The organism is Lysobacter enzymogenes (assembly GCF_017355525.1).
Taxonomy (GTDB): Bacteria; Pseudomonadota; Gammaproteobacteria; order Xanthomonadales; family Xanthomonadaceae; genus Lysobacter; species Lysobacter enzymogenes_C.
In genome coordinates, this window is the sequence record NZ_CP067395.1 from 4,646,823 (window position 1) to 4,704,493 (window position 57,671).

38 protein-coding genes (1 of these 38 only partly in view) are annotated in these 57,671 nt (G+C 69.7%); 24 read left to right on the forward strand and 14 right to left on the reverse strand.

Annotated features, from left to right (window positions below):
- Positions 1-82 precede the first annotated feature (82 nt).
- Positions 83-1,501 carry a sensor histidine kinase N-terminal domain-containing protein gene (locus tag JHW38_RS19640; RefSeq protein WP_207523001.1) on the reverse strand — a complete coding sequence of 473 codons (1,419 nt, stop codon included), beginning with the start codon at positions 1,499-1,501 and terminating at the stop codon, positions 83-85.
- Positions 1,494-2,201 carry a response regulator gene (locus tag JHW38_RS19645; protein WP_207523002.1) on the reverse strand — a complete coding sequence of 236 codons (708 nt, stop codon included), beginning with the start codon at positions 2,199-2,201 and terminating at the stop codon, positions 1,494-1,496. The genes JHW38_RS19640 and JHW38_RS19645 overlap by 8 nt, the downstream gene beginning before the upstream one ends.
- 194 nt (positions 2,202-2,395) lie before the next feature.
- Here JHW38_RS19645 and JHW38_RS19650 point away from each other — a divergent pair, with 194 nt between their 5' ends.
- Genes JHW38_RS19650 through JHW38_RS19665 form a run of 4 tightly spaced genes read left to right on the forward strand, consistent with a single transcriptional unit; the run spans position 2,396 to position 8,238 of the window.
- The gene (locus JHW38_RS19650) at positions 2,396-3,541 is read left to right on the forward strand and encodes an efflux RND transporter periplasmic adaptor subunit (RefSeq protein ID WP_207523003.1); all 1,146 of its coding nucleotides are present in this window, start codon (positions 2,396-2,398) and stop codon (positions 3,539-3,541) included.
- 7 nt (positions 3,542-3,548) lie between these two features.
- A complete protein-coding gene (locus JHW38_RS19655) occupies positions 3,549-6,638 on the forward strand; it encodes an efflux RND transporter permease subunit (protein WP_207523004.1) in 3,090 nt (1,029 codons plus the stop codon).
- A complete protein-coding gene (locus JHW38_RS19660; RefSeq protein ID WP_207523005.1) occupies positions 6,635-7,873 on the forward strand; it encodes a TolC family protein in 1,239 nt (412 codons plus the stop codon). Before JHW38_RS19655 ends, JHW38_RS19660 begins: the two co-directional genes overlap by 4 nt.
- Positions 7,870-8,238 (forward strand): hypothetical protein, encoded by a 369-nt coding sequence (locus JHW38_RS19665; protein ID WP_207523006.1) that lies wholly within the window; start codon positions 7,870-7,872, stop codon positions 8,236-8,238. Before JHW38_RS19660 ends, JHW38_RS19665 begins: the two co-directional genes overlap by 4 nt.
- Positions 8,239-8,246: 8 nt before the next feature.
- On the opposite strand, the gene JHW38_RS19670 is transcribed toward JHW38_RS19665, so the two are convergent.
- Positions 8,247-9,494 (reverse strand): MFS transporter, encoded by a 1,248-nt coding sequence (locus JHW38_RS19670; RefSeq protein ID WP_207523007.1) that lies wholly within the window; start codon positions 9,492-9,494, stop codon positions 8,247-8,249.
- Between the two features lie 238 nt (positions 9,495-9,732).
- Between JHW38_RS19670 and JHW38_RS19675 the strand changes: the two genes are divergently transcribed.
- The 13 genes from JHW38_RS19675 (at position 9,733) to JHW38_RS19735 (ending at position 25,011) form a co-directional block, all read left to right on the forward strand.
- On the forward strand, positions 9,733-11,268 hold the full coding sequence (locus tag JHW38_RS19675) for a TerC family protein (protein ID WP_207523008.1): 1,536 nt from the start codon (positions 9,733-9,735) through the stop codon (positions 11,266-11,268).
- Between the two features lie 337 nt (positions 11,269-11,605).
- Positions 11,606-12,406 carry a TetR/AcrR family transcriptional regulator gene (locus JHW38_RS19680; protein ID WP_207523009.1) on the forward strand — a complete coding sequence of 267 codons (801 nt, stop codon included), beginning with the start codon at positions 11,606-11,608 and terminating at the stop codon, positions 12,404-12,406.
- Between the two features lie 241 nt (positions 12,407-12,647).
- Positions 12,648-13,220 (forward strand): RNA polymerase sigma factor, encoded by a 573-nt coding sequence (locus JHW38_RS19685; RefSeq protein ID WP_207523010.1) that lies wholly within the window; start codon positions 12,648-12,650, stop codon positions 13,218-13,220.
- A 141-nt stretch (positions 13,221-13,361) separates the two neighbouring features.
- Entirely contained in the window at positions 13,362-14,465 is a 1,104-nt protein-coding gene (locus JHW38_RS19690) for a FecR family protein (protein WP_207523011.1), read from the forward strand.
- A gap of 297 nt (positions 14,466-14,762) precedes the next feature.
- Positions 14,763-18,167, forward strand: a complete 3,405-nt coding sequence (locus JHW38_RS19695; protein WP_207523012.1) for a TonB-dependent receptor domain-containing protein — start codon at positions 14,763-14,765, stop codon at positions 18,165-18,167.
- 169 nt (positions 18,168-18,336) lie between these two features.
- Positions 18,337-18,918, forward strand: a complete 582-nt coding sequence (locus tag JHW38_RS19700; RefSeq protein ID WP_207523013.1) for a hypothetical protein — start codon at positions 18,337-18,339, stop codon at positions 18,916-18,918.
- Positions 18,919-19,122: 204 nt separating this feature from the next.
- Positions 19,123-20,037 (forward strand): hypothetical protein, encoded by a 915-nt coding sequence (locus JHW38_RS19705; RefSeq protein WP_207523014.1) that lies wholly within the window; start codon positions 19,123-19,125, stop codon positions 20,035-20,037.
- Between the two features lie 98 nt (positions 20,038-20,135).
- Complete coding sequence (locus JHW38_RS19710) at positions 20,136-21,080, forward strand: hypothetical protein (RefSeq protein ID WP_207523015.1); 945 nt, start codon at positions 20,136-20,138, stop codon at positions 21,078-21,080.
- Between the two features lie 22 nt (positions 21,081-21,102).
- The gene (locus tag JHW38_RS19715; protein WP_207523016.1) at positions 21,103-22,065 is read left to right on the forward strand and encodes a hypothetical protein; all 963 of its coding nucleotides are present in this window, start codon (positions 21,103-21,105) and stop codon (positions 22,063-22,065) included.
- A 361-nt stretch (positions 22,066-22,426) separates the two neighbouring features.
- The gene (locus tag JHW38_RS19720; RefSeq protein WP_207523017.1) at positions 22,427-22,882 is read left to right on the forward strand and encodes a roadblock/LC7 domain-containing protein; all 456 of its coding nucleotides are present in this window, start codon (positions 22,427-22,429) and stop codon (positions 22,880-22,882) included.
- A 105-nt stretch (positions 22,883-22,987) separates the two neighbouring features.
- On the forward strand, positions 22,988-23,347 hold the full coding sequence (locus JHW38_RS19725) for a roadblock/LC7 domain-containing protein (RefSeq protein WP_207523018.1): 360 nt from the start codon (positions 22,988-22,990) through the stop codon (positions 23,345-23,347).
- 117 nt (positions 23,348-23,464) lie between these two features.
- Positions 23,465-24,463, forward strand: a complete 999-nt coding sequence (locus JHW38_RS19730; RefSeq protein ID WP_207523019.1) for a hypothetical protein — start codon at positions 23,465-23,467, stop codon at positions 24,461-24,463.
- On the forward strand, positions 24,460-25,011 hold the full coding sequence (locus JHW38_RS19735) for a GTP-binding protein (protein ID WP_207523020.1): 552 nt from the start codon (positions 24,460-24,462) through the stop codon (positions 25,009-25,011). The genes JHW38_RS19730 and JHW38_RS19735 overlap by 4 nt, the downstream gene beginning before the upstream one ends.
- A gap of 94 nt (positions 25,012-25,105) precedes the next feature.
- Here the strand turns inward: JHW38_RS19735 and JHW38_RS19740 are convergent, their stop codons facing one another.
- The 11 genes from JHW38_RS19740 to JHW38_RS19790 form a co-directional block, all read right to left on the reverse strand.
- Positions 25,106-26,104, reverse strand: a complete 999-nt coding sequence (locus tag JHW38_RS19740; protein ID WP_207523021.1) for a hypothetical protein — start codon at positions 26,102-26,104, stop codon at positions 25,106-25,108.
- 86 nt (positions 26,105-26,190) lie between these two features.
- Entirely contained in the window at positions 26,191-27,012 is an 822-nt protein-coding gene (locus JHW38_RS19745) for an energy transducer TonB family protein (RefSeq protein ID WP_207523022.1), read from the reverse strand.
- Positions 27,009-28,490, reverse strand: coding sequence for a surface lipoprotein assembly modifier (locus tag JHW38_RS19750; RefSeq protein WP_207523023.1), 1,482 nt, complete (start codon positions 28,488-28,490; stop codon positions 27,009-27,011). The genes JHW38_RS19745 and JHW38_RS19750 overlap by 4 nt, the downstream gene beginning before the upstream one ends.
- Before the next feature lie 92 nt (positions 28,491-28,582).
- The gene (locus JHW38_RS19755; RefSeq protein WP_207523024.1) at positions 28,583-29,323 is read right to left on the reverse strand and encodes a Slam-dependent surface lipoprotein; all 741 of its coding nucleotides are present in this window, start codon (positions 29,321-29,323) and stop codon (positions 28,583-28,585) included.
- 124 nt (positions 29,324-29,447) lie between these two features.
- Positions 29,448-32,498: a TonB-dependent receptor gene (locus JHW38_RS19760; protein ID WP_207523025.1), complete on the reverse strand. Its 3,051-nt coding sequence runs from the start codon at positions 32,496-32,498 to the stop codon at positions 29,448-29,450.
- Positions 32,499-32,684: 186 nt separating this feature from the next.
- The gene (locus tag JHW38_RS19765; RefSeq protein ID WP_207523026.1) at positions 32,685-33,710 is read right to left on the reverse strand and encodes a FecR family protein; all 1,026 of its coding nucleotides are present in this window, start codon (positions 33,708-33,710) and stop codon (positions 32,685-32,687) included.
- A gap of 81 nt (positions 33,711-33,791) precedes the next feature.
- Positions 33,792-34,292: a sigma-70 family RNA polymerase sigma factor gene (locus JHW38_RS19770; protein WP_207523027.1), complete on the reverse strand. Its 501-nt coding sequence runs from the start codon at positions 34,290-34,292 to the stop codon at positions 33,792-33,794.
- 173 nt (positions 34,293-34,465) lie between these two features.
- Positions 34,466-34,693 carry a hypothetical protein gene (locus JHW38_RS19775; protein WP_207523028.1) on the reverse strand — a complete coding sequence of 76 codons (228 nt, stop codon included), beginning with the start codon at positions 34,691-34,693 and terminating at the stop codon, positions 34,466-34,468.
- A gap of 172 nt (positions 34,694-34,865) precedes the next feature.
- The gene (locus tag JHW38_RS19780; RefSeq protein WP_207523029.1) at positions 34,866-35,192 is read right to left on the reverse strand and encodes a hypothetical protein; all 327 of its coding nucleotides are present in this window, start codon (positions 35,190-35,192) and stop codon (positions 34,866-34,868) included.
- Between the two features lie 107 nt (positions 35,193-35,299).
- On the reverse strand, positions 35,300-36,220 hold the full coding sequence (locus tag JHW38_RS19785; protein WP_207523030.1) for an NAD(P)/FAD-dependent oxidoreductase: 921 nt from the start codon (positions 36,218-36,220) through the stop codon (positions 35,300-35,302).
- Positions 36,210-36,674, reverse strand: a complete 465-nt coding sequence (locus JHW38_RS19790) for an Rrf2 family transcriptional regulator (RefSeq protein ID WP_207523031.1) — start codon at positions 36,672-36,674, stop codon at positions 36,210-36,212. The genes JHW38_RS19785 and JHW38_RS19790 overlap by 11 nt, the downstream gene beginning before the upstream one ends.
- Positions 36,675-37,065: 391 nt before the next feature.
- Between JHW38_RS19790 and JHW38_RS19795 the strand changes: the two genes are divergently transcribed.
- The 7 genes from JHW38_RS19795 to JHW38_RS19825 all read left to right on the forward strand — a co-directional run.
- Positions 37,066-49,266, forward strand: coding sequence for a DUF7507 domain-containing protein (locus JHW38_RS19795; RefSeq protein WP_207523032.1), 12,201 nt, complete (start codon positions 37,066-37,068; stop codon positions 49,264-49,266).
- Positions 49,263-53,054 carry a hypothetical protein gene (locus tag JHW38_RS19800; RefSeq protein WP_207523033.1) on the forward strand — a complete coding sequence of 1,264 codons (3,792 nt, stop codon included), beginning with the start codon at positions 49,263-49,265 and terminating at the stop codon, positions 53,052-53,054. The genes JHW38_RS19795 and JHW38_RS19800 overlap by 4 nt, the downstream gene beginning before the upstream one ends.
- A gap of 194 nt (positions 53,055-53,248) precedes the next feature.
- Entirely contained in the window at positions 53,249-54,412 is a 1,164-nt protein-coding gene (locus JHW38_RS19805; RefSeq protein ID WP_207523034.1) for a cystathionine beta-lyase, read from the forward strand.
- Positions 54,413-54,617: 205 nt separating this feature from the next.
- The gene (locus JHW38_RS19810; protein ID WP_207523035.1) at positions 54,618-54,821 is read left to right on the forward strand and encodes a hypothetical protein; all 204 of its coding nucleotides are present in this window, start codon (positions 54,618-54,620) and stop codon (positions 54,819-54,821) included.
- 331 nt (positions 54,822-55,152) lie between these two features.
- Positions 55,153-55,365 carry a ribbon-helix-helix protein, CopG family gene (locus tag JHW38_RS19815; protein WP_207523036.1) on the forward strand — a complete coding sequence of 71 codons (213 nt, stop codon included), beginning with the start codon at positions 55,153-55,155 and terminating at the stop codon, positions 55,363-55,365.
- Between the two features lie 210 nt (positions 55,366-55,575).
- Complete coding sequence (locus JHW38_RS19820) at positions 55,576-56,313, forward strand: response regulator (RefSeq protein ID WP_207523037.1); 738 nt, start codon at positions 55,576-55,578, stop codon at positions 56,311-56,313.
- On the forward strand, positions 56,310-57,671 hold the 5' portion of the coding sequence (locus JHW38_RS19825) for a PAS domain S-box protein (RefSeq protein ID WP_207523038.1). 642 nt of this gene lie beyond the right edge of the window; the window shows 1,362 of its 2,004 coding nt (coding positions 1-1,362); the start codon lies at positions 56,310-56,312; the stop codon falls past the right edge of the window. The genes JHW38_RS19820 and JHW38_RS19825 overlap by 4 nt, the downstream gene beginning before the upstream one ends.

Genomic DNA, 57,671 nt, shown 5'->3' on the forward strand with positions numbered 1-57,671 from the left:
CAAATCGAGCAACGGACACGTTGTCGGCGATCGATGTCCGATGACGTTGCGACGCGCGCGAGGAACTGCGCGCGCGCTCACGTTAATCGCGAGAGCGAACGTGAGCGTCGGTGAGCGAAGCGCTGTGCGTCGGCGCGAGTTCCACCGTCGCGCGCAAGCCGCTGCGATGCGGCGAGGCCTCCAGCGCGAGCGAGCCGCCGTGCAGCGCGGCGATTTCGCGCGCGATCGCCAGGCCCAGGCCGCTGCCTTCCGAGTCGGCGCGGCTGCCGCGGCAGAAGCGTTCGACCACGCGCTCGCGTTCGCTCTCGGGGATGCCGGGGCCGTCGTCGGTGACGGTCAGCCGCAACGCGTCGCCGCGGCGTTGCGCTTCGACCTCGATGCGGCCGCCGGGCGGGGTGTAGCGGATCGCGTTGTCGATCAGGTTGGCCAGCAGCTCGTGCAGAAGCTGGCGGTCGGCGTGCAGGCGCGGCAGGTCGGCGGCGATGGCGACCTGCAGTTCGATGCGCTTGGCCAGCGCCGCCGGGACCAGCGCGGCGACCGCGTCTTCGACCAGTTCGGCCGGGTCGAGTTCGGCGAAGCTCAGCGCGTCGGCGCGGCCGAGCTCGGCGCGGCTCAGGCTCAACAGCTGGGTGGCCAGACGCGACAGGCGCAGGGTCGCCGCGTCCATCTGCGCCAGCAGCGCGCGCAGCGCCTCGCCGTCGGGCGCGCGCTGGGCCAGTTCGGCCTGGGTGCGCAGCACCGCGATCGGCGTGCGCAGCTGATGGGTGGCGTCGGCGACGAAGTTGCGCTGCATCGACAGGGTGTGCGCCAGCCGCGCCATCAGTTCGTTGATGACGTGCACCTGCTGTTGCACTTCCGACGGCAGCCCGCGTTCGTCGAGCGGGCTGAGGTCTTCGTGGGTGCGGCGGGCGATGGCGTCGCGCACGCGGTTCAGCGGCGCGATGCCGCGGCCGACGCCGTACCAGACCAGGAACACGATGCCGGCCAGGAACAGCAGCTGCGAGCCGAGCATGTACACCATCATCTCGCGCGCCAGGTTCTTGCGCTTGTGCAAGGTCTCGGCGACGCGCACGTACACCGCCAGGCTGCCGTCGCCGCGCATGCGGTACTGCACCAGCCGCAGCGGCGCGCCGTCGGCGTCGTCGAGATAGAAGCGCACGCGCGGCGCGGCTTGGCCGCGTTCGGGCGGCGGCGGCAGCGCGCGGTTGCCGGCGAGCTGGCGCCCGCTCGGATCGGTGACGCTGAAATAGATCTGGTCGAATTCGTCGAATTCGAGCATGCGCAGCGCCGGCGCCGGCAGGTTGACCGTGGCGCTGCCGCGTTCGACCCGCACTTGCCCGGCCAGGGTGCGCGCGGTGTCCTCCAGCGCCCAGTCGTAGACCCGGCCGACGAAGTGCTGGGCGACCGCGTAGGTGCCGAAGATCCAGGCCAGGGTCAGCGCCGCGGTCGACGGCAGCAGCCACAGCAGCAGGCGCTGGCGCAGCGACAGGCGTTCAAGCATCGCCGCGGCCGTCGCCGGAAGGGTCGGCGCCGTCGGCGCCGGGCGCTTCCAGCAGATAGCCCAGGCCGTGGATGGTGCGGATCTGCACGCCGTGCGCCTGCAGCTTCTTGCGCAGGCGGTGCACGTAGACTTCGATCGCGTTGACGCTGACTTCCTCGCCCCAGTCGCTGAGGCGCTGGGCCAGGCGGTTCTTGATCGCGACTTGCCCGGCGCGCTGCATCAGCGCCTCCAGCAGCGCCAGCTCGCGCACCGACAAGTTCAGGCGCTGGCCGTGCGCGCGCGCGCTGCGGCCGGCCGGGTCCAGGCTCAACGGGCCGAGGGTGAGTTCGGTCAGGCCGCCGGCGGCGCGGCGGATCATCGCCGCGACCCGCGCTTCCAACTCGCGCAAGGCGAACGGCTTGACCAGATAGTCGTCGGCGCCGGCGGTGAGGCCGGTCACGCGTTCGTCGATGCTGTCGCGCGCGGTCAGCACCAGCACCGGCGTGCGGTCCTGGCGCTGGCGCGCGCGGCGCAGCACGTCCAGGCCGTCCAGGTCGGGCAGGCCCAGGTCGAGCACGACCAGTTCGTAGTCGCCGGCGGCGAGCGCGGCGTCGGCGGCGGTGCCGTCGCCGACCGCGTCGACGCCGTAGCCGGCCTGACGCAGCGCTTCCAGCACGGTCGCGCGCAGCGCGTCGTCGTCTTCGACGAGCAGGATCCTCATCGGGGGTTGCGTCCGTTTCGCGAAAAAGTCGCGTCAGTCGTTGCGATATGCGGCTGCCGCGTGGGGACGCAAGCATCGCAGGAATCTCCGCCGCACGCATGAATCCTCGGTGTAAGGACTTCGTAAGCCGGCGGTTTCTATCCTGCGCGCCGCGAAACGACTGCCGGGGCGTTGGAGTGCCGATGGATATGCGGATGAAGCAGACGAAACCGCTCGCAGCGCTGCGGCGCGATCCCTCGCGCTGGGTCGCGGGCGCGGCGCTGGCCGCGGCGATAGCGCTGTCGCTGTCGGGTTGCGGCGGCGACGAGGCGCGCGCCGATACGCGCGCCGATACGCGCGAAGGCGCGGCGCCGGCGGTGGTCGGCAGCGAGTACGTGAAGGTCGAGGCCGTAAGCGCGGGTTCCGCCGTCGCCGGCGCCGCCTTGCCCGGGCGCGTCGCGTTCCGCCCGCAGGGACTGACCGCGGTCGGCAGCCCGGTGACCGCGCGCGTGGTCTCGGTCGAAGTGCGTCCCGGCCAGAGCGTGAGCGCCGGCGCGCCGCTGCTGACCTTGCAGAGCGCCGACGCCGCGTCGGCCAAGGCCTCGCTGGCGCAGGCGCGCGCGCAGACCGCGCTGGCGCAGGACGCGTTGCGGCGCCAGAACGAAATGCTCGACAAGGGCGTGGGCCTGGAGGTGGAACGCTTTCAGGCCCAGGTCGCGCTGCGCGAAGCCAGCGCCGAACTCGAACGCGCCGAACGCGCGGCGAACCTGCTCGGCCGCGGCGCCGGCGACCGCTTCGTCCTGCGCGCCCCCGCCGCCGGCGTGGTGCTGTCGGTGCATGCCAACGCCGGCGCGGTGGTCGCCGCCGACGGCGCGGCGCTGGTGGAAGTCGGCGACCCGTCCCGCCTTTGGGTGGTGGCGGATGTTCCGGAAAGCGAAGCCGCCGCGATCCGCGCCGGCGCCGCTGCGCGCATCCGCCTGCCCGGCGCGGGCGGCGACTACGCCGCCAGCGTCGACGGCGTCGGCCCGCTGGTCGACGGCGATCTGCGCCGCTTGCCGCTGTATCTGACCTTCAGCGGCGCGCGCCCGCCCGCGTTGACGCCGGGCGCGCTGGTCGAAGTGCGCCTGGATGCGGTCGCCGACGCCGCGCTGAGCGTTCCGGTCGCCGCGGTGCTGATCAAGGGCGGCAGCCAGCGCGTGGTCTACGTGCAGCGCAGCGACGGCCGCTTCGAACCGCGCGCGGTGCGCACCGGCGCCTCGCGCGGCGGCCGGGTGAGCCTGCTCGACGGCGTGCGCGCCGGCGACAAGGTGGTGGTCGAAGGCGCCTTGCTGCTCGACAGCCAGGCCGAACAGTTGCTCTGAGGCGCCCATGCTGAATCGCATTATCGAAGCCTGCGTGCACCGGCGCGTAGCGATCCTGGTGATGACCGCGATCGTCGCCCTGTTCGGCGTGCGCGCCTATCTGCAAACGCCGATCGAGGCCTATCCCGACGTCACCAACGTGCAGGTCCAGGTCATCACCCAGATGCCGGGCTACGCCGCCGAGGAGATCGAGCGGCAGGTCACGGTGCCGCTGGAGCGCGCGCTCAACGGCACGCCGGGAATGACGCTGCTGCGCAGCGAGAGCCTGTTCGGGCTGTCGTTGGTGACCTTGATCTTCGACGACGACGTGGATGCGTTTTCGACCCGGATGCTGGTCGGGCAGCGGATGGCGCAGGCCGATTTGCCTCAGGGCGTCGTGCCGGACCTGGCTCCGGAGGCGACGCCGCTGGGGAAGATATACCGCTTTCGGTTGGTCAGCGACCGCGCCGACCTCTACCAACTGCGTTCGGAAATGCAGTGGAACGTCACCCGCGTGCTGCGCCAGGTCCAGGGCGTGGCCGACGTGGTCCCGTTCGGCGGCTATCTGAAGGAACTGCAGGTCGAAGCCGATCCGGCCAAGCTCTACGGCGCCGGCCTGAGCCTCGGCGATCTGGAAGATGCGATCAAGAAGGCCAACCTCAACGTCGGCGGCGGCTTCCTGCGCCACGGCGATCAGGAACTGACCATCCGCGGCGTCGGCTTCATCGAATCGGTCGAGGACATCAAGTCGATTCCGCTGAAGAACCGCGCCGGCACCGCGCTGACGGTCGGCGACGTGGCCAGCATCAAGCTCGCCGCGACCCCGCGCCGCGGCTCGGTCGCCTACAACGATCAACAAGAAGTGGTCGAAGGCCTGGTGCTGATGCGCCGCGGCGAGAATCCCTCGCGCGTGCTCGACGGCGTCCACCAGAAGGTCGCCGAGCTCAACGGCAAGATCCTGCCCGAGGGCATGAAGATCGTCGCCTCGCACGATCGCAGCGTGCTGGTCGGCCACACGCTGTCGACCGTGCACGACAACCTGCTGCACGGCTTCATCCTGGTGGTGGCGATCGTCTGGCTGTTCATGCGCTCGATCACCGGCTCGGCCGTGGTCGCGGTGGTGATTCCGCTGTCGTTGCTGGTCGCGTTCATCGGCCTGCATTTCCTCGGCCTGCCGGCGAACCTGATTTCGATGGGCGCGATCGATTTCGGCATCCTGGTCGACGGCGCGGTGGTGCTGGTGGAGAACGTGATCCACGCGATACGCCACGAGCGGCCGCCGAACCGCAAGGCGCTGATCGCGCTGGTGATCCGCTCGGCCACCGCGGTCGGCCGTCCGACCTTCTTCGCGATGCTGATCATCATCGCCGCGCTGCTGCCGGTGTTCACCTTGCAATCGGTGGAAGGGCGCATCTTCCGCCCGCTGGCGCTGACGTATGCCTTCGCCTTGCTCGGCGCGCTGGTGTTCTCGCTGACGGTGGTGCCGGCGCTGTGCGCGCTGCTGTTCAAGCCCGAGCACGCCAAGCTGGTCGAACCGGCGTGGATCTCCAGGATGCGCGACGGCTACAAGCGCTTGCTCGGTTCGCTGATGCAGCGCCGTGCGCTCGCGCTGGGGTTCGCTGCGGTGCTGCTGGTCGCCGGCGGCCTAGCCACCGCGCGGCTCGGCTCGGAGTTCCTGCCCGAACTCGACGAAGGCGACATCTTCGTGTTCGCCGAAATGCCGGCCAGCGTGTCGATGGAGAAAGGCCAGCAACTGCTGATGGAGGTGCACAAGCGGGTCATGGCGTTCCCGGAAGTCGCCGCGGTGCACACCGAGCACGGCCGGCCCGAGGACGGCACCGACAACGAAGGCGTCAACATGCTCAAGACCTTCGTCAGCCTCAAGCCCGACAAACAATGGCGCGCGGGCTGGGACAAGCCGCGGCTGATCCAGGCCATGCGCGATTCGCTCGAACGCATCCCCGGCGTGCGCTTCAATTTCTCCCAGCCGATCAAGGACAGCGTCGAGGAAGCGGTCAGCGGCGTGCGCGGCAAGGTGGTGCTGAAGATCTTCGGCCCTGACCTGGAACGCATGCGCGACACCCTGCGCCAGGCCAAGACGCTGTTGCAGGACGTGCCCGGCGTGACCGAGCTGGACTTGTACCGCGACGTGTCCAGCCCGCAGCTGCGCATCCGCCTGGACCGCGCGGCGCTGGCGCGCGCCGGCATTCCGATCGAAACCGCCGCGGCCACGGTCGAAACCGCGCTCGCCGGCCGCGTGGTCACCGATTACTGGGAAGGCGAGCGTCCGGTGCCGGTGCGGCTGCTGCTGCCCAAGCCCAACCGCGACGACGAGGACAAGATCGCCGACCTCACCGTGCCGGCGCCCGGCGGGGCGCAGATTCCGCTGCGCCAACTGGCCAAGATCGAAGTCGGAACCGGCGTGGCCTCGATCGTGCGCGAAGGCAACATCCGCTTCCTGGCGCTGAAGTTCAACGTCGAGGGCCGCGACATGGGCTCCACGGTCAAGGACGCCATCGCCACCATCGAGGCCAAGCTCAAGCCGCCGGCCGGGCATTATTTCGTCTGGGGCGGCGAGTTCGAGAACCAGGCGCGCGCCGCGCAGCGGCTCAAGCTGGTGGTGCCGGTGGCGATCGTGCTGGTGCTGGTGCTGCTGTACGCGGCGATGAACTCCGGCCGCAGCGCGCTGGCGATCATGGCGACGATGCCGTTCGCGCTGACCGGCGGCGCGTTCGCGCTGTTGCTGGCCGGCATTCCTTTGTCGGTCAGCGCGGCGATCGGCTTCATCGCCTTGCTCGGACAGGTCTCGCTGATGGGCGTGCTGGTGCTGTCGGCGGCCGAGGACCGGCGCCGCGCCGGCGAAGACTTGTTGCCGGCGTTGCTAGAAGGCGCGGCCGATCGCTTGCGCCCGGTATTGATGGCTTCGCTGCTGGCCTTGTTCGGCCTGTTGCCGATGGCGCTGTCGAGCGGCATGGGCAGCGAGACCCAGCGCCCGTTCGCGCTGGTCGTGGTCGGCGGCATGACCACGACCTTGCTGGTCGCGCTGTTCGTGCTGCCGGCTGTGTACAGCCTGATCGCGGCCAAGCGCCTGCAAACGCCGGAGGAGGCCGACGCATGAAGTGGCGATTCGTTTTGAGCCTGACGATGCTCGTCGTTGCCGCGCCGGCGACGGCGGCCGAACAGCCGCCCGAGTCGGTCGATTTGCCGGCGGTGCTGACCCTGGCGCGCGGCGCCAGCCCGCGCCTGGAGCTGGAGCGCAAGCAGATCGCGCTGGCGCAGGCCGAGCGCACCACCGCCGGCGCGTATCCCAACCCGAGCCTGAGCTTCGAGCGCGCGCGCCAGCCCGGCGAGCTGACCAACTTCTCCAGCAAAGTCGCCCGGCAATGGTCGGTGCAGCAGCAGATCCTGCTGCCGGGACAACGCTCCTCGCGCGTCCGCGCGGCCGATCTCGGCGTCGACGCGGCGCGCAGCCGCTTGACCGCGACCGGCAACGATCTCACCGCCGACGCCGGCACGGCCTATGTCGAACTGCTGCAGGCGCAGAACAAACGCGTCGCGCTGGAACAGGGCATGGCCGATCTCGACCGCTTGCGCGGCATCGTCGCCGGCCGCCAGTCCGTAGGCATGGCCAGCCGCTACGACGTGTTGCGGGTCGATATCGAACTGGCCGACTGGCGCACCCAGTTGGCCGAAGCGCAGGCCGACCTGATCGATCGCCAGGGCCAGCTCGCCGGTTTGCTCGGTTTTCCGGGCTGGCGTCCGCACGGCGAAGGCGAGCTGCGCCCGTTGCCGATCGCGGCGACGCCGGCAGCCTCCACCGGCGACAGCCCGGCGGTGATCGCCTCGCGCAAGGAAGAAGCGGCGGCGCTGGCGAAGGTCGACGCGGCGCGCCGCGACCGGCTGCCGAATTTCTCCGTCAACGGCGGCCGGTTCTGGACTACCCAGCCTTACGGCCAAACCTATTCGCTCGGCTTCGAGATCGAAGTGCCGTTGTTCGACACCCGCCGCGGCGCCTATCAGCAGGCGCGCGCGCAGGCCGAGTCGGCGAGCCTGCAACGCACCCTGACCGAAGCGCAGTCCAATGCCGACGTGGAACGCTACCGCGCCCAGGTCGAGCAGCGCAGCGCCGCGCTGGCGCAGTTCGAACAGCAGCTCGCGCCGCGCCTGCCGCAGTTGCAGGCGATGGCCGACGACGCGTACCGGCTCGGCCGCAGTTCGGTGCTGGAGCTGATCGACGCGACCCGGATGCGCTACCAGACGTCGCTGAGCCGCGACGAACTGGTCGCGAACCTGATGGAAGCGCAGCTGCGCCTGCAAGCCGCGCGCGGCGAGTTCGCGCAGGCGCGGCCGTGAGCGGGCGGCGGCGCAGGATCGATGCGCGCGCGGCGCGCGGCCTGGTCTGGGACGTCCTGTATCTGGCGCTGTGCGCGACGGTGCTGGCCGGCTGCGTCTCGGCGCCGCGCGATGGCACGTTCTCGTCGTGGTGGCGCAAGCCGGTGCTGGCGGTGATGCCGGCCGCCGGGTTGGACGCCGGCGTCGACCGGCGCTGCCTGTCCGGCGACGAAGCGAAGGTCGCGGTGGTCGCGTTCCGGGTCGGGCGGGTGCCGGCGTACCGGCAGGCGTTCGCGCTGCCGTCCGCCACCGCGCTGCGCGAAGGCGATGCGGTGTGGGTGCGGCCGCGGACCTGCGAACTGGATGCGGTCGGCGCGCAGCGCTGAGCCCGCGCTCAGGACTGCAACGCCGGCCGCAATCCGCCATCGCCGCACGCGCGCGGCGCGCGCGGGAACGCCAGCGCGATCGCCGCGGCCGCCAGGCCGACCAGCATCGAACCGACATACAGCCAGGTGTAGCTGCCGTAGCGGTCGTACAGCCAGCCGCCGACGACCGGCCCCAGCGCCATGCCGAGGCTCGACAGCAGGGTCGCCGCGCCGAGCACGCCGCCGAGGATGCGCGGGTCGAACGCGTCGCGCGCGAGCGAGGCGTACAAGGGCATGGTGCCGCCGTAGGCCATGCCGAACACCAGCGCCACCGCGTAGAAACCGTCGAGCTGGTTCACCGCCAGATAGCTCACCGCGGCGACCGCTTGCAGCAACAGGCCGCCGACCAGGATGCGCTTGGCGCCGTAGCGGTCGGCGAGGGTGCCGAACAACAGGCGCCCACCGAGCCCGGCCGCGCCTTCCATGCTGTAGATGGTGACCGCGGCGGTCACCGGCAGGCCGCAGCCGATGGCGTAGCTGACGGTGTGGAAGATCGGCCCGGAGTGCGCGGCGCAGCAGGCGAAGTAGGCCGCGCCCAGCACGATGAAGGGGCGCGAACGCAGCGCCCGCGCCATCGTCGCCGGCGCGCCGCCATCGGCATCGCCGGCGGCGACGCGCGGCGCCGGCCGCTGCGCGTTCGGCGCGGCGCGCACGAACCACACCGCCGGCAAGGTCAGCGCCCACGCCAGCACGCCGACGATCAGCAAGGTGGTGCGCCAGTCGTAGCGGCTGATCAGCCACGCCACCAGCGGCGACAAGGTCATCGGCGCGACGCCGACGCCGGCGGAGACCAGCGAGATCGCGAGGTTGCGCCGGCGTTCGAACGCCGCCGCGGTGGCGGCGATCACCGGCGCGAAGAACGCCGCCGCGGCCGCGCCGAGCAGCACGCCGTAGGCCAACTGGAACTGCAGCAGGCTGCCGGCGCGGCTGGCCAGCACGCAGGCCAGCCCGAGCAGCAGCGCGCCGGCGAAGGCGACCGCGCGCGGCCCGATCCGGTCGCTGAGCAGGCCCCAGCCGAACCCGGCCACGCCCATGCTGAGGAAGGCCAGGGTCATCGCCGCCGACAGTCCGGCGCGCGACCAACCGGTCGCCGCGCCCATCGGCCCCAGCAACACCGCCAGCGCGAACACCGCGCCGGCGGCGACGCAGCCGAGCACGGCGCCGGCGGCGACCAGGGACCAGTTGCGGTCGAGCGGAGCGGCGGCAGAGTCGTTCATGCGGACATTCCCGTGGGACTTACCTGAGCGACGAACGGGGCCGCGCGAAATCGACGGGTGCGGACCGACATTCGCCGGATCGACATTCGCCGGATCGACGGGCGGCCCGCGCCAGCCTCGCGCACCCTGGCACCGCCGCGCGTGCGCCTGTGTGAACGAGCCGTAAGCTCTGTGAGCCTGCCGCTGCGCGGGCGCATGCCAGAATCGGCCTTCCTTTCGCTGCGGCGCGCGTGTCCCTATGGAATGGCTTTCCGACCCGACCATCTGGATGGGTCTGGCGACCCTGGTGGTGCTGGAGATCGTCCTCGGCATCGACAACCTGGTCTTCATCGCCATCCTCGCCGACAAGCTGCCGCCGCATCAGCGCGACAAGGCGCGGGTGATCGGACTGAGCCTGGCGCTGGTGATGCGGCTGGCGTTGCTGGCGACGCTGTCGTGGATCATGCGCCTGACCGCGCCGCTGTTCTCGCTGTTCGGCCACCCCTTCTCCGGCCGCGACCTGATCCTGCTCGGCGGCGGCCTGTTCCTGCTGTTCAAGGCGACGATGGAATTGCACGAACGCCTGGAACCGCCGGCCGAGCATGGCGCCGGCGGCAAGGCCTACGCCGCGTTCGGGCTGGTGGTGCTGCAGATCGTGGTGCTGGACGCGGTGTTCTCGCTCGACTCGGTGATCACCGCGGTCGGCATGGTCGACGAGTTGGGGGTGATGTTCGCCGCGGTGATCGTCGCGATGGCGGTGATGCTGCTGGCGAGCAAGCCGCTGACCCGTTTCGTCGGCCGCCACCCGACCGTGGTGGTGCTGTGCCTGGGCTTCCTGCTGATGATCGGCTTCAGCCTGGTCGCCGAGGGCCTGGGCTTCAAGATTCCCAAGGGGTATCTGTACGCGGCGATCGCGTTCTCGATTCTGATCGAGAGCTTCAACCAGTGGTCGCAGGCCAACCGCGATCGCCACGCGCGCCGGCTGCCGTTCCGCCAGCGCACCGCCGAAGCGGTGACGCGGCTGCTCGGGGCGCGGCCCGGCGGCGAGCACGCGCAGGCCGAGCGCGCGGGCGCCGCGGCGGCCGCGGCCGAGCCGGGGCTGGAGGCGGCCGAGCACGACATGATCCGCAGCGTGCTGACCCTGGCCGAGCGCTCGGTCGCCAGCGTCATGACGGTGCGCGCCGACATCCAGTGGATCGACGCGCGGCGCGGGCCGGAACACGCGGCGCAGCGTTTGATCGCCACGCCGCACACGCGCCTGCTGGTGTGCGACGGCGAACTCGACGATCTGCAGGGCGTGGTCGCCAGCCGCGACCTGCTCGCCGGCGTGCTGGCGGGCCGCCCGCTGGCGCTGGCCGAACACCTGCGCGAGCCGCTGACCCTGCCCGAGTCGAGCACCGCGTTGCGCGCGCTGGAGCGCATCCGCGAGCACCCGATCGCGCTGGCGGTGGTGGTCAACGAATACGGCGGCGTCGAAGGCCTGGTCACCGCCAACGACCTGCTCGCGGCCATCGCCGGCGACCTGGTCGACACCCGCGACGCCGATTTCGGCATCGAGCGCGGCGAGGACGGCGCCTGGATCGTCGACGCCTCGATCTCGCTGGAAGACCTGTTCCGCGCCACCGGCATCGCGCTGGAGCGGCAGGCCTCCTATGTCAGCGTGACCGGCCTGTTCCTGCACCGGCTCGAACGCCTGCCGGCGGTCGGCGACCGCGTGCGCAGCGGCGGCTGGGAGCTGGAGGCGCTGAGCCTGGAACGCCGCCGGGTCGGCCGCGCGCGGCTGACGCCGGTCTGAGCGGCCGAGCGGCGCGGCGCGCTGTGCCGAGGAGAAAAGCGATGTCCGTCACGCCGGCGCGGCGAGCCACCGCGACGGCGCGCACGGCTTGCAATAGACCGATTCCGCACAAGCCTGCGCCGGATCGGCGAATCCGTCTGCGAATCAAGTCCTTAGCGGGCGCGTCCTGAGCCGGAAAGGCATCGATCGCGCATTCATCCGACACACATATTGCGCTGCAGCGTGCAGTCGCCGAATTCGCCTGCTTAGTCTAACGGCCGTTTCAATTCCGGTATTCAATCTGCGAGTTGGAGCAAACTCTCGGGTCGTCAGGCAGCGCCGCGCAAGGATTCCGGCCATGAACAGTCCCCGCGCCAATTCGAGCGATACCCGCCGGCGCCTGCTCGAGGCGGCCGAGGCGCTGTTCATTCGCCACGGCTACGAGGGCATGCTGCTGCGCCAGATCACCAGCGAGGCCAAGGTCAACCTGGCCGCGGTGAACTACCACTTCGGCAGCAAGGAAGCGCTGGTGCAGGAGCTGCTGTCCTCGCGCCTGGACCGGCTCAACCAGGAGCGCCTGCAACTGCTCGCGCTGTGCGAGGAACGCTTCGGCGCGCAGGCCCTGGACGCGCCGACGGTGCTGAGCATCCTGTTCGTGCCGGCGGTGCGGCTCAGCCGCGACAGCGCCGGCGGCATTTCCTTCATGCGCCTGCTCGGGCGCGTCTACAGCGATCCCTCGCCGTTCGTGCGCGGCTTCCTGTACGAGCATTACCAGCCGATCTACGAGCGCTTCTTCGAAGCCTTCGCGCGCGCGCTGCCCCACCAGTCGCGCAACGAGCTCGGCACCCGCCTGCATTTCGCGCTGAAGGCGCTGTCGGGCGTGCTGGCCGGCGAAAACATGGACGAACTGATCGCGGCGATCTGCGTCGGCGAGGCGGTCAGCGATTCGCTGATGCTCGGCCGGCTGGTCGCCTTCGTCTCACCGTTGTTGACCGCGCCGTTCGACAATCTGACCCAGGTCCGCCACGTCGAACAGGTCATGGGCCTGGCGCCGGCCGCGGCGCTCGGGGCGGATGCGACCCTGCGCACGGAGCGCGACAGCGGGCGCAAGCCGCGCGGGATTCTGCCGTTGTGGGCCGAAAAGGTGGTGGGCGCATGAACGCAGGCGTCAGGATGCACGCGTGCGGGCCCGCGCCCGGCGCAGCAAGGGCAGGGGGCGCCCCGACGCCGCGGCCTTAGGGCGGCGGCCGCGAGGCGAAGCAAGTGCGCTACCGGAACCGCCGCCCGCAGTTGCGGCGCGGACGCCCGCCGAGGCGTCCCGCCGCGTCGCCGGCGTCGGCGCCGTCGAACCGGCCGTCGCGTGGGGCGGCGCCGTGCCATCGTTTAGGGAAGGAAGCGCAATGACCGATCCGGCGTCATGGCCGCATGAGTCCGCATCGCTCGCCGATTACGGGGAGGACGGCGCCGCGCAATGGAACAACGTGTCCCTGCGCTACCGCCTGCCCCTGCGCGGCTTCTTTTCCAAGCGGGTCAAGGACGCGGCCGAGGTCGAGGACCTGACCCAGGAGGTGTTCCTGCACCTGATCCGGCGCGCCCGCGGCGGGCCGATCGAGCACGTCGAGCAGTACGTGTTCCAGGTCGCCGCCAACACCCTGCGCGACTGGGGCCGGCGCCGCCGGGCCCGCAACCAGGACGCGCACGAGTCCTTCGACGCCGAAGTGCACGATCCGGCTACGGATATTTCGCCCGAGCGCGTCTTACTGGGTAAGGAGCAGGTCGAACTGGTGGCCGCGGCCCTGCGCGGGCTGCCGGAACGGACCCGCGACGTGTTCGTGCTGCGGGTCATGGAGAAGAAGAAATATGCGGAAATCGCGGCGATGATGGCCATCTCCGTGCGCTCGGCCGAGAAGCACATGGCCAAGGCCCTGGCGCAACTGGGAGGCATCGTCGATGGATGTGCAGGGCAGGAGTGAGCGCCGCGCCAGGCCCTTAGGGGCGGGCGCGACCTGTGCGTTCGAACGCGTTCGGCCTGAGCGGGCCGTCACGGATCGGAACATCGGTCGCGCGACGCAGTCGCGGCGCATCGGCCGGAGTTCGTGGAGAGGTCACACCCGATGAAATGCAAAATCGCGCTGGTGCGGGACGGGTCGGCGGAACCCGGATCGCGGAGCATCGACGAGGACGCGGCGCGCTGGAGCGAGATCCTGCGCGACCGCGACGACGCGACGATGCGGGAAGCGTTCCACGCCTGGCAGGCGCAATCGCCGCAGCACGCGCAGGCCTATGCGCGCGCCGACGCGGCGCGCCGGCTGGCCGAAATGCTGGCCGACGAGCCGCAGATGCAGGCGCTGCGCCGCGACACCCTCGGCCGGGTCGCGCGCGAGGGCGCGCAGCGCCGGCGCCGCCAGCGCGGCGGCTGGGCCATCGCCGCTTCGGTGGCGGTGTTCGGCCTGCTCGGCGCGATCGGCCTGAACCTCGGCGGTTCCTGGAAGGTCGTCGACGACGCGCGCGACGCGCTCGCCGGCAACGTCTACCAGACCGGCGTCGGCCAGCGCGAAAGCTTCGTCCTCGCCGACGGTTCCACCATCACCCTCAACACCGACAGCCGGGTCAGCACGCATTACCGCGACGGCCTGCGCGCGGTCACGCTGGAGCGCGGCCAGGCCTTGTTCAAGGTGGCCAAGGACCGCACCCGGCCGTTCGTGGTCAGCGCCGGCGGCCGTCAGGTCACCGCGTTGGGCACCGAGTTCGATGTCTATCTGTCCTCGCGCGCGTTCGAAGTCACCTTGCTCGAAGGCCGGGTCACGGTGACCCGCGCCGCCAAGGCCGCCGCCGCGGCCAGCGCCAAGGCCGCCGCGGGCGCGGCGGCGCTGGCCGAGCTGCGCCCGGGCGAGCAGTTCGTCGCCGCGGCCAAGGCCGCGCCGCAGGTGCGCGCGGCCGACGTGCGCCGGGTGGTCAGCTGGCGCAACGGCCAGATCGTGTTCGAGAACGAGCGCCTGAGCGACGCGGTGGCCGAGATCAACCGCTATTCGCAGCGCAAGATCGTGCTGGCCGATGCGCACCTGGCCTCGCTCAAGATCAGCGGCGCGTTCAACACCGGCGACACCGGCACCTTCGTCGAAGCCTTGACCGACTACTTTCCGATCGAGCGCGACACGCTCGCCAACGACGACATCGTGCTCAAGCCGCGCGCGCCGGACGCGCCGCTGCGCGGCTGATCGCGTCGTCCTTGCGGCCGCGGATTCGCCGCGGCCGCTTTGCGGAAACCTCGAATCCCTATCTTGGGCAGCGCCGCCGCTGCGGCGCGCGCTGCCGGCGTGCGCGTTGTCGCCGCGCGCCTCGCTGCGGGCGAACGCGACGACTGTTGCAGCGCAAAACAAAACTCGCCGGTACAACAAGTTGCGCCGCGAATTAAATCCCGTTGCGAGGTTCGGGTTTCGTGCGGCCGCGCGTCTGTACCTAAGTAACCAGGTCGCGGGCACACGCGGCCGGCCATCCGAAAGAGGGGAGAACGAATGCAATTGCGAGTTCAGAAACACTCGTTGCTGGGCGCATCGCGGCGCGCCGTGTTGTTCCTCGCGCTGCTGCCGTGCATGGCGGCGTATGCCGGCGAGCGCTCGTCGGCGAGCGCGCGCTTCGACATCGCGCCGCAGCGCCTCGACACCGCCCTGTCCGAGTACGCGCGCCAGAGCGGAACGCAATTGCTGTACGCGCCGGAACTCGCCGCGGGCAAGACCGCGCGCGCGGTGCGCGGCGAAAAGAGCAACCGCCAGGCGCTGGAGGAACTGCTCGACGGCACCGGCCTGAGCTACGCCACCAACGCGTCCGGCGCGATCCTGATCAGCAATTCCGCCAGCGCCGCCGCTGCCGGCGCCAGCGCGCCCGCCGCCGAGGAGAAGCAGGGAAACGCGCAAGAGGTCGCCGAGACGCAGCCGGCGGCGGCCTCCCCGCAAGCGCAAGACGACCAACAGGCGCCGGTAGCGACCGCAAGCCCCGCTAGGAATCCCAACGCGACCACCCTCGACACCATCGTGGTGACCGCGCAGAAGAAGGTCGAGAACATCCAGAAGGTGCCGATCGCGATCAGCGCGTTCGGCGGCAAGGACCTGGGCGACCGCAAGATCGAAACCGGCGGCGACTTGGTCACCGCCACGCCCAACGTGACCTTCTCCAAGACCAACTTCGCCAGCTACAACTTCCAGATCCGCGGCATCGGCACCCAGGCGCTGTCGGTGACCACCGACCCGGCGGTGGCGGTGAGCTTCAACAGCACGCCGCTGATCCGCAACCGCCTGTTCGAGCAGGAATACCTCGACGTCGAGCGGGTCGAAGTGCTGCGCGGCCCGCAGGGCACGCTGTACGGCCGCAACGCGACCGCCGGCGTGGTCAACATGATCCCGAACCTGGCCAACCCCGACGGTTACGAGGCCAACGTCAAGGGCGAGATCGGCAACTACGACACCCGCCGCGTGACCGGCATGGTCAACGTGCCGCTGACCGATGCCTTCGCCTTCCGCCTGGCCGGCCAGTACACCAAGCGCGACGGCTTCGACCACAACGAGGTGACCGGACGCGACGTCAACGACCGCGACCTGCTGTCGACCCGCCTGTCGTTCGCGTTCAAGCCCAGCGAGAAGTTCGACGCCAGCCTGGTGTGGGAACACTTCCAGGAAGACGACCGCCGCGCGCGCACCGGCAAGCAGCTGTGCCACAACGATCCCGGCCCGCTCGCGTTCGGCAGCACCACGGTGTCGGCGATCGACCGCAACTACATGAGCCAGGGCTGCAAGGACGGCTCGCTGTACAACGACGGCGCGTTCGGCGTTCCCAACGGCGCCAGCATCCCGTTCGTGCTCGGCGCGCAGAGCACCGGCATCGGCTACATCCTGGATCCGGACGGCAACTTCCTCGACATCGCCTCGATGATCCCGCGCGGGTTCGATCCCTACAAAGGCGTGACCCAGTCGCGCGACCTGCGCAAGATCGCGACCTCCTACGATCCCAAGTTCGAGGCCAGCAACGACGTCTTCCAGTTCAACCTCGGCGCCGACGTCGGCGAGCACCTGCGCTTCGTCTCGCAGACCCTGTACACCCGCGACAAGTACTACTCGACCCAGGACTACGGCCGCTTCCAGTCCAACCCGATCTTCACCAACACCTCCAACGGCGTGTCGGTGTTCGGCCCGGACGGTCCGGAGCCGGCGTACAACGCGTTCCCGGACGGCAAGTACTGCGATCCGCAGCTGGGCTGCTCGGACCGCCTGCTGATCGCCGACCTGGTGGATTCCAAGAGCAGCCAGTGGTCGCAGGAGTTCCGCCTGCAATCCTCGTTCGACGGCCCGTTCAATTTCAGCGTCGGCGCCAACTACCTGGAATACAAGGTCGACGAAAGCTATTACGTGTTCGGCAACGTGATCACCGCGCTGGCCGACCTGTTCTTCAACGGCAACGGCGCCGGCAGCCGTCCGGGCAGCTGCTCGCCGGGCGCCACGCGCCTGGATCCCAACACCGGGCAGATCATTCCCTGCGTCTACATCGATCCCAATCCGCTGGGCTCGATCAACGGCCAGGGCCACAACTACTTCCGCAGCCGCAACCTCGCCGAGACCAAGTCGGCGGCGATCTTCGGCGAAGGCTACTGGCAGCTGCGCGACAATCTGCGCCTGACCGCCGGCGTGCGCTTCACCAACGACCGCAAGACCACCACGCCGTATCCGACCCAGACCCTGTTGGCCGATTCCACCGGCACCGCCGGCGTGCCGCAGCTGTTCGGCGGCTACGTGGGCTACGGCTATCCGGCGCTGCCGAAGATACGCCAGACCTGGAACGAGCCGACCGGCCGGCTGGTGCTGGACTGGTCGCCGGACCTGTCGTGGACCGACAGCACGATGTTCTATGCCTCGGCCTCGCGCGGCTACAAGGCCGGCGGCACCAACTCGCCGGGCATCGGCGCCAACCCGATGGCGCTGAGCTTCGAGCAGCGCAGCCCCGAGTTCAAGCCGGAGTACGTCAACGCGTTCGAAGTCGGCATGAAGAACGTCATGGCCGGCGGCCGCTTCGTCCTCAACGGCACGCTGTTCTACAACGACTACAAGGACTATCAGGTCTCGCAGATCCAGGACCGCGCCACCCTCAACGAGAACTTCGACGCCAAGACCTGGGGCGCCGAGCTCGAAGCGGTGTGGAAGCCGACCGACGCGTTCCAGCTCAGCGGCAACGTCGGCCTGCTGCGCACCCGGATCGGTTCGAACCAGTACTCCATCGACGTGATGGACCGCACCGCCGGCAACGCCGACTGGGTGGTGGTCAAGCCGTGGCTGCAACTGGCTTCGAACTGCATCGCGCCGAAGGAACTGGTCAAGGCGGTGCTCGACGCGACCTATCCGCTCGACCCGCCGTTCAACAACGCCGCCAACATCCTCAACAGCTTCTGCTCGACCAACCTGCCGCTCAACGGCGCCGGCTTCTCGCCGGGCGGCCCGTACGACGGCCTGTACGGCTTCACCTACGACCCGGCCAAGGACGCGCCCAACGGCGGCGCCGGCTTCGCCAAGAACGTCGGCGGCAACGAATTGCCGAACGCGCCGCACATCACCGCCAGCCTGAGCCCGCAGTACACCTTCATGACCGGCAAGGGCGACTTCACCGTGCGCGCGGACCTGTACTACCAGGGCCCGAGCTGGGCGCGCATCTACCAAGACAAGATCGACCGCCTGCACGACTGGGGCAACGTCAACGTCTCGGTGACCTGGCGCGACATCGAGAGCGATCTGGCGATCCAGCTGTACGTCAAGAACGCGCTCGGCGGCAAGGCGATCACCGGCACCTTCATGAACAGCGACGACACCGGTTTGACCAGCAACGTGTTCATCCAGGACCCGCGCATCATCGGCTTGACCGTGAGCAAGGGCTTCTTCTGATCCAAAACGTCGCCGCCCGCGCGCGCGGGCGGCGGTCGGCAATCGCCTGAACGCTGCAGACAGGCACCGCAGCTCCCAGGCAGCGCAGCCACGGCGCCGCTCCATCCGTGACAGTCCCGCGCGGGCCCGCACGCCCGCCCAACTCGACGCCTCACAGGAGATACACGCAATGTCCAAGCTCAAGCATTCGATCCTCGCCCTGGTTTCGGCCGCCGCGATCTGCGGTGCCACCTCCGCCTCCGCGGCTTCGTTCGAACTGTGGAACGGTTCGGCCTGGGTCAACAGCGGCTCCGTCACCTTCACCGGCCCGACCACCGCCAGCTACATCGGCAACAGCCTGCCGTGCACGGCGAACTTCAGCGTCAGCGTCAGCGGCGGCGTCGCCGTCGTAACCGGCGCCTCGTTCACCGGTTCGTCGGCCTGCAACGGCATCGTCGCCTCGAACTTCAACTGGGGCATGACCCCGGGCGCCGCCGGCGGCTACACCGGCGCCAACCCGCCGTTCACCGGCGCGCCGACCCTGACCGGGCCGCTGTCGAGCGTGAGCATCTCCGGCATCCGCATCTTCCTGCCGGCGCCGCTCAACGTGACCTGCCCGAGCACGACCGGTTCGGGGACCATCAACGGCGTGCTGGAGTCCTCCGGCTCGGGTTCGAACCGCTTCGTGTTCAAGGGCGCGCTGGGCCCGTGCTCGGTGCAGACCCAGAACGGCGGCGGGCTCTCGCCGAGCACTCCGGTCCGGGTGATCTGATCGGCTGACACTCAGCCCACACCGGCCGCGTCCGGCGCGGGCCGGCGCCCGTCGCGCTTCATGCGTGGCGCGAACGGGCGACCGGCCCGGCGATACGCCGGACGCGGCAATCGGCCGAGACGGACTTCGGCGCAGGGGAGGAGCTTTTCCTCCCCTTTTTGTCCATGCGCCCCGGCCGCACCAAACTTTCAGGAGGATTCGAGAATGCGCAAGACTCCGCTACGCACGGCCGCACTGGCGGCGGCGCTGACGCTCATCGGCGCGTCGGCGGCCCAAGCCGGCACGCCGTCGGGCCCGTATGCGATGTTCAAGTTCTGCCCGTACACCAACCCGTCGGTCGGCAGCTGCGTGCTCAACACCACCACCTCGGGCACGCTCAAGATCGGCAGCACCACCATGCCGATCGACAAGCCCATCGTCATGCAGGGCGGCATCGAGAGCCTCGGCCCGTCGCCGTTCTACGCCGCGGTCGGCGGACCGACGCTGCAGGCGCCGCCGGCCAAGGTGCCGGGCGGGCTGCTCGGCATCGTCAACCCGGCGCCGAACTGGCCCGGCCCGCTGTGGACCGCGTTCTGGGCTATCGTCGGCGCGGTCAACGACGTCAGCGCGACGATCGAACCGGTGCAGGCGGTGCAGACCAACTTCGGCAACGCGCTGTATCCGCCGACCGACGGCAGCGACCCGACCGTCGCCCGCCTGGCGGTGCGCGTGCATCTGCAGAACCCGTTCCTGGGCGGCAGCTGCTACATCGGTTCGGCGCAGGATCCGATCGTGCTGAAGCTGCAGACCGGCACCACCGCGCCGCCGCCGCCGAACCTGCCGATCTCCGGCAATCCGGGCAACGCGTACACGGTATGGACCGACGAGCCGAACTTCATCGGTTATCTGCAGGTCGACGGCAACACCCTGGTCGACAACTCCTTCGCTGTGCCCAAGGCCAGCGGCTGCGGCAATATCGCCCTGGGCCTGCCGATCCTGACCCCGCTGCTCGACGCGCTGGTGTCCGGTGCGGTCAACCTCAAGGTCGGCCTGCCGGCGGCCGCCGGCACCAACACCGCGATCATGAGCGGCAAGTCCTCGATCGCGGCCGCGCAGTACGTACTGGACAGCGAGCAGTAAGGACCATTGGCGACGACTCAGCGAACCGTGCGCGTTGCGGATGAGGGGCGGGACGCATGACCCGCTCCGATTCCGCCCCGCTCAAACGCGTGCGGACCGTGGCGGCCATTGCCCTCGCTTTGGCCGCATTCGTCGCCGTGTACCTCATGGGCCGCCATCAGGGACGAACGGCGGCCCATGAGGAAGCGCAGGGTCCGGTCGCCGCCGAAGGACGGGCGGCGACCGCCACCCTTGCGCCGGCCGCGCGCGCCGACACCGGCGCCGCGCTGCCGCCGCCGGGCGCCGCGCTCAAGCGCGCTTACGCGGGCTTGCAGGCGCGCAGCGATGCCGGCGATCTCGCCGCCGCGACCCGGCTCTACCGCGATCTCAGCCAATGCCGCCGCTACGCGCGGATGGAACGCGAGGTGCGGCGTTATTCCGACGAACTGCTGGCCGCGCGCGACGACGCCGGCAACGCCCAGCAGCGACAGAACCTGCGCGCCGGCCTGGAAGCGGCCGAGACCAACGAGCGCTCGCTCGAAGCCCTGCGCGCGCAATGCGAGGGCGTCGACGCGGCGATGCTCGGCGCGTTGACGCCGAATCTGCAAAAAGCCGCGTTGCTCGGCGAACCCTATGCGCGCGCCTGCTATCTGGCGCGCGGCCCGGGCGTCGACGCGGCCGGTCTGCTCGACCATCCCGAACGCTTGAGCGCTTACCGCGGCAACGCCCGCGCGCTGATCGAACGCGGCATCGCCGACGGCGACTGGCGCGTGCTCGATCAACTGCGCGGCGCCTACGAACCCGGCGCCGACAGCCTGCTCGCCGCCGCCGTTGGCAAGGACCCTGCGCAACGCTACCGTTACCTCAAGCTGTTCCGGCTCGGCGCGCCGCCGCAACCGGGCGTCACCGACGAGGACCTGGCGATGGCCGCGGCCAAGCTCAACCCGACCCAGCTCGCCGACGCCGAGGCGTGGGCGTCGCGCACCTTCAACCAGAACTTCCACGGCCGCGCCATCGACGCCGACGGCCCGCTGTGGGATCCGTGCGTGTTTCCGTCGCCATGACCTTCCAGCCGAGCTCCGCCGCATGAAGCGCAGCCTGTGGATCGGCGCCGGCCTGATCGCCGTAGCGGCCGCGGTGACCGGCGCCTATTACGCCGGCCGCGCCGGCGCCGATGCGGCGCGCCGCGATCTGCGCATCCAGGCGCTGGCCGAAGACCCGGCCGTCGCCGGCGACGCTGCGGCCACCGCCGCCGCGGTCCCGGTCAAAGGCGGCGCGCTGCCCGCGCCGGGCACGCCGCTGAAAGACAACTTCGCCCGCCTGCAAGCCAGCGCCAACGCCGGCGACGCCGCCGCGGCGACCCGCCTGGTCCGCGACCTGGACCGTTGCAACCGCCTGCGCAGCAGCCAATGGCGCAACGCCGGCGCGACCGAGGAACTCACCCGCCGCTCGACCGAAGGCATGAGCGCGGCGCAGCTGCGCACCTATCAGGCCTTGCTCGACGCGATGGAGCTGCGCCAGCAGCGCGCGCAGCAGGAGCAGGCGATGTGCGCCGGCGTCGGCGACGCCATGCTCGCCAGCCTGGTCGGCAACATCGCCCAGGCCGCCCGGCTCGGCGACGAGCAGGCGCGCGCCTGCTATCTCGAACGCGGCCCGCTGTACGACGCGCGCAGCCTGATCCGCCGTCCCGACGCGCTGCGCGGCTATCGCGCCGCGGCGACGCAGCTGGTCGAGGCCGGCCTCGCCGCCGGCGACTGGCGCGTGGTCGACCTGCTGCAACAGGCCTACGAACCCGGCTCGACGAGCCTGCTCGGCGGTTTGCTCGGCGCCGATCCGGTCCAGCACTACCGCTACCTCAAGCTGTACCGGCTCGGCGCCGAGTCGCACCGCGCGCAGCAGCTCGACCAGCAACTGGCCGCGGTCGCCGCCGGCCTCGCCCCGGCCCAGATCGCCGAGGCCGACGCCTGGGCGCAGAACACCCTCGACGCCGGCTTCAAGGGCCGCTCCACCGACGGCACGCCGCCGGGGTGGGAGGCCTGCGACTTCTAGCGCGCGACGCGCTGCGAGGTCCGGCAAGCGCAAAAAACAACCTGGGTTTCGGCGTGCGCCGGAATGACGCGGAGGCGGTTTCGCCCACTTCCCCGTCATTCCGGCGCACGCCTGAGCCCGTTTCGCTGTTGCCGTCGCCGTCGCCGCCCGCCCGCGCTGCGGACCTGCGCAGCCATTGCAGCCCGGCGCGACAGCGCCTTCAGGCCGGCCGCTCGTGCCGGGCGACTGAGCAATACCTGTAAAAACTGCAACAAACATCACATAAAAAAACGGCTATAGTGTGACCAATGTCAATATTTGACCGGGCGCGGCGCCAATTGGCGTTTTAGCGGCCCCGGCCAGCCAGGGGAGCGGAACTCGCATGCAGCGAACCACGATCGACATGTTGCTGGGGCGGTTGGAAACGGCCCCGCACGGCGAAGGCGCCACCGCGGCGCTGCTGGACGCCGAGCTGCAACGCTGCTGGCAACGGGTCCCGGGCATGCGCGCGCTGTGCGTCTCCACCGCCGACGGCCGCGCCCTGGCCGAACGCATCGACGGCGGCGCCGACGCGCGCCGGATCGCGGCGATGGCCAACTCCTTCCTGACCCTCGGCGAGACCCTGGCCGGCGAAATGCAGCTCAGCCAGGCCGACTACGCCACCGTCTGCACCGCCCGCGGCAACCTGGTGCTGTTCCGCGTCCACGCCGCCAAGCCGCTGACCCTGCTGGCGCTGGCCGGCTCCGACACGCTGCTGGCCGCGCTGCTGGTGGCCGCGCGCGAATGCGCCGCGCGCATCGGCGCGGCGCTGCGCGACCCCGCGCCCGTCCGACCCTAGTTGTCCCGCCGCCCGACCGCCGACCCGCCGCGGCGGGCCGGCGCGCGGCCGCGGCATCCCCCCGCAAGGCCTCAGCCGTATCCCACACGCATCAAGGAGCTCGAGATGTCGAAGTTGCAACTGGACGAACTCAACACCCTGGCCGGCTTCGTCGGCGCCGCCCTGGTCGACAGCGACAGCGGCATGGCGCTGGCCGCGATCGGCGGCGGCGGCATCGACCTGGAAGTGGCCGCCGCCGGCAATTCCGAAGTGGTCCGCTCCAAGCGCCGCGTCGCCCAGCAGCTCGGCCTCAACGACACCATCGAGGACATCCTGATCAGCCTCGGCAAGCAGTACCACCTGATCCGCCCGCTGGAGAGCAACCCGACGCTGTTCCTGTACGTGGTGCTCGACCGCGGCCGCGCCAACCTGGCGATGGCCCGCCACGAGCTCAAGGCGTTCGAGAAGACCCTCGACTTCAAGTGAGCGGACTTCAAGTGATCGGACCGCAGCGATGAGCCGACCGCGCGCGGCCCGCCGCCGCGGCGCTCGATGACCCGGCAATGCGCGGCCGCCCGGCCGCGCCACCGCCAGGAGGCATGGGTGGCATCCAAGCAGCGCTACGTGGTCGCCAGCGTCGACCTCGACAAATCCCGCGACGCGCGCCTGCGCGCCGCGCGCGAACTGCTCGCCGGCGAGCGCATCGAGGTGGAACTGCGGCGCTGGGACGGACGCACCGCCCAGGTGCTGGTGGTCGGCACCGAAACCAGCGCCAGCCGCATGGCGGTCGACACCGCCTTGCGCAGCGGCATCCCGGTGGTGCGCATCGGCCGGTTGCCGTGGGATCCCGGCAGCGTGCGTTCGCTCGATCTGTACGCCGAGCCGGACGAACTGTCGGCGTGCCTGCGCGAACGCCTGGACGTGGACGAGCCGCCGCCCGAGCGCGTCGCCGCGACCGATCCGGCCGCGGCGCCGTTCCTGCGCCAGCTGCTGGCCGCCGCGGACACCGGCGCGTCCGAAAACGGCGTGCGCCTGCTCGAACGCGGCCTGTTCCGGCTGGCGATCGATCTGGCCGGCGCGCGCCTGCACATGCTGCGGCGCATGCCGTACCCGGCGCTGATCGACGAGGCGCTGGCGCCGAACTGGTTCGTCACCGCGTTGTCGCCGCGCCGCTACGCCGAAGAATTCGAGCAGGACGTGATCGCGAGCTATCCGTTGGAATCGGTGCTGTGGGACATCGCCCTGGCGCACGAGGCGCCGATCGCCGACGTGCCGCCCGAACGGCCGCTGCGCCTGCGCGCGTGGCCGCTGCTGTCGGCCAACGAACTGCCGGTGCATTGGCTGCTGCCGCTGAGCTGCCTGCTCGAACGCGCCTGGCCGCTGCCACAACTGGCCCAGGCCACCGCCACCCCGGCGCTGGAACTCGAACGCATGTACGCCGCGGTGCTGGCCAGCGGGCTGGCCGACGCGCAGGCGCCGGCGGCGCCGGCGCGGCGCGCGGCCGATGCGCGCGCGCCCGGCCTGCTGCAGCGGCTGGCGCGCCGCTTCGGCTTGACCCTCGGGCAGGCAGTTGTCGGCAAGAACCAGGAACGCGGGCCATGACCGACTTGATCAAGCTGGCCTTCGTCGGCGACATGGGCGCCGGCAAGACCACCGCCATCCGCGCGATCTCCGACCGCGAGCCGATCAGCACCGAAATGCCGATCAGCCAGGGCGCGCTGGGCGAGAAGACCCACACCACCGTGGCGATGGACTACAGCACCATCGAACTCGACGACGGCGAACTGCTGCACGTCTACGGCGTGCCCGGCCAGCGTTATTTGGATTTCATGTGGCCGCTGGTGTGCGAAGGCGCGGTCGGCATCGTCGTGCTGGTCGCCGCCGACAGCGCCGACATGGTCGGCCAGGCCGACGCGCTGCTGCGCGACTTCGCCCGCATCGCCCCCGACGCCGCGTTCGCCGTCGGCGTCACCCGCGCCGACCTCGGCAGCGACTTCGCCCTGCTCGAATTCCGCGACGCGCTCGGCCGCCGCGGCCATCGCTTGCCGATGGCGCGGCTGGACGCGCGCGACGCGGCGCAGGTCGAGACCTTGATCCGCATGCTGCTGTCGTATCGCTATGCGGAGGCGAAGGTCAACGCGGTGGCCTGAGGCGGGGCGCGCCGCGCCGCGCTCGCGGCGCCCGCGACCGCAACCGGGCCGTAGCGGCGCCGGCGCTCGCGGCGCGCGCAGGGCGCTGCGCGCTTCAGCCCGCAGGCGCGGCGGCCGCGGCCGCCTCGTCGGCATAGAAGCCCGAGCGCGCCAGGAACGCCTCCACCGCGGCCTGGTCGGTGCAATCGAGTTCGACGATCTCGCGCAGCGCGCGTTCGCGGTCGGCGGCGCGGGCGTAGTAGTCGCGCACGATCGCATAGCCCATGTAGTAGCCCAGGTCGCGCACGCCGTAGCGCGGGTCGGGCGCGTTGTAGAGCCACTTGGCGTACGACGCGTCGTGCATTTCGGCGCGGAAGTCGCGCTTGAGCCGGGCTTCGTTGCGCCGGCCGTAGCGGACGTAGTCCAGCGGCGGCAGCTGGCCGGTGGCGCGTTCGGCGACGAAGTCGGCCGCGCCTTCGTAGATCGCCTGCGCCAACAAGGTCGGGCCGGGTCCTTTCTGCTGGGTGTGCACGTACTCGTGCACCAGCAGCAGCGGCAGCGCTTCGCTGGGGCGGGTGGCGAAGTAGCCGCGCAGCCCGCTGCGGCGCGGTTCGGGCAGTTCCGACACGTCGGTGTCCGGCCCGGCCGCAGCCAGTTCCGCGCCGATCAGCACCTTGTCGCCGAGAGTGGTGCCGCTGGAGTTGAGGCAGCCGATGGCGAAGTAGACCGTCGCCGGGCGCAGCGGCGGGTACAGCCGGCGCAGCGCTTCGATCCGCTGCGGCGCGTCGGCGGTTTTCCCGGCCAGCGCGAGAGTGTCGGCGCGCAGCGAATTCCAGAACTTGGGATAGCGCTCGATCGCGTCGAGATAGCACTCCGGCGTATAGCCCTTGGCCTGCATGAAGGCGCGCAGGCCCGGTGTGCCCGGATCGATGTAGTCGCGCAGCAGCGCGCGGCGTTTTTCGGCCGGATCGGCGCTGGCGCGAACGGCGTCGTAGGCGGTCCAGAAACGGGCGACATCGGAGGCCTCGAGCGCCGGCGATCGCGCCGCCGCCGGTGCCGCTGCCGCCAACAACGCCGCGCAACACAGTGCGGTACGCCACTTCTTCAGATTCATCGTCGCTCTTGCGCTGCGGAATCGCGGCGATGGTGCGAGCGGCCGGCGCGCGCCGGCAAGGCCGGAAAGTCATGCGTCGGCCGCGCTCAGCGCGCGATGTAGAACTCCATCGGCACCACCACCTGCACCTCGTCGCCGAGCTCGGCCGGCGGCGCCGGCACCGGGCTGGCGCGCTCGGCCACGGCCAGCGCTTCGGCGTCGAGCGCGGCGTAGCCGCTCGCGGTTTCGATCCGCACCGCGAGCACGCGGCCGTCGCCGGCGACGCTCAGCCGCACCTGCGCGACGCCTTGCTGATGCAGGCGCCGGGCCTGGCGCGGATAGCGCTTGAAACGTTCGAGATGGCCGAGCAGCAACTGCTGCCATTGCCGCGGAATCTCGCGGCCGGCGCCGGCGGCGTCCTGCGCGGCGGCGTAACGCGGCGCGGGCGCGGCGGCGACGGCCGGCGGCGCCGACGCGCTGGCCGCGGTCTGGTCCTGCGCAGGCGGCGCTTCGCGCGGCGCGCTGAGCGGTGCCGGCTCGGGCGCGCTGGCGACATCGCCTTGCGCCTGCGGCGGCAACGGCGTTTCGCGCATGGTCTCGCGCGGCGGTTGCGCGCGGCTGGCGACGCGCTCGTCTTGCGCGGGCCCCGGCGGCAGATCGCGCGCCGGCGTCGGCGGCGCGCGCGGCAGCAGCGACAGTTCCATCAGCACCGCGGCGGCCGGCGGCGTCGGCGGTGTGGCCGGCGCCGGCGTGCGCAGGCCCAGCAAGGCCAGCAGCAACGCGGCATGCAACGCCAGCGTGATCGCCGCGCCGATCCAGCCGGCCTCGCGCTCGCGCGCCGGTCGCGTGCGCGCAGGTGCGCGCCGCCGGCTGCGCGAGCAGGCGTGCGCGGCGCGCGGCGTCGCCAGCGTCAGCGCCGGCGCGCTCAAAACGCGCGCTCCAGCTTGAGGCTTACGGTGTCGCGGTCGTAACCGTACAGCCAGTCGATCGAACTGTCGGTGCGGTTGCGCTTGTACGTCAGGCTCGGAACGAAACCGGCGAAGGCCCAGCGCGGCACCCGCACGATCGCGGTGGCGTTGAGTTCCTCGTCGCGGCGGCGCGCCTGGAAGGTCGCGTTCCACTCGTCGTGGACGCGTTTGCGCAAGGACCCGAACAGCAGCAGCGACACGCCCGCATCGAACTGCTTGGACAGGCCCAGGCGCAGGCCGCGTTGCAGATACGCTTCGGTGTCGCGGCGGGTCTCGCGCCGGGCCAGGTCGAGGCCGCCGAACAGCATCCAACGCTGCGGCAGCGCGCGCCAAACGGTCGCGTAGACCGCGCTGGTCGGGCCGTCGTAACCGGCCAGGTCCTGGCGCCGGTAGCGCATGCGCTTGTAGTCGCCTTCCAGCTTGAACAGCCAGCGCGGCGAGATCGTCCAGGTCCAGTCGGCGCGCGCGCCCCAGGCGGCGTACAGGCTGCGGTTGCCGAACGCGGCGTACTCGAACTGCGGCGCGGCGGTGAAGGCATGACGCGCATCGGCATAGGACCAGCCGGCGCTGCTGGTCCAGGTGGTTTCGTTGAAATCGCTGCGGTCGCGATACGAATAGCCGTACAGCAGCGAGCGCAGGTACAGGCCGTGGTGGCCGCGCAGCGGCTGGCGCCGGGTCAGGCTGGCGTCGTAGTCGAGCCCTCCGCCGCGGATCGCCGCGGGCAGGCTGCGTTCGATCGCGCACTGGCCGTCGGGCGCGGCCAGCAGGCAGGTGCGGCTGGCCGAGGACTGGTTGATGTTGTCGTTCCAGGTCGGCCCCAGCGCGACGCTGCCGTGCCAGCCGCGACGGTTGCGCAGCGCGCGCAGGAACGTCTCGACAGTGCGGCGCACGCCGGCGGTCTTGGCGTCGCCGGCGTCGAGCGCATCGGCGATGGCCTGGAAGCGCTGCTCGGCCTCGCGGTCGAGCTGGTTTTCGAACAGCACCCGCGCCAGTTCCAGCTGCGCGGGCAGGAAATCGGCTTGCAGCTCCAGCAATGCGCGGTAGTCGCGTTCGGCGCGGTCCAGATCGCCGTCGGCGCGGGCCAGCGCGCCTTGCGCGTACAGTTCGAGCATGCGGTCGCGCTGCGGCAGTGCGCGGTAGCGTTGCAGCAACGCGCGCGCCTGCGGCCACTGGCGCGCGCTGACGGCGCGGTAGAGCGCGGCGGCCAGCGCGTCGGGATCGCGCAGCTCTGCCTCGGCGGGCGCATCGGTACCGGCGCGCGCGGCGTTTTCTTCTTCCAGCAGCGCGCGTTCGCGTTCGCTCTGGCGTTGTTCCAGGCCGTGGTCCAGGCGCAGGCGGGTGTCGTCGCGGTCCTGCGCGGGCGCGGCGAGGCAAAACAGGCACAGCGCAAGCCCGGCGGCGAAGCCGATTGCGCTGGAGAAAAGGCGAGGGCGGGTCATGGTCGAACGCCGGAACCGCGCGCCGCATCCCTGCGGCGGCGCGGCGGACCGCGACCGGACGAACCGGCCGCGGGCCTTTACCGGCGAATCCCTCAGGGATTCTTGGTGCCGCCGAAGGCGGTGTCGTACAGGCGGTCGTCGAAGCGGGTCACGCCGGCCAGCGCCGCCGCGTTCGCGCCGAAGAACTGGCCGCTGACGCCGCCGGTGGCGACCGTGGCGCCGCCGACCGAAGCGCTGGCGCCGCTGCCGGAGAACCCGGTGCCGCTGATCGCCGCGGTGCCGATGTTGACCGTCACGCTGCCATTGCTGAGGCTGCCGCTGAGCTGGCCGGCGCCGAAGTTGGCGTTGAAGGTGCCGTTGAGCTTGTTGGCGCCGTTGTACTGGTTCAGGCCGGCCACGGTGTAGGTGGCGGTGCCCGAGGTCGGCACGGTGGTGCCGGCGTTGTCGCCGGCGTAGTAGACGGTGTGGGTGCCGTCGGTCGGCGCGCTCTGCGACCATTCGCCGAAATAGACGTTCTGGCCGGCGATCTTGGCGAAATGGAACACGCCCATGCCGCTGTGGCTCGGCGGGGTGATCGGCGAGACCAGGCTCGACACGCCGTTGGCGTCGGCCGGGGCGAAGGTCTGCAGGGCCTGGAAATCGACCTTGCGGTCGGTGCCCATCGTGTACACGCCGATGCCCGGACGGCCGGCCACGTGCGGGCCGGCGTTGACGGTGGAGACGCCGGCTTCGACGTAGGTGTTGTCGCTCTGGTCGCCGACCACGGCGGCCTGGGCCGCGCCGGCGAGCATCGCTACGGCGAGGGCGGAAACGGTGAGGCTCATGCGCTTCATGTGGAACTCCTTTGAATGATTGGAACGATGGGATGAACTTTGGCTAGAGCGCGATGCGCGCCCGGTCGCTCATCCATTGCTTCGTGCGCAACAGATCTCGGTGCGCGGCGCCGGCGGCGCCGCGTCAGAACTTGGCGGTCAGGCTCAGCTTCAGCGTGCGGCCCGGCGCCGCCATCGCCGAACGCGTCAGCGGATCGACGTAGTACAGGTCGCCCAGGTTGGTGCCGACCAGCTCCAGCGCCACGGCTTCGTTGACCCGGTAATTGACGTAAGCGTCGTAGGTGGTGATGCGGTCCCAGGCCAGCGGCACGTTGAAGTACGCGCCCAGGCGCTGCTCCTGGTAGAGGTCGTAATCGCCGTTTTCGTACTTGCTGTGGTGGACCACGCGCGCGCCGACTTCGAGCTTGCGATCCAGGAAGCGCCCGCCGAGGGACCAGTTCGCCGACAGCTTCGGCACCGCCTGGGTGATCAGATAGCCGCCGACGAAACCGGCCTGCACGCAGTTCGGCACGCCGATGCGGCCGGTCGGGTCGTTGATCGCCGCGACGCTTTCGTCGCAGACGGTGTTTTCCAGATTGCGCGCCACGCTCAGGTCGGTGAAGAAGCGGCCGTTGTCGTAGCGGCCCTGGAATTCCAGGCCGCGCAGGGTCTGCTTGTCGATGTTGGAGAACTGCAACTGGCCGCTGCGCTCGATCACGTCGCGGGTCTTGTGGTGGTAATAGGTCAGCTTGAGGTCGGCGTAGTCGGCGCCGAGCCGGCGGCTGAAATCGTGGACGTAGGCCAGCTCGTAGTTGTAGGCGTGCTCGGGCTTGAGCGCGGCCACCGGCAGCGCGGCGGAAAAGCCCAGGGTGCTTTCGAACATGCTCGGATAGCGCCGCGCCTGGCTGTGGCGGAAGTACAGCCGCGCTTCGTCGCTGAAGTTGAAGGTCGCCGCCAGGGTCGGGGTCCAGCCGCTGCCGTCGTGGTGCTGGGCCTGCTGTTGCAGGAACAGCGGTTGCAGCGAGGCGCTGGCGCGGCCGTAGTCGACGCCGTCCAGGCTGCCGTTGAGGAACACGTTGTCGGCGCGGCGGAAGCGGCCGTCGGCGTCGGGGCGCCAGTCGGCGGCGAGGTTGCGCACGGTGTAGGTCGCCTGTTCGATCTGGGTCGCGATCACCTGCGGGGTCCAGCCGAAACGCTCGGCGTTGCGGCGGATGGTGGCGATGCGCGCATCCAGCGCGGCCTGGCTCATGCGCGGGTCGCGGGTGTAGTAGCTCATCGCGTAGCGCTGCGGGAACAGCACCTGGCCGAGCCGGGTGTCGCCCTTGGCCAACTGGTCGGCGAGGAAGTCGTCGAACGCCCAGTACGACTGGTAGCGCAGGCCCGCGCTCAGGCTCAGGCGCTCGCTCGCGCGCCAGTCCAGCTTGAGGCTGAAGTCGCGCTGCTCGCGGCGGCCGGCGCGCGGGAACATGCGCCAGCCGTCGGCGACGCCGTTGTACTCGTCGTCCGAGCGCAGCTTCTCGTGCTGGTAATCGAAGCCGACGGTGAGGTCGAGGTCGTCGCGCAACGCGCTCTTGTTGCTGAAGGTCAGGCCGTTGCGGTCGTGGTGGGCGTTGGCCAGCGCGGTGTTGCGCAGGATCGGGTCGTCGTAGGTCGCCCAGTTCGGAAAACCGCCGGCGCTGTAGGTGTCGCTGACCGTGCGCGTGGTCCACAGGTTGGCGTAGATATCGAACCAGCGGCCGCCGGGCTTCCAGGTGTATTCCAGGTTGTAGGCCTTGGCCCGGACCTTGCTCAGCGGCCACTGCGGCGCGCCGGTTTCGGTGGTGTCGCGCCAGGAGATGCGCGTGGGCAGGATTTCGCCGTAGTCCGAGCGGGTGTCGCGCAGGCCGAACTTCAGGGTCTGGTTCTCGCTGGCGCGGACCACGGCCTTGAGCAGCCACGATTCCATTTCGCTGGAGGTGTTCGGCACTTCGTCGCCGGGCCGGTAGAAGCGCGCCAGGCTGGTGATGTAGTTCAGGCTCTTGGCCGGGTCGTAGGCGCGGCTGTAGAAGCCGCCGCCGTTGTCGCCGGAGAAATGGTTGCCCTTTTTGCGGTAGGCGTACGCGGCGAGCAGGTCGAAGCGGTCTTCGCGCAGGCCCAGCGCCAGGCGCATGGCGTGGTCGTCGCCGGCGATCAGGTCGCCGCCGCCGCTGTTGCGCACGGGCTTGTACAGGGTCGGGTCGTAGTAGGTCGCCTGCGGATTGCTCGGAAAGCCCGGAATGCTGCGGTAGTCCTGCCCGGTCGACAGTTTCGGCAGCCGCGGATCGGTCGCGTTGTCGCTGCTTTCGAGCTTGAATTCGCCGCCGAAACGCTCGCCCGGCTTGAGGATGTCGGCCACGTCCAGGGTGTTGACCACGACCGCGCCGCCGATCGAGCTGTTGACGTTGCGCGCCAGGTTCGGCCCCTTGATGACCTGGATGCCGCCGATCAGGTTCGGGTCGATGTAGTTGCGGTTGTTGGCGCCGTTGTAGCCGCGCCACACCGTCAGCGCCTGCTCGGTGCCGTCGATGGTCAGCGGCACCCGGCCCGGGCCCTGGATGCCGCGGATGTTCGGATCCAGCGCGCCGCTGTTGCGCGCGTCGCCGCTGTAGACGTTGAGCATGCCCTTGAACACGTCGGCCGGCGCCGCGCCCTTGTAGCGCTCGATCTGTTCCTTGCCGGCGTACACCGTCGACAGATCCAGGTCGTAGACCTCGTCGTAACCGCGTTCGTCGCGGCGGCCGGCGCGGTCGTAAGCGGAGGCGCCGACGGCGAGCGTATCGGTCACCAGGGGCGCGTCGCTGCCGCCGGCGCGCGCCGCGCTCTTGCGCAGCACCACCGTGCCGGCGCCGCGCCGCTGCGCGCTCAGGCCGGTGCCGGCGAGCAGGCGGCGCAGGGCTTCGTCGTCGGCGTAGTCGCCGTGCAGCGCGGTCGAGTTCGCGCCGGCGCCGTCGGCGCTGTCGAACACCACCTGCACCCCGCTGATCCGGCTGTAGGCGCGCAGCGCCGCGGCCAGCGGTTGCGCGTCGATGTCGTAGCGGCGCGCGGCGGGCGCGTCCTGCGCGGCGGCGGTTTGCGCACCGGCGCAGGGAACGAACGCGGCGCTCAGGGCCAGATGGACGCAGGCCGCCAGCGCGACGCGCGCGAACGGCCGCCGGCGGCGGGCCGGAACGAAAGACATGCAGCGAACTCCTCAAGTCGGATCGGAGCCCACCGCCGCGGCCGCTGGTATCGGCGCGAAGGTGAGCGGCGTTTGGCTTGAGATGCGATGCGCGTCTCGCGGCTACGAACTACAGGACGACCGGCGTGGGCGCTTACCCAACCCCGCGCGACGATTTTTTTTCCGCGCTTCCGATCCGCGCCGCGTTCAATCGGCCGGCGGCCGCACCAGCAGCGCGCCGCCGGGCAGGCGCTGCACGCGCAGGCGCGCGCGTTCGGCGACCGCGGCGATGGCTTCGTCGCTGCGGTCGGCGCGCAGGCTGGCGCTGATCCGCGGCGCGCGTTCGAACGAACCCAGCGTCCACACCGGCGCGCTGCGGTAGCGCGCGATCCGGCGCAGCGCTTCGTCGGCCGGCACCGCGTCCAGCGACAATTCGCCGCGGCGCCAGTCGGCGATGTCGGCCGTCGCGACGGCGCGCAACGGCGACACCGGCGCGCCTTCGCGGTAGCTCGCCGACTGGCCGGCGATCACGCGCACCGGCGCGCCCACGCCGGAAGCGACTTCGACCACGCCTTCGCTGACCGCGGCCTGCACGCTGGCGTCGAGCCGGCGCACTTCGAACGCGGTGCCGATGTCGCGCACCGCGCCGCCGAGCGCGCTGACCCGGAATGCGCGCGCGTCGCTGTGCGCGACCTGGAACCAGGCATTGCCGCGCAGCAGTTCGATGCGGCGCTCGTTGTCGTCGAAATGCAGCGCGACTGCGGAGTCGGCATCGAGCGCGAGGATCGAGCCGTCGGCCAGCGTGTAGCGCGCCGGCGCGGCGGCGGTGCGGTAGTCCGAGCGCAGGCTCAGGGCCACGCCCGGCGCCGCGGCGATGGCGGCGGCGAGGCAGGCGGCGGTGGCCGCGCCCCAGACGGCGAGGCGGCGCCGCGGTCGGCGCGTGCGCGCGGTTGCGAAACGTTGAGGGGACGAGGACGGGGCAGGGCCCGAAGCCGGTTCCGATACCGGATCGAACGCCGCGCGCATCGGCGCCAACGCCCGCCACAGCGCGCGTTGACGCGCGAAGGCCTCGCCATGAGCCGGCGCCTGCCGCCAGGTTTCGAACGCGGCCAGCTCGCCCTCGTCGATTTCGCCCGAGGCCAGCCGCGCCACCCACGCGCGCGCCTGCCCGGCGATGTCGTAGGGGTCGGGATACGGCGTTTCGGCGGTGTCGTTCTGCGCGGATCGGGTCATGCGGTGGCGGATGGCTGCCTGGACTTGGTTAAGGACGAGCGCCGGGTGGCCTTACCCAACCCCCGGCCGCCGCCGCGCGGCTCAGCCGCCCGCGCGGGCCTGGTCGAGCAGGCGCAGCGCGCGCTGGATGTGTTTTTCGACCGTGGTCGTGGAGACGCCGAGCAAGTGCGCGATCTCGCGCTGGGTCAGGCCTTCGAAACGGTTCAGCACGAAGATCCGCTTGCACGGTTCCGGCAGCTCGCGCGCCGCGCGCGCGACCCGCTCCAGTTCGTCGCGCGCCAGCGCCACCCGCGCGCTGTCGGCCGGCTCGTCGTCCTCCAGCCACATCGTCGCGGCCTCGCGCAGCTTGCGCCGGCGCGCCTCGCTGCGGCCCTGGTCGACGGCGTGGTGATGGGCGAGGCGGTAGAGGTAATTGCGCGCGTCGGCGATCGGCGGCTCGCCGGCCACCGCGATCACCTTGAAGTACATCGACTGCACGGCGTCCTCGGCGGTGGCGCGGTCGAGATAGCGGCCGAGGTAGCGCAACAACCGCTCGCGCTCGGTGACCAGCAGCGAGGTGAGGACGGCGGCGTTGGAAGGCATCGTCTCGGCGCGCGGCCACGGGCGCGGCGCATGTGCGGGAAGGTCGGAGTCGCCGCGACTCTAGCTCAAATGATAACGATTGTCATTTGTGAGTGGGCGCGCCGTCGCCGTCGACGCGGCACAGGCGACGCCCGGTCGCCTGTGCCGCGCTCTGCGAGCCGCGCTTCAAGGGCTCAGCCGGCCGGCGGACACTGCCGGCAGATGCGGACGCATTCGAAGTACTCGGTGTGGCATTGCGAGCCGCCGCCCTGCCGCAGGCATTCGTCGCGGCCTTCGAGGCAGAACGTCGTACACAGCGGATGCGACTGGCAGCCCTGCTGCGCCGACGCGGCCGGCGCGAGGGCGAGGCCGAAACCGAACGCGGCGGCGCAGACGGCGGTCAACAACGTGCGAGCGAACATGAGAAATCCCTCTCGATAAGCCCGTCATTGGGCATTCCATCCTTAGCACGCCGTCGCGCCCGCAGGCCTGTCGTCCGGGCGCCTGGGTCTCGAACGCACGTTGGAATCGATCACGATATGCAAAACCGCGAGGCATCCGGCGCCGCTGCGCGCGGTCGCGGGCCGCAAGCGCTCAGGCCGCGCAGCGCGGCACCGCGCTCCACGGCGTCGACAGTTCCGCTCGCACCGTCTCGCCGTGGCCGCTGAGCCAGCGCGCGACCCAGCCCGCCGCCGCCGCATCGGTACGGAACGGCCGGCTGACATGATCCTTGATCCCGAGGTGGCGGCGGATCGTGGCGACCGCGCCGTGCCCGTCGCGCGCCGGCGCGACCGTGGCCAACCAGGCCTCATGATCGTCGTCGGGCACCGCGACCAGATGCGCGGGGAAGATCGAACCGGCGAAAGGCGCCTCCCAGTGGAACCCGGGCGGCAGTTCGTGCAAGGGCGATTGAGTGTCCATGGCGCGGACGCTAGAACGGCCGCGTCTCGCGAACTAAGACGCGGCGACGGGCCGTAACGCTCGGATGCGACCGCGAACGACGGCCGCGTTCGTCGAAACCGGCGGTGTCAGGCCGCCAGCGGCGCGAACACCAGCGCCTGATGCGCTGACGCTCCCGCGGTGACGCCGTCGGCCGCCGCCCAAGTGGCGTTGTGCATCGGCCGGGCGATGTCGCCGGCGGCGTACACGCCGGGCACCGTGGTCTGGCGGCTGTCGTCGGTGCGGATCACCGGGCCGATCGGGCCTTCGTCGATCGCGCAGCCGAGCTGTTCGGCGATATCGCTGTTGAATCGCAAGCGGCTGGCGACGAACAACGCATCAATGCCGACTTCGCGATCGTCGTTCAAACGCAACGCGGACAGCGATTGCTCGGCGCCGAGCAGCGCCGCGATCGGCGCCGGCTCGACCGCCACGCCGCGCCGCGCCAGTTGCGCGGCGGTGTCTTCGTCGGGCGCGGGTTCGCCGTTGAGGTACAGCGTGGTCGGCCCCCAATCGGCGACCAACAGCGCCTGATGCGCGGAAAAACTCGCCGAATGCAGTACGCCCAGGCGTTGGCCGGCGAACTCGTAGCCATGGCAATACGGACAATGCAGCACGCTCTTGCCCCAACGCTCGGCCAGTCCCGGCAGCGGCGGCAGCGTGTCGTTGACGCCGAACGCCAACACCAGCTTGCGCGCGGCGAACACCGCGCCGTCGCCGGCGACGATCTCGAAGCCGCCGTCGATCGCGCGCGCGCGGGCCGCTTCGCCCGCGATCAATCGCGCCGACGGATAGCGCCGCAATTGCGCCTGCGCGGTCGCGACCAAGGTGCGCGGGTCGCTGCCGTCGCGGCTGAAAAACCCATGTGCGGCGTCGGCGAAACGGTTGCGCGGACGGCCGGCGTCGAGGATGCGCACCGAGCGGCGCGCGCGCGCCAGTTGCAGCGCCGCCGACAGGCCGGCGAAGCTGCCGCCGATCACGACGGCGTCGAGCAGCGGTTCATTGCGCATGGGCGTGCTCCAGATCGATGCTGTGGCCGGCCGCGACCATGCCGGCGTGGAAGTCGGCGCTCAACGAGGCCAGGGTGACCGCGGCGAAACGTTCCAGCAGCAAGGTCTGGGCCGCGTCGAACGCGCCGTCGAGGGCGTGGTTCACCGCCTTCTCGACCAGGCAATGCGGGTTGTCGCTGCGATGGCCGAGCGCGAACAGCCCCGGCGCGCCGATCGCGCGATAGATGTCGAGCAGGGTGATGGCCTCGAGCGGGCGGGCGATGCTCCAGCCGCCGCCGTGGCCTTTTTCCGAACGCACCAGCCCGGCCTCGCGCAGGCCGGCCATGGTCCGCCGCACCACCACCGGATTGGTGCGCATCGCCCGCGACAACACTTCGGAGGTGACCGGGTTCGGCGATTCGGCCATGTGCAGCAGGACGTGGAGGACGCCGGAGAGGGAGCTGTTGGATTTCATGGAACAAATAGTGTTACGTGAAACGGAGCCTGTCAATCGCGTTCGCAGTCGTCCGGTTCCGTCCCGTGCATTGGGCGCCGCTGGGCGCCGGATCCATGCACTAAACGGCGCCTCGTCGGGCAGTCGTTTCGGCGCGGGTGGGTCCTGGACGCAAAGCGCCGAGTCGTTGGAAGTGGGTTTGATGCAGCGATTGAGAATTCAAAAGGTGCCAGGAAGTACATGTGAATGAGTGCAGACGGGTGAACTTCCAAGCCGGCACCTCAGCATCTAATTCAAATAAATCAGCGACTTAAGTCGCCACCTGTCATTGGCTCTGTGACAGATTTCGCGTTCATGTCCGCGCCCCAGCCCCAGCGGCGATGGAGAGATTGGTGAATCAGGGGTGTCTTCCGTGTCGGGATCGATCTTCGAGCGAATCGGGCTGTTCGGCGTTGGCGTGTGCGAGGCTTTGCTGCTCGCGTCGCTGGTGATCGCAACCGGCAATGCCGCGGCCCAGAACGCGACCAATCGGGCCAACGTAAGACCCCCGACCGGCGTGACCAATACCGGCGCCGGCTGCACCGCCGCCGGCGGCGTGTTCGACAGCGGCACCGGCACCTGCACGGCGACCGACGACGATCCGATCTTCCGCATCAACCTCAGCAAGACCGCGGGCAGCGCGACCGGCCCGGCGGCCGACGGCAGCTACTCGGTCGGCTATACGGTCGCCGTCGCCAACGCGACCGCGGCGGCCGGCAGCTACGGGCCGATCACCGACACCCCGTCGTTCCCCGCCAATCTGCAGGTGATCAGCGCGAGCTGGACCTGTTCCGGCGGCTGCACCGGCGGCAGCGCCACCGGCGCGGGGCCGTACCAACTCGCCGCCGCCGGTACCGCCATCGCTGCGAACGCCACCCATACCTATTCGCTGACCGTCAAATTCCAGTACACCGACAGCACGCCCGCGCTGGCGTGCTCGGGCAACACGCCGGGTCGTGGCTTGTACAACAAGGCGGATCTGCCCGCCGGAGCGGAGAGCGACACCAGCGACAACGCCGCCTGCGCGCCGCCTCCGTCGCCGCCTGCTGCGTCGCTGGAGTTGACCAAGACGGCTGGGGCGGTCGTCGATACCGACACGCCGGCGAACGGCGCGGGCGATGTTGGCGATACGATCACCTACACGTTCGCGGTTAAGAACACCGGCAACGTGGCGCTGACCAACGTCAACGTGACCGATCCGCTGCTGCCGAGCTTGACGTGCACGGCGGTCGCGACGCTGGCGCCCGGCGCGAGCCAGACGCTGAGTTGCAGTGCCGGCAACGTCTACGTGCTGACGCAGACCGATGTAGATAACGGCAAGGTCGATAACACCGCGACCGGCCGAGGCACGACGCCGAGCGGCGGCACCGTGACCGACGACGACAGCAAGACGGTGACCATCACCGCGGCTCCGTCGTTGGAGCTGACCAAGACGGCTGGGGCGGTCGTCGATGCCGATACTCCGGCGAACGGCGCGGGCGATGTCGGTGACACGATCACGTATAGCTTTGCGGTCAAGAACACCGGCAATGTGGCGTTGACGAACGTCAACGTGACCGACCCGCTGTTGCCGAGCCTGGCTTGTACGGCGATCGCGACGTTGGCCCCGGGTGCGAGTCAGACGCTGACCTGCAGTGCCGGCAACGTCTACGTGCTGACGCAGACCGATGTAGATAACGGCAAGGTCGAAAACACCGCGACGGGCAAGGGCACGACGCCGAGCGGTGGCACCGTGTCGGACGACGACAGCAAGACGGTGGCGATCACCGCGGCCCCGTCGTTGGAACTGACCAAGACCGCTGGCGCGATTGTTGATACCGACACTCCGGCCAATGGCGCCGGCGACGTCGGCGACACGATCACCTACACGTTCGCGGTAAAGAACACCGGCAATGTGGCGTTGACGAATGTCAATGTGACCGACCCGCTGCTGCCGAGTCTGGCGTGCACGGCGATCGCGACATTGGCGCCGGGCGCGAGCCAGATCTTGGTCTGCACGGCCGGCAACGTCTACGTGCTGACGCAGACCGATGTAGATAACGGCAAGGTCGACAACACCGCGACGGGCAAGGGTACGACGCCGAGCGGTGGCACCGTGTCGGACGACGACAGCAAGACGGTGGCGATCACCGCGGCCCCGTCGTTGGAACTGACCAAGACCGCTGGCGCGATTGTTGATACCGACACTCCGGCCAATGGCGCCGGCGACGTCGGCGACACGATCACCTACACGTTCGCGGTAAAGAACACCGGCAATGTGGCGTTGACGAATGTCAATGTGACCGACCCGCTGCTGCCGAGCTTGGCGTGCACGGCGATCACGACGCTGGCGCCGGGCGCGAGCCAGACGCTGAGTTGCACGGCGGGCAACGTCTACGTGCTGACACAGACCGATGTAGATAACGGAAAGGTCGACAACACCGCGACCGGTAAGGGCACCTCGCCTAGCGGTACCCCGGTCACCGACGACGACAGCAAGACGGTGACGATCGCCGCGGCTCCGTCGCTGGAGCTGGCCAAGACCGCTGGGGCGATTGTCGATACCGACACTCCGGCGAACGGTGCGGGCGACGTTGGCGACACGATCACTTACACATTCGCGGTGAAGAACAGCGGCAACGTGGCGTTGACGAATGTAAACGTGACCGACCCGCTGCTGCCGAGCTTGGCGTGCACGGCGATCGCGACGTTGGCGCCCGGTGCGAGCCAGACGCTGACCTGCAGTGCCGGCAACGTCTATACGCTGACGCAGACCGACGTGGACGCCGGAAAGATCGACAACACCGCGACCGGCAAGGGCACCACGCCTAGCGGTACTCCGGTCACCGACGACGACAGCAAGACGGTAACGATCACCGCGGCCCCGTCGTTGGAAATGACCAAGACCGCTGGGTCGATTGTCGATACCGACACTCCGACAAACGGCGCGGGCGACATCGGCGATACGATCACTTACTCGTTCGCGGTGAAGAACACCGGTAACGTTGCGTTGACCAATGTCAATGTGACCGACCCGCTGCTGCCGAGTCTGGCGTGCACGGCGATCGCGACGTTGGCGCCGGGCGCGAGCCAGACCTTGGTCTGCACGGCCGGTAACGTCTACGTGCTGACGCAGACCGACGTGGACGCCGGAAAGGTCGACAACACCGCGACCGGCAAGGGCACCACGCCTAGCGGTACGCCGGTCACCGACGACGACAGCAAGACGGTCACTATCGCCGCGGCTCCGTCGTTGGAACTGACCAAGACCGCTGGTTCGATTGTCGATACCGACACTCCGGCGAACGGCGCGGGCGACGTTGGCGACACGATCACGTATAGCTTTGCGGTCAAGAACACCGGCAATGTGGCGTTGACGAATGTCAACGTGACCGACCCGCTGCTGCCGAGCTTGACGTGCACGGCGATCACGACGCTGGCGCCGGGTGCGAGCCAGACGCTGATCTGCACGGCGGGCAATGTCTACACGCTGACCCAAGCCGATGTGGACGCTGGCAAGGTCGATAACACCGCGACCGGCCGAGGCACCACGCCGAGCGGTACCCCGGTGACCGACGACGACAGCAAGACGGTGACGATCACCGCGGATCCGTCGCTGGAGCTGACCAAGATCGCTGGCGCGATCGTCGACACCGACACTCCGGCGAACGGCGCGGGCGATGTCGGCGATACCATCACCTATACGTTCGCGGTGAAGAACATCGGCAACGTGGCGTTGACGAATGTCAACGTGACCGACCCGCTGCTGCCGAGCTTGGCGTGCACGGCTATCGCGACGTTGGCGCCCGGCGCGAGCCAAACGCTAACTTGCAGTGCCGGCAACGTCTATACGCTGACGCAGGCCGACGTGGACAGCGGCAAAGTCGATAACACCGCGACCGGCCGTGGCACCACGCCGAGCGGTACGCCGGTGACCGACGACGACAGCAAGACGGTGACGATCACCGCGGTCCCGTCGCTGGAGCTGACCAAGACCGCCGGCGCCATCGTCGACACCGACACGCCCGCCAACGGCGCGGGCGACATCGGCGACACGATCACCTACACATTCGCGGTGAAGAACACCGGTAATGTTGCGCTGACGAATGTCAATGTGACTGACCCGCTGCTGCCGAGCCTGGCGTGCACGGAAATCGCGACGTTGGCCCCGGGCGCGAGTCAGACACTGACTTGCACGGCGGGCAACGTCTACACGCTGACGCAGGCCGACGTGGACGCCGGCAAAGTCGACAACACCGCGACCGGTAAGGGCGCCACGCCGAGCGGTACCCCGGTGAGCGACGACGACAGCAAGACGGTGACGATCACCTCGGCCCCGTCGCTGGAACTGACCAAGACCGCCGGCACCATCGTCGATACCGATACTCCGGCCAATGGCGCCGGCGACGTCGGCGATACGATCACGTATAGCTTTGCGGTCAAGAACACCGGCAATGTGGCGTTGACGAATGTCAACGTGACCGACCCGCTGTTGCCGAGCCTAGCTTGTACGGCGATCGCGACGTTGGCGCCCGGCGCGAGCCAGACGCTGACTTGCAGTGCCGGCAACGTCTATACGCTGACGCAGGCCGACGTGGACAACGGCAAGGTCGACAACACCGCGACCGGTAAGGGCACCACGCCGAGCGGTACCCCGGTCACCGACGACGACAGCAAGACGGTGACCATCACCGCGGCCCCGTCGCTGGAGCTGACCAAGACCGCTGGCGCGATCGTCGACACCGACACTCCGGCCAATGGTGCCGGCGACGTTGGCGACACAATCTCGTATAGCTTTGCGGTCAAGAACACCGGCAATGTAGCGTTGACCAACGTCAACGTGACCGATCCGCTGCTGCCGAGCCTGACGTGCGCGGCGGTCGCGACGCTGGCACCGGGCGCGACCCAGACGCTGACCTGCAGTGCCGGCAACGTCTATGCGCTGACCCAGACCGATGTGGACGCTGGCAAGGTCGACAACACTGCGACCGGGAAGGGCACGACGCCGAGCGGTGGTACCGTGTCGGACGACGACAGCAAGACGGTGACCATCACCGCGGCTCCGTCGTTGGAGCTGACCAAGACCGCTGGCGCGATTGTTGATACCGACACTCCGGCCAATGGCGCCGGCGACGTCGGCGACACGATCACCTACACGTTCGCGGTAAAGAACACCGGCAATGTGGCGTTGACGAATGTCAATGTGACCGACCCGCTGCTGCCGAGCTTGGCGTGCACGGCGATCACGACGCTGGCGCCGGGCGCGAGCCAGACGCTGGTCTGCAGCGCCGGCAACGTCTATACGCTGACCCAGACCGATGTGGACGCTGGCAAGGTCGACAACACTGCGACCGGCAAGGGCACGACACCGGGCGGCACCCCGGTGACCGACGACGATAGCAAGACGGTCACCATCGCCGCGGCTCCGTCGTTGGAACTGACCAAGACTGCTGGCGCGATCGTCGATACCGACACTCCGGCTAATGGTGCCGGCGACGTCGGCGACACGATCACCTACACGTTCGCGGTAAAGAACACCGGCAATGTGGCGTTGACGAATGTCAATGTGACCGACCCGCTGCTGCCGAGCCTGGCGTGTACGCCAGTCGCGACGCTGGCGCCGGGCGCGAGCCAGACGCTGAGTTGCACGGCGGGCAACGTCTACACGCTGACCCAGGCCGACGTGAACAACGGCAAGGTCGACAACACCGCGACCGGCAAGGGCACCACGCCGAGCGGTACTCCGGTCACCGACGACGACAGCAAGACAGTGACAATCTCGGCTGCGCCGAACCTGGCGCTGAAGAAGGAACGCACCGGCCTGGCCGACACCGACAACAGCGGCGGCCTGAGCCTGGGCGACACCTTGACCTATACGGTCACGGCCACCAACACGGGCAACACGACCCTGACCAACGTGGTCGTCCGCGACGACAAGATCGCGCCGGCGACGACGACCTGCGCCAGCCTGGCGCCGGGCGGCACTTGCGTGCTGACGGGTGCGTACGTGGTCGTGCAGACCGACGTGGACGCCGGCAAGGTGCTCAACAACGCCTTGGTCACCGACCCGACGGTGTGCCCGACCGGATCGACCGATCCGAAGTGCAAGACCAGCCATGAAGATCCGATTACGGCGGCTCCATCGCTGGAGCTGACCAAGACCGCTGGCGCGATCGTCGACACCGACACTCCGGCGAACGGCGTGGGCGACGTTGGCGACACGATCACGTATAGCTTTGCGATCAAGAACGCCGGCAACGTGGCGTTGACGAATGTCAACGTGACCGACCCGCTGCTGCCGAGCCTGGCGTGTACGGCGGTCGCGACGCTGGCGCCGGGTGCGACCCAGACGCTGACCTGTACGGCAGGCAACGTCTACACGCTGACCCAGGCCGACGTGGACTCCGGCAAGGTCGACAACACCGCGACCGGCAAGGGCACCACGCCTAGCGGTACGCCGGTCACCGACGACGACAGCAAGACGGTCACTATCGCCGCGGCTCCGTCGTTGGAACTGACCAAGACCGCTGGTTCGATTGTCGATACCGACACTCCGGCGAACGGCGCGGGCGACGTTGGCGACACGATCACCTATAGCTTTGCGGTGAAGAACACCGGCAATGTGGCGTTGACGAATGTCAACGTGACCGACCCGCTGCTGCCGAGTCTGGCGTGCACGGCGGTCGCGACGCTGGCCCCGGGTGCGACCCAGACCCTGGTCTGCAGTGCCGGCAACGTCTACACGCTGACCCAGGCCGATGTGGATGCCGGCAAGGTCGACAACACCGCGACCGGTAAGGGCACCACGCCGAGCGGTACGCCGGTCACCGACGACGACAGCAAGACGGTCGCCATCGCCGCGGCTCCGTCGTTGGAACTGACCAAGACCGCTGGGGCGATTGTCGATACAGACACTCCGGCCAATGGTGCCGGCGACGCTGGCGACACGATCACGTATAGCTTCGCGGTCAAGAACACCGGCAATGTGGCGTTGACCAACGTCAACGTGACCGACCCGCTGCTGCCGAGCCTGGCGTGCACGGCGATCACGACGTTGGCGCCGGGCGCGAGCCAGACGCTGACCTGCACGGCGGGCAACGTCTACACGCTGACCCAAGCCGACGTGAACAACGGCAAGGTCGACAACACCGCGACGGGCAAGGGCACGACGCCGAGCGGTACCCCGGTGAGCGACGACGACAGCAAGACAGTGACGATCGCGGCCACACCGAACCTGGCGCTGAAGAAGGAACGCACCGGCCTGACCGACACCGACAACAGCGGCGGTTTGAGCCTGGGCGATACCTTGACCTATACGGTCACGGCCACCAACACGGGCAACACGACCTTGACCAATGTGGTCGTCCGCGACGACAAGATCGCGCCGGCGACGACGACCTGCGCCAGCCTGGCGCCGGGCGGCACTTGCGTGCTGACGGGTACGTACGTGGTCGTGCAGGCCGACGTCGACGCCGGCAAGGTGCTCAACAATGCCTTGGTCACCGACCCGACGGTGTGTCCGACCGGCTCGACCGATCCGAAGTGCAAGACCAGCCATGAAGAGCCGATTACGGCGGTTCCATCGCTGGAACTGACCAAGACCGCTGGGGCGATTGTCGATACCGACACTCCCTCCAACGGCGCGGGCGACATCGGCGACACGATCACGTATAGCTTTGCGGTCAAGAACACCGGCAACGTGGCGTTGACGAATGTCAACGTGACCGACCCGCTGCTGCCGAGCTTGGCGTGCACAGCGATCACGACGCTGGCACCGGGCGCGAGCCAGACGCTGATCTGCAGTGCCGGCAACGTCTACGTGCTGACGCAGGCCGATGTGGACAGCGGCAAGGTCGATAACACCGCGACAAGCAAGGGCACGACGCCGAGCGGCGGCACCGTGTCCGACGACGATAGCAAGACGGTGACGATCACCTCGGCCCCGTCGTTGGAGCTGACCAAGACCGCCGGCACCATCGTCGATACCGACACTCCGGCCAATGGCGCTGGCGATGTCGGCGACACGATCACCTATAGCTTTGCGGTGAAGAACACCGGCAACGTGGCGTTGACGAATGTCAACGTGACCGATCCGCTGCTGCCGAGCCTGACGTGCACAGCGGTCGCGACGCTGGCGCCGGGTGCGAATCAGACGCTGACCTGCAGTGCCGGCAACGTCTATACGCTGACGCAGACCGACGTGGACGCCGGCAAGGTCGACAACACCGCGACCGGTAAGGGCACCACGCCGAGCGGTACGCCGGTTACCGACGACGACAGCAAGACGGTCACCATCGCCGCGGCTCCGTCGTTGGAACTGACCAAGACCGCTGGGTCGATTGTCGATACCGACACTCCCGCCAACGGTGCCGGCGACGTCGGCTACACGATCACTTACACATTCGCGGTGAAGAACACCGGCAATGTGGCGTTGACGAACGTCAACGTGACTGACCCGCTGCTGCCTAGCCTGGCGTGTACGGCGATCGCGACGTTGGCCCCGGGTGCGAGTCAGACGCTGACCTGCAGTGCCGGCAACGTCTACGTGCTGACGCAGACCGATGTAGATAACGGCAAGGTCGACAACACCGCGACGGGCAAGGGCACGACGCCGAGCGGTGGCACCGTGTCGGACGACGACAGCAAGACGGTGACCATCACCGCGGCTCCGTCGTTGGAGCTGACCAAGACCGCTGGCGCGATTGTTGATACCGACACTCCGGCCAATGGCGCCGGCGACGTCGGCGACACGATCACCTACACGTTCGCGGTAAAGAACACCGGCAATGTGGCGTTGACGAATGTCAATGTGACCGACCCGCTGCTGCCGAGCTTGGCGTGCACGGCGATCACGACGCTGGCGCCGGGCGCGAGCCAGACGCTGGTCTGCAGTGCCGGCAACGTCTACGTGCTGACGCAGACCGATGTAGATAACGGAAAGGTCGATAACACTGCGACCGGCAAGGGTACGACGCCGAGCGGTACGCCGGTCACCGACGATGACAGCAAGACTGTGATGATCACCTCGGCCCCGTCGTTGGAGCTGACCAAGACCGCCGGCACCATCGTCGATACCGACACCCCGGCGAACGGCGCGGGCGATGTCGGCGACACGATCACTTACACATTCGCGGTGAAGAACACCGGCAACGTTGCGTTGACGAATGTCAACGTGACCGACCCGCTGCTGCCGAGCCTGGCGTGTACGGCGGTCGCGACGCTGGCGCCCGGCGTGAGCCAGGCGCTGACTTGCAGTGCCGGCAACGTCTACACGCTGACCCAGGCCGACGTGAACAATGGCAAGGTCGACAACACCGCGACCGGCAAGGGCACCACGCCGAGCGGCACGCCGGTCACCGACGACGACAGCAAGACAGTGACGATCGCGGCCACACCGAACCTGGCGCTGAAGAAGGAACGCACCGGCCTGACCGACACCGACAACAGCGGCGGCCTGAGCCTGGGCGACACCTTGACCTATACGGTCACGGCCACCAACACAGGCAACACGACCCTGACCAACGTGGTCGTCCGCGACGACAAGATCGCACCGGCGACGACAACCTGCGCCAGCCTGGCGCCGGGCGGCACTTGCGTGCTGACGGGTACGTACGTGGTCGTGCAGGCCGACGTCGACGCCGGCAAGGTGCTCAACAACGCCTTGGTCACCGACCCGACGGTGTGCCCGACCGGCTCGACCGATCCGAAGTGCAAGACCAGCCACGAGGAGCCGATCGCGCGCACGGCCGACCTGACGTCCGTCAAGTCCGTGACCGCCAACGCCGATGAGGACGGCAGCCATGGCGTGACCGTCGGCGACACTCTGACGTACTCCATCATCGTGACCAACATCGGCACCGTGCCGCTGACCCATGTGGTGGTCAGCGACAACAAGATCACGCCGAGCACCACCACCTGCGCCACCGTCGCGCCGAGCCAGAACTGCGTGCTGACCGGCACGTACAAGGTCGCCTTGGCCGATGCCAACGCCGGCATCGTGCGCAACGCCGCGACCGTGACGGCGGAAACGCCGCCGGGCGTGCCGTCGCCGTGCGCGGCGGGCGCGACCGATCCCAAGTGCACTCCCAAGCACGACGAGCCGGTGGTCCAGGCGCCGGGTCTGAAGTCGGCGAAGACGATGGACCGCAACGCCGACGAAGACGGCGATGGCCGGGTCAGCGTCGGCGACACCTTGACGTACTCGATCACCGCGACCAACACCGGCAACACGACCCTGATCGATGTGGTGGTGACCGACAGCAAGATCGCGCCGAACACGATCGCCTGCGCCAGCGTGGCGCCGGGCGGCACCTGCGTGCTGACCGGTACCTACAAGGTGGTGCAGGCCGATGTGGACGCCGCCGCCGTGGTCAATACCGCGACGGTGACCACCACCACGGCCAACGTGTGTCCGGCCGGTTCCACCGATGCGGCGTGCAAGCCGACCGTCACCGTGCCGATCCAGGCGCGTCCGGCCGTGGACATCCGCAAGGTCGCGACCCTGAGCGTCGACAACGGCACCCCGGGCGTGGGCAACGTCGGCGACGTCGTCAGCTACGCCGTGCGCATCACCAACACGGGCAACATCAGCTTGAACGAGATGGCCACCCGCGACGTGTTGCAGAACTACGCGCCGACCCAGCTCAAGTGCGGCGCCGCGACGCTCGCGCCGGGCGCGGCCGTCGACTGCGAGGTCTACACCCACACCATCACCCGCGACGAAGCCCGCGCCGCCGGCACGCTGGACAACGTCGTCACGGTGACCGCGAAGTACGGCAGCGTCGGCGGTGGCGGCCAGACCACCGGCACCGCGACCGCGACCAGCACCGCGATCATGCGGGTCGAGCCCGATCCGAGCACCGATCTGGTGGTCAGCAAGGAAGCGCGCCCGCAACGGGTCAAGATCGGCGATCTGGTGCGTTACACCGTGACCATCAAGAACGTCGGCGACACCGATGCGATCGACGCGGTGCTGACCGATACTCCGCCGGCCGGCTTCAGCCTGGTCGACGGCAGCCTGCAGGTCGCCGACCGCGACGGCCAGGGCCGGCTCATCGGCACCTACCCGGTCGGCGTGGACGGCATCGACGTCCAGGCCGGCCAGTCGGCCACAGTGGTCTACCTGCTGCGCGTCGGCGCCGCGGTGCGGCCCGGCAGCCACGTCAACAGCGCCTACGCCGAAGACGGCGGCAAGCGTTCCAACGTCGCCACCGCGTCGGTGGAACTGGCGTCCGATCCGATGCTGGACGATTCGCTGCTGATCGGCACCGTGTTCGACGACCGCGACGAAGACCGCTGGCAGGATCCGGCCAGCCTGACCGATCTGCGCGTGCAGGGCGGCTTCGCGCCGGGCGCTTACATCGCCCACTCGACCACGGTCGACCGCGGCGACGGCGCCAAACCCGAGCCGGACGCGAGTTCGCCGATGCTGCACGGCATCGACCTGGGCAAGCTCGCCGGCCGCCAGTCGGACGCCGATCCGGTCGCCGCGCATACGGTCACGATCAGCCAGTTGCTGCGCGAGCCGAGCTTCACCGACGACTTCGCGCTGACCAACGAGCAGGGCGTCACCGTGCGCATGGACGCGGCCGGCAACACCCGGGTGGAACGCAGCGGCGATGCCGCCAAGGGCCTCACCGGCGCCGACCCGAAGGTCGAACGCCGCGTTGCGAAGGCCGAGGGCGGCTATCGCGTCGACTACATCGTGAGCAATCGCGGCGTCGACGAACGCGGCGTCCCCGGCGTGCGCGTGGCGTCGGTGGAAGGCCTGCTGGTCGAAACCGACCAGTTCGGCCGCTACCACCTGGAAGGCGTGGCCGGCGGTCCGTGGGAGCGCGGCCGCAACTTCATCCTCAAAGTCGATCCGGCGACCTTGCCGCCGGGCAGCAAACTCACCACCGACAACCCGCTGGTGCGTCGACTGACCCCGGGCGTTCCGGTGCGCTTCGACTTCGGCGTCAAGCTGCCGCCGGGCGAGATCCCCGGGCCGAAGCAGGACGTGGAGATGCGCATCGGCGAGGTGTTCTTCGATGCCGGCAGCGCCGAGGTCAAGCCCGCTTACCTGCCGGCGGTCGAGACCATGGCCGCCAAGGTGCGCGAGTACGGCGGCGGCGAAGTGGTCATCACCGCCGACGGCGAAAGCCAGGCGCTGGCGATGGATCGCGCCCTGGCCGTGCGCAAGGCGCTGGAGTCGAAACTGACGCCGGATCTGCTGAAAGCCCTGCAGATAAGCGTGCGCACCGACGCCCGCGATCCGGACACGATGGTGGTGGGTTTCGCCGAATGGCCCAAGCTCGGCGAAGTCCTGTTCGACACCGACCGGTCCACGATCAAGCCGCAGTACCTGCCGCTGATGGCGAAGATCGCCGCTGCGCTCGACGAGCTCAGAGGCTATCGCGTGACCATCGTCGGCCACACCGACAAGCGCGCTTCGGACGCCTACAACGTCGCGCTCGGCATGCGCCGCGCCCAGGCGGTGTATGAGGCGATCCTCGCCCATGCCAGCCCGGAGGTGCGCAAGACCTTGCGCGTGGATACAAGCAACGACCCGGACGCCCCCGCCGGCGAGAAAGAGCAATCAGGGGCGACACGATGAAAATCAAACTGCTGGACTACACCCTGATCGGCATCCTGGCCGGACTGTCGTCGGCCGCCGGCGCGCAGCAAAAGCCTGCGGCGGCCGCCGTCGCGCCGGCGGCGCGGCAGCAGCCGGGGACCCCGGCCGCCGCGCCGCCTTCCGGCGCCGGCGCATCCGCATCCGAACCCGCGTTGCAGTGCGGCGACGACGGCTGCGAAAGCGAACAGGGCGTGCTGTTCGAACTGCGCACCCGCGGCAAGCGCCAACCCGAGACCGTCGGCACCACCGAGCGCTCGTCGTCGGAAACCTTGCAGCCCGACCGGCGCGTGACCATCGAGGCCGAAGTGCCCCGTTCGGAATGGCGCGACAAGGCCCAGCCCGGCCGCGCCGTCGCGGTCGGCAAGTGGTCGCTGCAACTGCCCGGCGGCGGCGTGGTGTGGGCGACCGAGGATCCCAACCTCGGCCAGCCGCACATGGCGGTGTCGGCGCCGACGCTGCTCGGGTTCGACAACGGCCGCGTCGTCAAGCCGGTGCGTTTTTACGCGTACAACAACTATTCGGCGTTCATCCGGCGCAGCGAAGTGCTGCTGTACCGCGCGACCGACGCCGACCTGGTGACGCCGATCGCCCGGATCGAGTTGCCCAACGCCGCCGTCGCCGAAGCGCAATGGAACGGCGAGCTCGATCCCCAGCTGCATCTGCGCTCCGGCGACGAACTGGTCTACATCGTTCGCGCCTACGGCGAGGACGGCAGCTACGACGAGACCTATCCCAACCGCCTGCAACTGGTCACCCCGAGCGAAGCCGAGAAGGGCTCGCGGCTGCTGCGCGAGCAGGTGCAGAAGTCGCAAGGCGCAACGTTCAGCGTCGAAGAAGCCGAACAGCGCAGCCAGGTCGACCGCGTGTTCGGGCAGGACAGCCTGCGTCAGCAGAACATCGCCATCTACGGCTCGCGCATCCGCATCCAGGGGCGCAACATCCCCGAGCGCGAATCGATCAAGATCAACGGTCAGGCGCACCCGATCGACCTGGAGCGCAAGTTCGTCGCCGAATACCTGGTGCCGGTCGGCCGGCACCGCTTCGACGTCGAGGTCGCCGGCGGCCAGGGCGGGGCGCTGCACCAGACGCTCGATGTCGACGTCAGCGGCCGCTACCTGTTCGCGGTCGGCCTGGCCGACGTCACCGCTTACAAGGGCAGCACCCGCGGTTCGATCGAGACCGTCGCCAACGACAAGCGCCTGGCCGACGACAGCCTGGTCGTGGACGGGCGGCTGGCGTTCTATCTGAAGGGCAAGTACCGCGGCAAATACCTCGTCACCGCGCAGGCCGACACCCAGGAGCGCGAAGTCTCCGAACTGTTCAACGGCTTCTGGGACGCCGACCCGCAGGACGTGTTCCGGCGCCTGGATCCGGACCAGTACTACCCGGTCTACGGCGACGATTCCACGACCTATCGCGACGTCGACACGATGGGCCGGCTGTACCTGCGCGTGGACTGGGACAAGAACCAGGCGCTGTGGGGCAACTTCAACACCGGCCTGACCGGTACCGAGTACGCCCAGTACAACCGTTCGCTGTACGGCGGCGCGATGAACTGGCGCAGCCGCCGCAGCACCGCGCTCGGCGAGCCGGGCAGCGAACTGCGCGTGTTCGGTTCGCAGGCGCAGACCGCGCCGGGCCATACCGAACTGCTCGGCACCAACGGCAGCCTGTACTACCTCAAGCACGGCGACCTGCTGCCGGGTTCGGACCGGCTCGCGGTGGAAGTGCGCGACCGCACCACCGGCCGGGTGCAGAGCCGGGCCGAATTGGTGCGCGGCGCGGACTACGAGATCGACGAACTGCAGGGCCGTGTGTTGCTGACCCGGCGCCTGGACCAGATCACCCGCCAGAACGTGCCGAGCCTGACCCGCGACACGCCGCTGGACGGTTTCGACCAAGTGCTGCTGGCCGACTACGAGTACGTGCCGACCGGTTTCGATCCGGACGACACCACCCTGGGTTTCCGCGGCAAGCACTGGTTCGGCGAGCATCTGGCCGTCGGCGGCACCTGGGTCGACGAGAACCGCTCCGGCGAGGACTATTCGCTCAAGGGCGCCGACGTCACCTTGCAGGCCGGTCGCGGCACCTTCCTCAAGCTCGAGAGCAGCCGCACCCAGGCCACCAGCGCGCCGATCTTCTATTCCGACAACGGCGGCCTGAGCTTTTCCGAGCTGAACTCCGGGCTGAAGGACCGCAGCGGCCGCGCGCGTTCGGCGGAAGCGCGGGTCAACTTCAAGGAACTCGGCTGGACCCAGGGCGAATGGACCGCCGGCGCGTGGTGGCGCAAGGTCGACCCGGGCTATTCGATCGCCCGCTACGACACCAGCGAGGCGGTGGAGGAGCGCGGCGCCGAGGTCTACGGCGAATTGACGCCGGCGCTGCGCGTATTCGCCCGCTACAGCGTGGCCGAACGCGGCCGGCAGTCGCTGACCCAGGCCCAGGCCTCGGCCGAATGGCGCCTCAACGACGAAACCACGCTCAGCGCCGAAGTGCGCCGAGTGCAGGAAGACCGCGCCAACGGCCTCGACGCCAGCGGCCTGCTCGGCGCGGTGCAGTACAAGCAGCGCTTCGGCAGCCAGCTGGAGCTGTTCGGCACCGTGCAGAAGACCCTCGACGACGACGGCGGCCGCTATGCCGACAACGATTCGGTCACCGTCGGCGGCAAGTACCAGTTCGGCGAACTGTCCAGCGTCGGCGCGGAACTGACCCACGGCAACCGCGGCAACGCGGCCAAGCTCGACGCCGAGTACCGGCTGACGCCGGATCATTCGATCTACGGCGCCTACACCTATTCCACCGACACCAGCGACTACGACCCGCTGTTCGACGACCGCCTGCGCACCGGCTGGACCCTCGGCCAGCGCTGGCGCCTGTCGAACCAGGTCAACCTGTTCAACGAGAGCGTGTTCCTCAAGGCGCCGAACGAATCGGGGCTGGGCCACACCTTCGGCATGGACTTCTATCCCGGCGAGGGCTGGAACCTGGGCTTCGCCCTGACCAAGTCCACGCTCGAACGCGAGAGCGAACTCGGCAACGTGCAGCGCCGCGGCGCCAGCCTCACCGGCGGACGCAGCTCGCTCGACACCCAGTGGCAGAGCAAGCTGGAGTGGCGGCGCGACAGCGGCGCCGAGCGGCGCGAGCAATGGACCAGCACCAACCGCTTCCTGCACAAGTTCGACGACAGCTTCCGCATCGCCGGGCGGTTCAACTACTCGCAGACCAAGGACAAGCTCAACGCCCAGGCCGGCGCCAAGTTCGTCGAGGGCAACCTCGGCTTCGCCTGGCGGCCTTACGACAGCACGCGCTGGGCGTTGCTGGGCAAGTACACCTACCTCTACGACCTGTCCTCGCTGGGCCAGGTCGGGCCGAACATCGCCAGCTACGACCAGCGCACCCAGGTGCTGTCGTTCGAGGGCGTGTACAACCCGAACCAGCGCTGGGAGTTCGCCGGCAAGCTGGCGCGGCGCCAGGGCGAGGTGCGGTTCGGGCGGATGCAGGGCAAGTGGGAGGATTCGGCGACCAGCTTCGCCGCGGTGCAGGCGCGCTACCGCGTGCACGATGTCTGGCACGGCATGGCCGAATACCGCTGGCTCGACGTGCGCAACGGCGGCACCCGCACCGGCCTGACGGTCGGCGTTGATCGCGATCTGGGCAAGAACTTCCGCGTCGGCGTGGGCTACAACTTCACCGACTTCAGCGACGACCTGACCGACTTCGATTACGACCATCGCGGCTGGTTCCTCAATATGGTCGGCAGTTACTGAGTCGGCAGGCGGAAGGGAAACGGGAACGGGCCCGCCGACGCGCAGCGTCGGCGGGCCCGGTTCGTTTGCGACCACGCCGGCCGTCGCCGCGCTTGTGTAAGCTCGCAACGAGCGCCTGCATCGCAGACGGCGATTGCCTGCCCCGCGCGCCCGCTCGCGCCGCGCCCGCCCCCCACTCCGAACCGGACCTTCCCATGCCTTTGGACTGGCGTACCCGACTCGCCCACCCCGACGCCTCCGCGCCCGCCGGCTTCCGTTCCCTGGCCACCCCCGTGTACCGCGGCTCGACCACCCTGTTCGACAGCGCCGCCCACGTGCACGACCACTGGGACCGGCGCGAGACGCCGTACACCTACGGCCTGTACGGCACCCCGACCACGCTGGAACTGGCCGCGCGCATCGCCGAACTCGAAGGCGGCGGCCACTGCTTCATCGCCCCGGGCGGGCAGGCGGCGATCAGCCTGGTCAACATCGCCGTGCTCAAGGCCGGCGGCCACGTGCTGATCCCGGACTGCATCTACGGCCCGCACCGCGAGTTCGCCGACCGCTGGCTCAGCCGCTGGAACATCCGCGCCGAGTACTACGACCCGCTGGCCGGCGCCGGCATCGCCGCGCAACTGCGGCCGGAAACCCAGCTGGTGTGGTGCGAAAGCCCGGGCTCGGCGACGATGGAAGTGCAGGACGTTCCCGCCATCGCCGCCGCCGCCCACGCCGCGGGCGTGCCGGTCGCGCTCGACAACACTTATGCGGCCGGCGTGTTGTTCGACGCGTTCGGCCACGGCGCCGACATCGCCGTGCAGGCGCTGACCAAGTACATCGGCGGCCACAGCGACCTGCTGCTCGGCTCGGTCACCGTGCGCGACGAAGCGCTGTACCAGGCCATCGGCGACGCCCACCAACTGCTAGGCATGGGCGCCTCGCCCGACGACTGCAGCCTGGCCTTGCGCGGCCTGCAGACGCTCGGCGTGCGCCTGGATCATCTGCAGCGCAGCACGCTGGAGGTCGCGCAGTGGCTGCAAACGCAGCCGCGGGTCGCGCGGGTGCGCCATCCGGCGCTGCCCGGCAGCCCCGGGCACGAGATCTGGAAGCGCGATTTCACCGGCTCGGCCAGCGTGTTCTCGGTCGAGTTCGATCCCGCGCTGACGCAGGACGCGTTGGTCGCCTTCATCGACCGGCTGCGCCTGTTCAAGATCGGCTACAGCTGGGGCGGCACCACCAGCCTGGTCGTGCCGCAGTTCTCGCTGCACCGCGACCTGCCGCGCGCCGGCCGCAACCTGGTGCGCTTCAACATCGGGCTGGAACGCAGCGAAGACCTGATCGACGACCTGCGCGTTTCGCTGGCGCAGCTGCCGGCCTGATGCCGGCGCCGGCGTTCGCGCCCTTGTGGGCGCCGACGCCGGCGGGCTGCGGAAACGGGGATCCGCGCACAGTCCGGATGTCGACCGCGCCGCAATGGGGGCCATGTTGCGGCGCGCGGCGGCGCCTACCATCGGAGCGGCGCATCGTCTGCGCAGCCGCAGCGGTGCGCGCAACCCAGCCATCGACACACCGAAGGAGAGGACGATGAAGATGCAAGGAAGGACGCTTGCGGCGATCGCCGCGTTCGTTTTCGGCGCCACCGCCACGCTCGGCGCGAGCGCCGCGGGCGGCGCCTGCGAGGAATGCTGGAGCGACTACTACCGCTGCAAGAACACGCCGGAGTACTGCGACGGCCGCTTGAACGAATGCCTGCTGCGAGGCGACGGCAAATATCCCTGCCCGTTGTGACCGGCGCCGGCGCGAGCCGGGCGATGTTCCGCGACGGCCGCCGGTTTCGGCGGCCGTCGCGCATGCGCGCAGCGCTCCGCCGCATCCGCGGCGCATGCGCGATCCGCTCCGCCAGATCGTTGGCCGGCGGCGATGCGGGTCGAAGCGCTGAACACCTCAGACGGACGCATCAGCGCATGGAATGCATATCCATTGCATGTCGAATGAATACGTCGTGCTCGCATAATGCATCACGTCATGTCCAGGCCGCCTGGTCCTTGCCTTCGTCCCGGAAAAAGCGGCTATGGTGTGCGTTTAGTCAGCCTCGTACGTCCCGCTTCCGGAGCGATCGATGAAGAACCAACGCATGACCCTGAGCCTGGACGCCGGCGAAATGTCCGAGCTCGAACAGATGGCCAGGCGCGGCAACTCCAACAAGACCGAAGTGATCCGGCGCGCCCTGCGCATCTACATGCTGATGGAACAGATGCGCGCGGACGGCAAGGAGCTGCACGTGCAGGATCAGCCCGGCTCGCGCCAGCTCGAACGCTTGGTGTTCGTCTGACCGCGGCGGCCGGCGTTCGCCGAGCGCGGCGACCGGTCGCGGCAACGCCGCCGCGCCTTAACCGATCCGCGCCGCGCCGATATTGATCCGAATCAAGTTCCGCGCGTTCCGCAGCGCAGCGCCGCAGCGCGCCACGCCGCGCTATTGCCGCTGGGCACGAATCGCTCCATGCTGCGCGCACTACGGCCCGTCCGCCTGCGAGTGAGCGCGATGTCCTCCAAATCCAGCGACGCCGTCCCGGCCGCGCAGCCGCGGCTGCTGCTGGTCGACGACGACGCCGACATCCTCGCGCTGTTGGCGCGCTACCTCGGCGCCAACGGCTGCAAGACCGCGGCCGCCGCCAGCGCGGCGCAGGCGCGCGCGGCGGTGGCCTTGGGCGGCATCGATCTGGTCCTGCTCGACCTGGGCCTGCCCGACGAAGACGGCCTGTCGCTGCTGCGCCATCTGCAAACCCAATGGCGCGGCCCGGTGATCGTGGTCAGCGGCCGCGGCGACGCGGTCGACCGCGTGGTCGGCCTGGAACTGGGCGCCGACGATTACCTGGCCAAACCCTTCGATCTGCGCGAACTGCTGGCGCGGGTGCGCTCGGTGCTGCGGCGCGCGTCCGCGCCGGCGCTGGCGCCGGCAGGCGAGAGCCTCGCGTTCGAGGGCTTCCGCCTGGAGCTGTCCGCGCGCCGGCTGACCGACGCGGCCGGCGCCGAAATCGCCTTGACTACCGGCGAATTCCAGCTGCTGCGCGCGTTGTTGCAGCGGCCGCAGCAAGTGCTCAGCCGCGACGAGCTGATGAACGCGCTGCACGGCCGCGAGGCCGGGCCGTACGACCGCACCATCGATGTCGCGGTCGGCCGCCTGCGGCGCAAGCTCGAATCCGATCCGTCCGCGCCGAGCCTGATCAAGGCCGTGCGCGGCGCCGGCTATCTGTTCGCCGCCGCGGTCAGCGCGACATGAGCGCCGACGCCTCCTTCGACGGCCTGTTCGAAGCGGTGCCCGACGCGCTGCTGCTGGTCGACGGCGACGGCCGCATCGTCCAGGCCAACGCCCAGGCCGAGCGCCTGTTCGGCTATGCGCCGGGTGAGTTGCTGGGCAAGGACGTGGAGGCGCTGATCCCGTCCGCCGCGCGCGAGCGCCATCGCGGCTATCGCCAGCACTACATGGCGCGTCCGCACGTGCGGCCGATGGGCGTGAGCGGGCAGAGCCTGATCGGCCTGCGCCCGGACGGCACCCAGTTTCCGGTGGAAATCGCGCTGAGCCCGATCGGCGGCGCGCACGGGCCGCGCTATCTGGCTTCGGTGCGCGACATCTCCGAAACCCAGCGCGCGCGCCAGGCGCTGGTGCGCGCGCGCTACGACGCGCTGGCCGCGCGCATCGGCCAGCTCGCGCTGGAAGCGCAGGACGAGTCGGGCGTGGTCGATGCCTTGCCGCGCTTGCTCGCCGATGCGCTCGACATTCCGGCGGTGGCGGTGCTGTTCGTGTCCGGCGACAGCCAGAGCGTCGAGATCCGCGCCAGCGTCGGCCTCGACGACGATGCCGCGGCGCCGGCGCTGGACGAAGCCGCGCTGCTGGCCGACGTCGGCGCCGGCGAAACCCGGGTGGTCGACGATTTCGCCGCCGCCGCTTCGCGTTTTCCGTTGCGCGCCGCCGCCGGCAGCGGCGTGCTGGTGCCGCTGTTCGACCGCGGCCGGCCGATGGGCGCGCTGCTGGCGCGCGCGCCGCGGCCGCGCCATTTCGATCACGACGCGCTGCACTTGTTGCGGTCGGTCGCGCACCTGGCCGCCGCGTTCGTGCAGCGCCGCCGCACCGAGGAGCAACTGGCGCATTCGCAGCGGCTGGACGCGATCGGCCAGCTCACCGGCGGCATCGCCCACGACTTCAACAATCTGCTGACGGTGATGTCCGGCAGCCTGCAATTGCTGGAACTGGAATGCGCCGACACGCCCGAGGCCGGCGAGCTGATCGCCAGCGCCTTGCGCTCGGCCGGCCGCGGCGCCGAGCTCACCGGCAAGCTGCTCGCGTTCGCGCGCCGCCAGCGGCTGAGCCCGCGCGCGGTCGACGTGCCGGCGCTGCTGCGCGATGTCGAAAGCATGCTCAAGCGCACCCTCGGCGACAGCGTGCACCTGCACGTGGAATGCGTCGCGCCGCTGGCGGCGGCGTATGCCGACCCGAGCCAGCTGGAGGCGGCGCTGCTGAACCTCGCGCTCAACGCGCGCGATGCGATGCCGCGCGGCGGCGAGATCGCGATCGAAGCCCGCGCGCACGAAGCCGCCGCGCGCCCTGGCGGCGACGACGACGGCGAACTGGCGGCCGGC

What these genes read in the sequence shown, in the direction of transcription:
- JHW38_RS19725 (WP_207523018.1), top strand. Translation starts at nt 22,988, where the DNA reads ATGTCGAAGTTGCAACTGGACGAACTCAACACCCTGGCCGGCTTCGTC.
- JHW38_RS19820 (WP_207523037.1), top strand. Translation starts at nt 55,576, where the DNA reads ATGTCCTCCAAATCCAGCGACGCCGTCCCGGCCGCGCAGCCGCGGCTG.
- JHW38_RS19760 (WP_207523025.1), bottom strand. Translation starts at nt 32,498, where the DNA reads ATGTCTTTCGTTCCGGCCCGCCGCCGGCGGCCGTTCGCGCGCGTCGCG.
- JHW38_RS19670 (WP_207523007.1), bottom strand. Translation starts at nt 9,494, where the DNA reads ATGAACGACTCTGCCGCCGCTCCGCTCGACCGCAACTGGTCCCTGGTC.
- JHW38_RS19810 (WP_207523035.1), top strand. Translation starts at nt 54,618, where the DNA reads ATGAAGATGCAAGGAAGGACGCTTGCGGCGATCGCCGCGTTCGTTTTC.
- JHW38_RS19805 (WP_207523034.1), top strand. Translation starts at nt 53,249, where the DNA reads ATGCCTTTGGACTGGCGTACCCGACTCGCCCACCCCGACGCCTCCGCG.
- JHW38_RS19735 (WP_207523020.1), top strand. Translation starts at nt 24,460, where the DNA reads ATGACCGACTTGATCAAGCTGGCCTTCGTCGGCGACATGGGCGCCGGC.
- JHW38_RS19800 (WP_207523033.1), top strand. Translation starts at nt 49,263, where the DNA reads ATGAAAATCAAACTGCTGGACTACACCCTGATCGGCATCCTGGCCGGA.
- JHW38_RS19650 (WP_207523003.1), top strand. Translation starts at nt 2,396, where the DNA reads ATGAAGCAGACGAAACCGCTCGCAGCGCTGCGGCGCGATCCCTCGCGC.
- JHW38_RS19785 (WP_207523030.1), bottom strand. Translation starts at nt 36,220, where the DNA reads ATGCGCAATGAACCGCTGCTCGACGCCGTCGTGATCGGCGGCAGCTTC.
- JHW38_RS19685 (WP_207523010.1), top strand. Translation starts at nt 12,648, where the DNA reads ATGACCGATCCGGCGTCATGGCCGCATGAGTCCGCATCGCTCGCCGAT.
- JHW38_RS19740 (WP_207523021.1), bottom strand. Translation starts at nt 26,104, where the DNA reads ATGAATCTGAAGAAGTGGCGTACCGCACTGTGTTGCGCGGCGTTGTTG.
- JHW38_RS19645 (WP_207523002.1), bottom strand. Translation starts at nt 2,201, where the DNA reads ATGAGGATCCTGCTCGTCGAAGACGACGACGCGCTGCGCGCGACCGTG.
- JHW38_RS19765 (WP_207523026.1), bottom strand. Translation starts at nt 33,710, where the DNA reads ATGACCCGATCCGCGCAGAACGACACCGCCGAAACGCCGTATCCCGAC.
- JHW38_RS19690 (WP_207523011.1), top strand. Translation starts at nt 13,362, where the DNA reads ATGAAATGCAAAATCGCGCTGGTGCGGGACGGGTCGGCGGAACCCGGA.
- JHW38_RS19775 (WP_207523028.1), bottom strand. Translation starts at nt 34,693, where the DNA reads ATGTTCGCTCGCACGTTGTTGACCGCCGTCTGCGCCGCCGCGTTCGGT.
- JHW38_RS19770 (WP_207523027.1), bottom strand. Translation starts at nt 34,292, where the DNA reads ATGCCTTCCAACGCCGCCGTCCTCACCTCGCTGCTGGTCACCGAGCGC.
- JHW38_RS19660 (WP_207523005.1), top strand. Translation starts at nt 6,635, where the DNA reads ATGAAGTGGCGATTCGTTTTGAGCCTGACGATGCTCGTCGTTGCCGCG.
- JHW38_RS19700 (WP_207523013.1), top strand. Translation starts at nt 18,337, where the DNA reads ATGTCCAAGCTCAAGCATTCGATCCTCGCCCTGGTTTCGGCCGCCGCG.
- JHW38_RS19780 (WP_207523029.1), bottom strand. Translation starts at nt 35,192, where the DNA reads ATGGACACTCAATCGCCCTTGCACGAACTGCCGCCCGGGTTCCACTGG.
- JHW38_RS19675 (WP_207523008.1), top strand. Translation starts at nt 9,733, where the DNA reads ATGGAATGGCTTTCCGACCCGACCATCTGGATGGGTCTGGCGACCCTG.
- JHW38_RS19720 (WP_207523017.1), top strand. Translation starts at nt 22,427, where the DNA reads ATGCAGCGAACCACGATCGACATGTTGCTGGGGCGGTTGGAAACGGCC.
- JHW38_RS19815 (WP_207523036.1), top strand. Translation starts at nt 55,153, where the DNA reads ATGAAGAACCAACGCATGACCCTGAGCCTGGACGCCGGCGAAATGTCC.
- JHW38_RS19640 (WP_207523001.1), bottom strand. Translation starts at nt 1,501, where the DNA reads ATGCTTGAACGCCTGTCGCTGCGCCAGCGCCTGCTGCTGTGGCTGCTG.
- JHW38_RS19695 (WP_207523012.1), top strand. Translation starts at nt 14,763, where the DNA reads ATGCAATTGCGAGTTCAGAAACACTCGTTGCTGGGCGCATCGCGGCGC.
- JHW38_RS19715 (WP_207523016.1), top strand. Translation starts at nt 21,103, where the DNA reads ATGAAGCGCAGCCTGTGGATCGGCGCCGGCCTGATCGCCGTAGCGGCC.
- JHW38_RS19680 (WP_207523009.1), top strand. Translation starts at nt 11,606, where the DNA reads ATGAACAGTCCCCGCGCCAATTCGAGCGATACCCGCCGGCGCCTGCTC.
- JHW38_RS19750 (WP_207523023.1), bottom strand. Translation starts at nt 28,490, where the DNA reads ATGACCCGCCCTCGCCTTTTCTCCAGCGCAATCGGCTTCGCCGCCGGG.
- JHW38_RS19755 (WP_207523024.1), bottom strand. Translation starts at nt 29,323, where the DNA reads ATGAAGCGCATGAGCCTCACCGTTTCCGCCCTCGCCGTAGCGATGCTC.
- JHW38_RS19655 (WP_207523004.1), top strand. Translation starts at nt 3,549, where the DNA reads ATGCTGAATCGCATTATCGAAGCCTGCGTGCACCGGCGCGTAGCGATC.
- JHW38_RS19705 (WP_207523014.1), top strand. Translation starts at nt 19,123, where the DNA reads ATGCGCAAGACTCCGCTACGCACGGCCGCACTGGCGGCGGCGCTGACG.
- JHW38_RS19790 (WP_207523031.1), bottom strand. Translation starts at nt 36,674, where the DNA reads ATGAAATCCAACAGCTCCCTCTCCGGCGTCCTCCACGTCCTGCTGCAC.